The following is a 53,627-nucleotide window of genomic DNA, read 5'->3' on the forward strand; positions in this document are numbered from 1 at the left end:
CGTCCTTTGTCGGCATCGTGCCCTCGATCGAGATGGTGATCTACACCGCCGTCGGCGGCCGGCTGTCGATCCTCGGTGCGGTCTATGGAACGATCCTCGTCAACTTCGCCAAGACCAGCCTCTCCGAGTCGTTTCCCGAACTCTGGCTGTTCGGCCTCGGCGGCCTGTTCATCGCCGTGGTGCTCGCATTCCCGAACGGCCTCGCCGGCATCTGGGGAGACTACGTCCAGCCGCTGATCAGCAAGCTGATCGGCGCGCGCAAGCCGAAGGACGGCTGGACCGACAGCTCGGTCGCCGACGGCGCACCGGCAGAGTGAGGAGGATCTTATGCTCATCGGTCATCAGCCAAAGCCCTTCCTGCTCTCGGTCGAAGGCCTCACCGTCTCTTTCGACGGCTTCAAGGCGGTCAACGATCTCTCGTTTTATGTCGAGGAGAACGAGATCCGCGTCATCATAGGTCCTAACGGGGCCGGCAAGACGACCGTGCTCGACTTGATCTGCGGCAAGACCAAGGCGACCTCAGGCTCGATCGAATTCCGCGGCAAGGACCTGACCAAGCTGAAGGAGAACCAGATCGTCAAGGCCGGCGTCGGTCGCAAATTCCAGACCCCGTCGATCTACGACGACCTCACGGTGTTCGAGAATCTGGAGATCTCCTATCCGCGGGGCCGCACCGTGTTCGGCGCGCTCACCTTCACGCGTGACGCTGAAGTGCGTGACCGCGTCCACGAAGTGGCGGAGATGATCTTCCTGAGAGATCGGCTCAATATGAGCGCGGCGCTGCTCAGCCATGGCCAGAAGCAGTGGCTCGAGATCGGTATGCTGCTGATCCAGGATCCGGACTTGCTGATGCTCGACGAGCCGGTGGCCGGCATGAGTGTGTCCGAGCGGGCCAAGACCGCCGAGCTGCTCAACCGCATCATCAAGGTCCGCTCGGTGCTGGTCATCGAGCACGACATGAAATTCGTCGAGGACATCGCCCACAAGGTCACGGTGCTGCACCAGGGCCAGATCCTCTCCGAGGGCACAATGGAGAAGGTGAAGAGCGATCCGAAAGTGATCGAAGTTTACCTCGGACACTAGGGAACCCGTCGATGCTGGCAATCAATGATCTTCACGTCGCTTACGGCCAGAGCGAGGTGCTGCATGGTCTCAACGTGTCAGTCGCGCCCAACGAGATCGTCGCGATCATGGGTCGCAACGGAATGGGCAAGACCACGCTGATGAAGTCCCTGATGGGCATCGTGCCGACCAAGAGCGGTTCGGTGACCATGGACGGCACCGAGCTCGGATCGTTGCCGAGCTACGATCGCGTCGCCAAGGGGCTCGCTTATGTACCGCAGGGGCGGATGATCTTTTCGACCATGACGGTGAAGGAGAACATCGAGACGGGCCTGGTCGTGTCAGGCGGCTCCGAGGTTCCCGCGGATATCTACGAGCTGTTTCCGGTGCTGCTGGAGATGAAGGGACGTCGCGGTGGCAATCTCTCCGGTGGACAACAGCAACAGCTGGCGATCGCGCGGGCGCTCGCGACCAAGCCGAAGGTCTTGCTGCTGGATGAGCCGACCGAAGGCATCCAGCCGTCGATCATCAAGGATATGGCGAAAACGTTGAAGCGCATCCGCGACGAGCGGGGCCTGTCGATTGTCGTCTCGGAGCAGGTCCTCAGCTTTGCGCTCGACATCGCTGACCGCGTGCTCGTGATCGAGAACGGCGAGATCGTGCGGGACGATCCACGCGACAGCGTCGATGCCGCGCAGATCTCGAAATTCCTGTCCGTCTAATCAGTAAACCAAGGGGAGCATCTCGATGCCAGATACACTGATCAAGGTCGATCTCACCAAGTCGGCCTATGAAAACGACAAGATCCACAACCGTTGGCATCCGGAGGTTCCGATCGTCGAGTGGGTCAGCTCCGGCGACGACTTCATCATCGAGACCGTCGACTGGACCGGCGGCTTCATCAAGAACAACGACTCGGCCGATGACGTACGCGACATCGACCTGTCGATCGTGCATTTCCTGTCCGGTCCGATCGGCGTCAAGGGGGCCGAGCCCGGCGATCTTCTCGTCGTTGATCTGCTCGACGTCGGTCCCCTCAAGGAAAGCCTTTGGGGCTTCAACGGCTTCTTTTCCAAGCAAAATGGCGGCGGCTTTCTGACCGATCACTTCCCGCTGGCGCAGAAGTCGATCTGGGACATCAAGGGTCTCTACACCTCCTCGCGCCACGTGCCCGGCGTGAACTTTGCCGGCCTGATCCATCCCGGTCTGATCGGCTGTCTGCCCGATGCCAAGATGCTCGCGGCGTGGAACGCGCGCGAAGCCGAACTGATCGCGACCAACCCGACCCGTGTGCCGGGCCTTGCCAATCCGCCGTTCGCGCCGACCGCCCATGCCGGCCAAGCCAAAGGTGACGTCAAGGCCAAGATCGGTCTCGAGGGCGCGCGCACGGTGCCGCCCCGTGAGCATGGCGGCAATTGCGATATCAAGGACTTGTCGCGCGGCTCGAAGATCTACTTCCCGGTCTATGTACCCGGCGGCGGTCTATCGATGGGCGATCTCCACTTCAGCCAGGGCGACGGCGAGATCACCTTCTGCGGCGCCATCGAAATGGCTGGCTGGCTGCACATCAAGGTCGACGTCATCAAGGACGGCGTGGCGAAATACGGCATCAAGAACCCCGTGTTCAAGCCGTCGCCGATCACGCCGAACTACAAGGACTATCTGATCTTCGAGGGCATCTCGGTGGACGAAGCCGGCAAGCAGCATTACCTCGACGTTCACATCGCCTATCGCCAGGCCTGTCTGAACGCGATCGAATACCTGAAGAAGTTCGGCTACTCCGGGGCCCAAGCCTATTCGATCCTCGGCACCGCGCCATGCCAGGGTCACATCTCCGGCGTGGTCGACGTGCCCAACGCCTGCGCCACGCTGTGGCTGCCGACCGAGATTTTTGACTTCGACGTGACGCCGTCGGCGGCAGGGCCTGTGAAGCATATCACGGGCGACATCCAAATGCCGATCTCGCCTGACAAGTAGTCCCTATGCGAGATGGATGCGGGGCGCGGAGTCCCCGCGTCCGGCGTGCAACAACGAAGGGAGCGACGATGCCCGTCTATGACTATCTCTGCAATGATTGCGGCCCGTTCACCGACATGCGGCCGATGGCGGAATGCGACGAGCCGCAGGATTGTCCACGCTGCGAGATGGAATCGCCGCGTGTGATCCTGACTGCACCGGCGTTCTTCTGCATGCCGGCGGACAAGCGCAAGGCACACGCCACAAACGAGCGCAGCAAGCACGCGCCGAAGACGCTCGATCAGTACAAAGCCGCGCACGGCCCCGGCTGCGGCTGCTGCGGAACCGGCGCGAAGAAGAAGCCGGGACGGATCGTGACCAGGAGCAAGAGCGGCGCCGTCGGCTTCCCGACCGCGCGGCCCTGGATGATCAGCCACTGAATGCCGCGCGGCCATCGCGCCGTCAACAAGCTCAAACCGGAACAGAAGGGCGCTTCAAATGCTTCACGGTGACATTTCTTCCAGCAATGACGTGGTCGGCGTCGCAGTCGTCAACTACAAGATGCCGCGGCTGCACACCAAGGCAGAGGTGCTCGACAACGCTCGCAAGATCGCCGACATGGTCGTAGGTATGAAGCTCGGCCTGCCGGGCATGGACCTCGTCATCTTCCCGGAGTATTCGACCCACGGCATCATGTACGATGCCAAGGAGATGTATGAGACAGCCTCGCAGGTGCCGGGAGAGGAGACCGCGATCTTTGCGGAAGCCTGCCGCAAGGCGAAGGTGTGGGGCGTGTTCTCGCTGACCGGCGAGCGCCACGAGGAGCACCCGCACAAGGCGCCCTACAACACGCTGATCCTCATGAACGACAAGGGCGAGATCGTGCAGAAGTATCGCAAGATCATGCCCTGGGTGCCGATCGAGGGCTGGTATCCCGGCAACTGCACCTATGTCTCCGACGGCCCGAAAGGCCTGAAGATCAGCCTGATCATCTGCGATGACGGCAACTATCCGGAGATCTGGCGCGACTGCGCGATGAAGGGCGCGGAGCTGATCGTGCGCTGCCAAGGCTACATGTATCCGGCCAAGGAGCAACAGGTAATGATTTCCAAGGCAATGGCGTGGGCGAACAATGTCTATGTCGCGGTGGCCAACGCGGCGGGCTTCGACGGCGTCTACTCCTATTTCGGCCACTCCGCGATCGTCGGCTTCGATGGCCGAACCTTGGGCGAGACAGGGGAAGAGGAATACGGCATCCAGTATGCCGGCCTGTCGAAGAGCCTGATCCGCGATGCCCGCCGCAACAACCAGTCGCAGAACCATCTGTTCAAGCTCTTGCATCGCGGCTACACCGGCATGATCAATTCCGGCGAAAGCGCCAAAGGCCTCGCCGCCTGTCCCTACGATTTCTATTCGAAGTGGATCGCCGACCCCGAAGGGACACGCGACATGGTCGAGGCGATGACCCGCCCGATGGTCGGCACCGAGGAATGCCCGATCGACGGCATTCCAAACGAGAAGTCCGCGACGAATTACTAGGCATTCTGCTGCATCGGGTACTGACCGGCGCGAGGGACAGCCGGCGCAGCGATGATCAAGAGAAAGAGAGATGTGAGGGGTCTCACACGCGGATTTCGAGTGTTGCACTAGTCAGAGGTTGGACCCTCGCAGAACCGCAGGCGGCTCGTATGAAGCTCCTGATGATCTCTGGCCTGGCCGCGCTGACCGTTTTCGTCGCCGCGGCGAATATGTCATCGCATCCACTATCGGCGAGTCGCACGTCGGTGGCAGGGAAGCCGCCTTTGCTAGAGATGCAGGTGCAACGAAACAAATTGCCGGTTGAAGACTTCGCAGATCGCTCTCTTGTGTTTCCAAGGGGAACACAGCAGTGAGAAGTCGGCGCGTCTCAAACCAATAGTGATCGAACGGGACGACCTGGTCGGCTCAAATGCCTTCGAGCAGGTTCGACGCGCCAAGCGGTGCGTCGCGGCGCGGTCGCCGCAAGCACTGATTCAAGGGCTCATGAAAATCGGATCAATCCGGATGGGGTCGCCAAGCAGCCCCAAAGATTGAAGCTGCGCGCGGTGGACGTCGACTTCAAGGGTAGCCAAGAGTAGGGTCAACACTGCGACGACGTAGATGAGGAGTGGCGATGCGCGCTGGGCGCCGGGATCGCGATTTCGCGGCAGCAACGCGCAAAGGTGCCGCAACCGCGAGATGAGCTGCAGATAGGCCTTCGGGCGTATTTGCATGTCCGGCCTCGGTCTGTGAGGCGCCTTTGGGTAGACTGCGACTGCGTGGATCGCCGTTCAAGACGCCGCTTGTCGCACCTGGAACCCAATACGAGGTACCCTCGTTGAGCTGGATCAATTGGGTGCGCTTTTGCCCAGAAGCCGAATCCCCCGGCGGCCAATGGATTTGACATTGCGTCTCATCACCGCCGTTCTAAGGGCATCGCTGCTCCTCCCGCTGCTGCCGGCGCACGCGCAATTGGCGGGGCACGGCGGGCCTGTCCGCGCGATCGCCGTTTCAGCCGACGGCAAGACAGTCTTGTCGGGCAGCTTCGACACTGCCGCGATCCGATGGTCCCTGGCAACCGAGTCCGCCGAGCAGGTTCTTCGCTTCCATTCGGGTGCGGTGAATGCGGCTGCCTTCCTCGGAGACGGGCGAATGGCAACGGCCGGTACGGACGGCCAGATTGCCATCTGGGCGCGGGGCCGGCTGCAACCAGATGTGGTTGTCGTCGGTCATACGGGACCCATTGTCGGGCTCGCCGTTTCACCCGATGGATCGAAGCTGGCATCGGCCTCGTGGGATCACACCGTCCGGATTTCATCGCTGTCCGACGGTCGGATGAGCGTGCTGCAAGGTCACGCGCAAGGGGTCAACGGCGTGGCCTTTGCGCCCGACGGAAAAACGCTGGTGAGCGTTGGCTACGATCTGACAGTGCGCATTTGGCCTCTGCCGGGCGGCAGCCCCGAGATCGTTGTGATGCCGGCGCCGCTGAATGCACTCGCCATCGCGCCCGATGGCGAAATCGTCACCGGTGCGGCAGACGGCAAGCTGCGCATGATGACCGCCGATGGCAAGGAGAACGGCGAGGTCATGGTTGCCGTCAGGCCGATCGTGGCGCTGGCGATCTCACCGGACGGTGTTTTGATCGCCGCAGGAGCAGTCGACGGCAGCGTCGCGATCATCGATCGCAAGGCGCGCAACGTGATGCGCACGCTCGCTGGGTTGAGGGCGCCGGTCTGGTCGGTTGCGTTCTTGCCCGATGGGACGACGCTCCTGACTGGCGGCGCCGACGGCAAGATCAGGCGCTGGAATGCGCTGGCCGGAGCGGCGATGGGCTCGAGCGTGCTGGGCACGCCGGCGGATCCGCTCGCTGCCTATGCCGGCGATTACGGCGCCGAGATCTTCAGGGCCTGTGTCGCCTGCCATACATTGTCGGACGCTGAGGTGCAGCGTGCCGGACCGACGCTTGCGGGGCTCTTCGGCCGGAGGATCGCCTCGCTTCCCGGCTATCACTACTCGGACGCGCTCAAGGCGATGGATATCGTCTGGACGCCGGAGACCGTCTCAAGATTGTTCGAGATCGGGCCGAACGCCTACACGCCCGGCACCAAGATGCCGGAGCAGCGCATCGGCTCGGCCGAGGATCGCCGTGCGCTCACGGACTTTCTGGCCCGTGCGACGTCGAAATAGCTGGCAACAACGCTCTAAGCTAAGGCGCGATGAGATTGGGATGAAACGTCATCACGCTTTAGGTTGTTGTTTGCGCATGATCTTTTTGGAGAGCGGCTTCGCACTTTTCCGGATCGTGCTTTAATACCCTGGCCATTGCTCCACGGGAATGTTTGTCAGCGCCGGGTTCTCCTTGAGCATGCGAGCCACGTCGATGCTGGGATGTTCCTTGAGCGCCGTCACGACACACTGGTTGACGTATTTCCGGCGTGACAGCCACTTGACCTTTTTGCCCTTTGCCTCGGCCTTGCAGGCGACGATCGCCTGTTTGAGCGCGACCTTTTCCGCCCTGGTGAGGGCGACGGCCTCGACGGCTGTGCCGGCGAGGGCCGTGATGGCAAGGCACGTCGCAACACCCATCTTGGAGCGAGGCATGCGGCTACTCCTTATTCTCGCGTTGACGCAAATAGTCATCCGTCGTCCGTGGTGGCGCGCGTTCCGGAACGTCCTGGATCGGATCGAACTGTTCTTCGCTCATGACAATGACGCGGCAATCGGCGCACATCCGCAAGGCTTGGGTTCGACGGTCCCCGCTTGGATACATCCAATGGCGTCCCTCGAGCTTTGTCGCGATCCGATCGATGGTGCTCTTCACGCCGAAGGGGGTGCCGCAGCGAACGCAAAGGGCCGGTTCTTCTTCCTTGATCACGCGCGCAGGCGCGCGCCTGGCCCGGAAGTCGATCTGCGGGGTGAGCGTGATGACCTTCTCAGGACAGGTGCTCTGGCACAGACCGCACTGTACGCAGGCGTCCTCCACGAATTTGAGCACGGGACGCTCAGGATCGGCGCGCAGCGCGCCGGTCGGGCAGACAGAAACACAGGACAGGCACAGCGTGCAGCCACCGGAGTCGACGGTGATTGCACCGATGGGTGCGCCATCGGGCAAGGCGATCACGTCGACCGGCTTGGGCGCGAGGCGATGCAATTCGCTCAGGCCTAAGCGAAGCAGATCGCCACGCTTGCCGACTGTCCGGAAAGTCGCTGGACTCTCGATGCCGGCGAGGGAACCGATCCCCATCAGTTGGTCAGCCAGGGTGTCGGGATCGTCGGTTTCGATCGTGGTCACGCGGCGGCCGTCAAATCCGAGCCCGGCGAGGATAGTCTCGGCCATGACGATCGTCTGCAAAAGTCCTGACACGCCGTGTCGCGGCTTGGCGCGGAGGAGGAACCGCACCGCCGCCGCGCCATATGCAAATGCGCCGATAACGGCCTCCAAGCCGACCTGCGTCAACTCGTTGACGGCGAGGGGAAGCACGTTGGCCGGCAATCCGTCGCCATGACGGGCGAGCGCATCGATCAGCGGCGTGCCGTGCTGGCTGTCGTGCAACAGCAGCACCGGATGCGTGCCGCCGGCCTCGCGATAGGCGAGCAACATGGCGCGAAGGATCTGCAATTGAGTGTCGGCGGGCGGCAGCGCGTAGGATGCGGCTCCCGTGGGGCAGGCGGCTGCGCATTGCCCACAACCTGCGCAGACTTCTGCTTTGACAGCGACATGGTCGCCGTCCGGCGCAATCGCGCCGGTCGGGCATAAGTCAAGGCAGCGATGGCATCCGGTCAGCTTCGAGCGCGAATGCGCGCAGAGGCTGGCTGTGAAGTCGACATATCTCGGCTTGTCGAAACGTCCGACGAGATCGCGAGCGGCAAGCACCGCGCGTAGCATCGCTGCGGGATCTCCCGGATCGGCGCGGAGATAGCCGTCCCGCAGGTCGTGGGCGGGAAACAGCGGTGGCTCGCCGGAGAGGTCGAGCACCAGATCGCAGCGCGAGGTCGCACCGTTGCGCTCGGTCTCGAACACGAGGTAGTCGCGCGAAGAGGGACGCGGTTGCGCGTAGTTGTCGATTGTGAGCTCGAAGGCACCAAAATAGCCCCGCGCGTTGCGGATCGTGCCCTTCACGATCGGAAACACTGCCGCGGCAGGTGGCGTAACGTCCGTCGGCTGCCTGAGCATGACCGTGACATCGAGATGGTCTGCGAGCAGCTGCCCGGCTTCGATCGCGGCCTCGTCGCGCCCATAGATCAGGACGATGCCGTCACTCGACAATGTGACCAGCGGATAGTCGGGTGCGGGAATCGCAGCGGCGGCCAGCAGAGCGGCCATCTTCGCACCCGCATTCGCGCCATCGCGCGACCAGCCCGCCGTCTCTCGGATGTTGACGAAAGTAATGCCGTCAGGGCGGTCGCCGGCTTCATCGGTGAACTGCGCAGCCTGCTGCGTGCAGGCGACCGTCAGCGGGCCATCCGCCTTTGCCGCGTTGCGGAAATGATCGAGCTCTGCGCCGCAGAGATGGCGAAAGCTCCTGATCTCGCAGTTGGGGCATCCACGCTGGATCGCGGCCGTGTCAAGGCGCATCGTGCCTTCACACGAGCAGATCAGGACGGTCTTCGCTGGCTGGTCCAGGTGAATCCCTCCGTCAGTGCGGCGCCGACTTACGGACTCGCGCCGTTCCTGCACCTCGTATAGATTTTCACTATCGGGAAGAAAAGGAAAGTGGAGGACGGCCTTGCGGTCGACCCCAACCAGTGCCGTTTCCCTGGCGGAACCGATCCGTCTGCCGCCGCCCTTCACGCTCGTCCGGTTGCGTGAGAGCGGAGACGCCTTTTCCCATGCTTGCGGCATTGCACCCAAGAGCGGCGCGGGTACGCTGGTGTACGTCGGGCGGTTCGATCTTGCCGAATTCGCTGTGGTGCTCGAGCCGAGCGAACCCTTCAGCACCGCGCGACGCGCCCTTTATGCGGGCATGGTCGCGCTCACCGACGCACTTCGCGCCTACGCGCCGCCGAACAAGACCGTCGCGATCAGCTGGCCCGACGCGGTCGAGATCGACGGCGCGCTGGTCGGCGGTGCGCGGATGGGGTGGCCATCGTCCGCGCGCGAGAATGAGCGGCCCGCATGGCTGGTGTTTGGCGCCATGATCCGGACGGTCGCCATGGCCGATCAGGGACCCGGCGTTCGTCCGCTCGCGTCCGCGCTGGATGAGGAGGGGTTCGGGGAGGCGGGCGCCGTTCAGGTGACCGAGAGTTTTGCACGGCACCTGATGCGGGTGATCGATCGTTGGCAGGTCGATGGCTTTGACAGTGTCGCACGCGACTATCTCAGCCGGGTTCCCCATGAGCAGCGAACCGTCCTGGGAATCGGTGAGAACGGCGACCTCCTCACGCGTGACGTTGGTACCGGCAGAGTTGAGCGGAGCGAGCTCGTCAAAGCGCTCGCTACGCCAGCCTGGCTCGATCCGAGACTCGGAGGGCCAAGGCGGTGACAAGGGCTGTGAAACTGCTGCGCGCCATAGCGCTCGATCCTTCCGACACATTCGTGTTCGACGCGGCGGCAGAGCCCGGCGAATGGGTCGTCTCCGGCGCGTTCCGCTTCTGCGACCAGGATCCGGTGACTTTGAGCGGCAAGGCGCGCGCGGCGTTCCGCAGCGGCCTTCTCGGGGTGCAATCCTGGGGGTGGTCGACGCTGGCGCAGATCGTGCCGGCAACGGAGAGCGATTGCCGGGCGCTGATCGAGCTCCTCGCCGGGCGACTCATCGATCGTTTCAGCGCGCCGGATCTGGCAACCGCGCGGGCGGCCGCCGAAGAAGAGGTCGTCTTCGTGCAGTCGCTCTGCACGCATCCGATCAGTTCGCTCATTGCCGTCCACCGCTCGGTGAGCGACGGCGAAATCCGTGAGTCGTTCCGCAGGCTGCAACTGCGGCAGGGGCAGCGGCACGGCAAGGCGTTCTCGTTCATGGAAGCCGAGGATGATGTTGAGCCCGATAGCAATGTCAGGCTTGCCGATATGGGCCAGGAGCAGAATCGATGAATGATTTCTGGATCTCATGCGGCCATCATCTGCTCGATCGCGAGGCGGGCGGTGGGCTTTGCGTCACCGACGAGTTCCTGAAGGCCTATTTCGTCCGGCCCGAGCTGAGTCCGCCGGACGAAGCATGCCCGGTCGAGCGACGGCTGCACCGCGAGCTGCTTGTTGCTCCCCGCCGGGAGGTCAGTGCGGATGAAATTGCAGCGATCGTTGATGCGGATGCCCGGGAGAACTGGCGGCTCGTGCTTGCGGTTCGCGATCTCCTGGTGAGACATCCGACGCTGGAAGCTGCCTATCTTGCAACGGTCCGGCCGGGGACGAGCCGTTTGCCGCCCCTGTTCGTCAATCAACTCGTGCATGTCATTTTGCGCAATGCGCTGAATGGCTGCGATGACCCTTTCGTGTTGCGCGCCGCCGAGTTGTTCTTCCGCCAACAGCGCATCCTGCCGCAAGAACGGGTCCTGCTGCTCGGCGACGAGGAGGTCGTCGGCGGGCGGAGTCCGACCCCGATGCTCTCGCTGATGTCGATGCTCGGGGCCGTGACCGATGCCGAGCTGGACGTCCTGAGCGAGGGCAATGCCGACGACTACTGGCACCGCAGCGACCGTTTCGACATGGCTTTCGATCTCACCGCGGGCGGGCGCGGGCCGAGGGCATTGGCGCGGGCGATGGCGCGCTGGATCTCCCATCTGCTCGGGATTGAGGTGGATATTGAGCCGCTGCGCGAACTGCGTGATGCGAGGCTCACCTGGTATGTCGGGTTAGATGCCGATGCGACCAGGCTCGGCGACCGTCTCTGGCATGGCGAACAACTCGACGACCGCAGCGCCGGCCGTGTGCTTTCATTGTTCCGCCTGACGTTTGCAGACACGAGTGCAGTCGCGGACGAGATGCAGGGCGAGCCGGTCTATCTCATTCTGTCGATGGATCCCAATCAGCAGCTCCGGATGAAGCCGCAGAATTTGCTGACGGGGCTGCCGATCAAACACCTGCAGATGGTGACGTGAGCCCGGCCGCGCTGCCAATTGTGTGCATCCCCGTCGGCATCGTGGTCGAGCGGTACAGGGCGGACTCGCCGTGGACTGACTTTATCTGGCGCGCCGTCGCCGTGCTGCCGGATGAGCCGGACACGAAGTCCTGGACGGTTCTGCGCGAAGAGAGCGGCAGGACGCTGTTCTATGCCGGCAGTGCTACGGTCGATCTCTACAGTTCCGAGACGGCGCGCTATCGTGACAATCTCGCTTCGGGTAACCCGAGCATCTGGACCGTGTTGTCGCCCGCGGAAGGCGCTTGGCCCTATTCGGTGGCTGCCGCCACCGCCGATCCCGCGGAAGGCGAGGCATTCACGGAGTCCGGCGCGAACCTAGTCGAGGCCGTCCCCATGCCGGCGGCCCTGCGTGAGCAGATTGAAAGCGTCATTGCCGAGTACCACGTCGAACGGGAATTCTTCAAACGCAAGCGGCGGCAGGCCGATCCGGAAGCGCTGGCGAGTCGGCAACAAAAAGGCGGACACGAATGACCGAGGACAAGTTCCTGGCGCGCTGGTCCCGTCGCAAGCAGGAAGCAAAGACGAACGGTCGCCAACCGGATCCGGCAATCCCCGACGACATGCAGTCGGCACCGCCTCCTGTCGTGAAAAACGACGAAGCAGAGTTCGATCTTTCGAGCCTGCCTTCGATCGATTCGATCACGTCCGTAACGGACATTAGGGAATTCCTGCGCAAGGGGATTCCGCAGGAGCTGACGCGTGCGGCGCTTCGTCGCGCGTGGAGTGCCGATCCCGCCATTCGCGACTTCGTCGGGCTTGCGGAAAACGCCTGGGACTTCAACGATCCGGCCGCGATGCCGGGCTTTGGCCCGCTGGATTGCTCGGAGGCAGAGCTGGCTGCGGTCGTGGACAGGATCTTCGGCGGCCTCAGCAAGTCAGCCGAGACGGTGTCTGAGACTCCGGTTGAAGTCACGGATTCTTCGCCGGAATTGCGGCAGGTCGAGAGATCGAGTGGTGAGATCGTCGTCGAACAAGCCGCGGCCGCACCTGTTGGTGCTGCATCGCAACTAACGGCCGCTGAAAGTACTGAAAGCGGACAACCGTCGAGTCCTCGCCGCAGGCATGGCGGAGCGCTGCCCCGCTAGACCCCGACGAAAGGCCATAGCCCCAGACTATGGGGAGGACATTGACCCTCCGCTGGGCCAGGACTACGCTTGCTCTAGCGCTTTGTAGCAAAAGCAAAATCAGCACCCGGGACTTGGATGGAGGTCCACGTGCGTGATGATGGCCTTGAGCGAGCCATTTGCGCCGCAGGCGGCGTTGCAGGTCTTGCGCGCAAAATCGGCATCAGCCAACCATCCGTTTCGAACTGGAACAAGGTGCCCGCACAACGGGTGATTGCGGTCGAAGCGGCGACCGGCGTATCGCGCACTGACTTGCGGCCTGATCTGTATAGGGAGCCGCTTCCGTCCGAAGCGTTGCCTGAACCCGTTGATGCGGCGCGCGCCCAGGAATATCTGCTGCTCGCGACGCTCTTGTCCGCGGCACCGTCAAGAATCCTGCTCGATCAACTGGCCGCATTGAGCGGCGATGCAACGCCGGTCGGTCGCGCGCATGCCGGCCTGGCCGCAGCCGCTGCCAATGCAGTCGCAGCCAAGGTTGAGCGCGAATATTTCGATCTGTTCGTCGGTCTCGGCCGCGGCGAGCTCTTGCCCTATGCCTCCTATTACCTGACTGGATTCCTCAACGAGCGGCCGCTGTCGCGCCTGCGCGCCGATCTCGCCGCGTCCGGAATCGAGCGCGCCGCGAACAATTCGGAGCCGGAAGATCACGCCGCCATCGTGTGCGAGATCATGGCGGGCTTCGCGGGAGGCCGCTTCCCGGCGTCGTTCGAGGCGCAGCGCGCATTCTTTGACAAACATATCGGGCCCTGGATGGGGCAGCTGTTCGCCGACATCGAGCGCGCGGAGAGCGCCATCTTCTATCGTGCGGTCGGCGCGCTCGGTCGCGCCTTTATCGAGATCGAGACGGAAGCATTCACGTTCGCCAGCTGACCTGCACCGGCAGGTCCAGGAGAGATGCGATGGGTGAAGACAGGAAAACCACAGTCGGGCGTCGCGATTTCCTGCGCAAGGTCAGCGTCGGCACGGTGGGCGCCGGCGCGACGCTTGCGACACCGCTGGTCGGGTCCGCGCAGGCTGATGGTGAAACCAGCGATGAGAAGCGCAAGGCGCGCTACAAGGAAACCGATCACATCAAGGCCTTCTATCGCGTCAATCGCTATCCGGCCAAGGGAGGTTGACCGTGCTGATCAAGCGAACAAACGAGCGTTCCTTGCGCCAAGGTTCCGTTGCCGTGTCCCTTGCGGGGCAGGCCGGCGGTCTCGACCGCCGCAGCTTCTTGCGCAAATCCGGCCTTGCCGGTGGCGCGCTCGCCGCGCTCGGCACGCTGCCGGTCGGCGGCGTCCGCAAAGCGGAGGCGGCGAGCGCCGGTCCGCTCGCCGCAGGCGCGACCGTCCGCAAGAGCATCTGTACGCATTGCTCGGTTGGGTGCACGGTCACGGCCGAGGTCTTGAACGGGGTGTGGATCGGTCAGGAGCCGAGTTGGGATTCGCCGATCAATCGCGGTTCGCATTGCGCCAAGGGCGCCTCCGTGCGCGAGCTCGTGCACAGCGAGCGGCGGCTGCGCTATCCGATGAAGCTGGTGGGTGGCCAGTGGACTCGCGTGTCCTGGGATACCGCAATCGACGAGATCGGCGACAAACTTCAAGCTGTACGTGAGAAGTCGGGCCCCGATTCCGTCTATTGGCTCGGCTCGGCCAAGATGACGAATGAAGGCGCCTACCTCTTCCGCAAGCTCGGCGCATTCTGGGGAACCAACAATACCGATCACCAGGCCCGCATCTGCCACTCGACCACGGTTACCGGCGTCGCCAATACCTGGGGCTACGGTGCGATGACCAACAGCTACAATGACATACGTAATGCGAAGACGCAGGTCATTTTGGGCGGCAATCCGGCCGAGGCGCATCCGGTCTCGCTTCAGCACCTGCTTGAGGGAAAGGAGCTGCAAAAGGCCAACTTCGTCGTCATCGACCCGCGCCTGACGCGCACGGCCGCGCACGCGACGGAATATGTGCGGATGCGGCCGGGCACCGACATCCCGGTGCTCTACGGCATGATGTGGCACATCCTCCAGAACGGCTGGGAAGACAAGGAGTTCATCCGGCAGCGCGTCTACGGGTTCGACGATCTGCGCAAGGAAGTGGAGAAGTGGCCTCCGGACGAAGTCGAGCGTGTCACAGGCATTCCCGGCGAGCAGCTCAAGCGCGTCGCCAAGATGTTTGCCACCGAGAAGCCGGCCACGCTGATCTGGGCCATGGGCCAGACCCAGAAGACCGTCGGCACCGCCAATGTGCGCGCCAGTTGCATCCTGCTGCTGATGACCGGCAATGTCGGCGGAGCTGGCATGGGAGCCAACATTTTCCGTGGCCACGACAACGTGCAGGGCGCCACCGACGTCGGGCTCGATATCGTCACGCTGCCGTTCTACTACGGCCTCGCCGAGGGCGCCTGGAAGCACTGGTCGCGGGTTTGGGAGGTCGATTATGACTTCCTGAAGTCTCGCTTCGACTCCAAGCAGATCATGGAGGCCCCCGGCATTCCGCTGACCCGCTGGTTCGAGGCGGTGACGCTGCCGAAGGATCAAGTCGCGCAGAAGGATAGCGTGAAGGCGGTATTCGTGCAGGGACACGCCTCCAACAGCATCACCCGTATCCCTGAATCCCTTAATGGCCTGAAGGCGCTGGAGTTGCTCGTCATCGCCGATCCGCATCCGACGACCTGGGCCTCGCTCGCAGTCGAGGCGGGACGCAAGGATGGAGTCTATATTCTTCCGGTCGCCACGCAATTCGAGTGCAAGGGCTCGCGCGTTGCCTCCAACCGCTCGCTGCAATGGGGCGAGCAGATCGTGAAGCCGATCTTCGAATCGAAGGATGATCTCGAAATCATCTACCTCTTGGCGAAGAAATTCGGCTTCGCCGACCAGATGTTCAAGAAGATCAAGGTCGAGAACAATCTTCCTGAAGCAGAGGACGTACTTCGCGAGATGAACCGCGGCAGCTGGTCGACCGGCTATTGCGGGCAATCGCCCGAGCGCCTCAAGGCGCACATGAAGAACCAGGCGAAGTTCGACATGCTGACCATGCGGGCGCCGAAGGACGATCCCGAGGTCGGGGGCGACTATTACGGCCTGCCCTGGCCGTGCTGGGGATCGCCGGAGGTCAAGCATCCCGGCACGCCGCTGCTCTACAATACCAATCTGCATGTGATGGATGGCGGCGGCACGTTCCGGCCGCGGTTCGGCATCGAGCGGGAGGAGAAGCTGCCGGACGGCACGACGCGTAAGGTCAGTCTGCTCGCGGACGGCTCGTACTCGCTAGGGTCGGGCATCCAGGACGGCTACCCGGAATTTACGCTCGCCAGCCTGAAGAAGCTCGGCTGGGACACCGAGCTCACCGAAGCGGAAATGGCCGTGATCAACAGGGTCAACCCCGCAACTCCGGACGCGGTGTCGTGGTCGCTCGACCTGTCGGGCGGCATCCAGCGCGTCGCGCTGGCGCACGGCTGCGTCCCCTATGGCAACGGCAAGGCGCGCATGAACGCATTCGGCTTGCCCGACCCGATCCCGGTCCACCGCGAGCCGATTTACACGCCGCGCGTCGACCTCGTTGCCAAATATCCGACGCTGCCCGACGCCAAGCAGTTCCGCGTGCCGAATATTGGCTTCTCCGTGCAGAAGGCTGCGGTGGAGAAGGGAATCGCGAAACAGTTCCCACTCATCCTGTCGTCCGGCCGCCTGGTCGAATATGAGGGCGGCGGCGAGGAAACCAGGACCAATCCGTGGCTCGCCGAATTGCAGCAGGACATGTTCATTGAGATCAATCCTGCCGACGCGGCCGATCGCGGCGTCAAGGATGGCGCCTGGGTCTGGGTCACCGGTGCCGAGAACAATTCACGGGCAAGGATGAAGGCACTCGTCACCGAGCGCGTGGGCAAGGGGGTTGCCTGGATGCCCTTCCACTTCGGTGGCTGGCTTGCGGGCAAGGATCTCCGCGGCAACTACCCGAAGGGCACCGACCCGATCGTGCTCGGCGAAAGCGCCAACACGATCACCACCTACGGATACGATCCCGCGACGAACATGCAGGAGGCCAAGGTCACTCTCTGCCAGATCGCGGCGGCATAAGGAGCAACGACGATGGCACGTATGAAGTTTCTCTGCGACGCCGACCGTTGCATCGAGTGCAACGCCTGCGTCACGGCCTGCAAGAACGAGCACGAGGTCCCCTGGGGTATCAACCGCCGCAGGGTCGTCACCATCGCCGATGGCAAGCCGGGCGAACGATCGGTCTCGATGGCTTGCATGCACTGCACGGATGCGCCGTGCGCGGCGGTGTGCCCGGTGAACTGTTTCTATACCACCGCCGACGGCGTAGTCCTGCACTCCAAGGATCTCTGCATCGGCTGCGGCTACTGCTTCTACGCCTGTCCGTTTGGCGCGCCGCAATATCCTAAGGTCGGTAATTTCGGCTCGCGCGGCAAGATGGACAAATGCACCTATTGCGCCGGCGGTCCGGAGGCCGATGGCAGCAAGGAGGAATACGAAAAATACGGTGCGAACCGCCTCGCCGAGGGCAAGCTGCCGCTGTGTGCCGAGATGTGCTCGACCAAGTCGCTGCTCGCCGGCGACGGCGAGATCATCGCCCAGATCTACAAGGAGCGCGTGCTGAAGCGCGGCTACGGCTCAGGCGCGTGGGGCTGGAAGACCGCCTATCGCGAAACGATCGAGTCCTGAAGGCGCCGCGCGCCGTGGCAAGAATGCCGGGAGAAGCAGATGTCCTCATTTGCAAGGTTCGTTCGACCAGCCATCGGCGCGTGGGCGTTGCTTCTGTTGGTCATGGCAGCTCCGGTACCGTCGCCGGCCCAGCAGGTCAATCCGACGGCGAGCTCGGTCAACGAGCGCCAATTGCTGCAAGAGATGGATCGGATCCAGGGACGCGTCAGCATTCCCGACCAGCGCTCCAGCGTGCTGATGCAACCTGCCGGCCGCGAGTGGCGTGAATTCCGCAACGTTGCGCTGCGGTGGATCGGCGGCGTTGCCATCCTCGGCATGCTGGCGGTGCTGGTGATCTTCTATTTGACACGCGGCATGGTCCGTCTCGAAAGCGGACGATCCGGCCGCACCATCGTGCGGTTCAACACCTTCGAGCGCTTCGTGCACTGGATGACTGCGACCTGCTTCATCATCCTGGCGATCTCGGGATTGAACATCACGTACGGTCGGCCGCTGCTACTTCCGCTGATTGGGTTTGACGCCTTCTCGGAATGGTCGCAATGGGCGAAATTCGCGCACAACTACCTGAGTTTTCCCTTCACGATTGGCGTCGTGCTGATCTTTCTGATGTGGATCGGCGGCAATATCCCGAGCAAGTTGGATGTGGAGTGGATCAAGCGCGGAGGCGGTCTGATCGGTCATGATCATCCGCCGGCTCGCCGCTTCAATGCCGGTCAAAAGGGGATCTATTGGATCGTCGTGATCGGCGGTGGTCTCGTCGCCGCGACCGGGTATCAGCTCATGTTCCCGTTCTACCTGACGGGAATCGAAGGCATGCAGATTGCCCAGATCGTTCACTCCGTTGTGGCCGTGCTGTTCATCGCCGCGATGCTCGCTCACATCTACATCGGCACGATCGGGATGGAAGGTGCCTTCGAGGCGATGGGATCAGGCGAGGTGGATGTCAACTGGGCACGCGAGCACCATAGCCTGTGGCTCGACCAGGAGTTGGCACGGATTGGCCCGAACGACTCTCAGCCGCAGCCTCGCCATGCTGCGTCCGCCGCCGAATAGAGCTGACGGCGCGGCGCCTAAAGACGTACCCCGGTCGTCGCAAAGGCTTCTGCGACGGGTTGCTGTACGCTGTTGAGCACGGCAACGCCAAGCGCTGCGATGACGATCGTCGCAATACAGGCAAGGATGAAAGCCTTCATCGCGATCCCTCCTCGCAGGCGTTATACACGATGTCTGGCCGCGAATAAACGCCGCGCTTGGGTTTAGGTTCGCAAGATCGCTTCGATCTCTTGCGCTGCTTGGAGCAGCATACGATCTTGTCCGCGCGCGGCAATGATCTGAAGGCCGAATGCAAGTCCGCACCGATCGGCTCCGCACGGAATGGAGATCGCCGGAAGGCGGGCATGATTGACAAACGGCGTGAACACCGCGTGGGCACGTGGGCTGGCGGGTTTTCCTCCGATCATATCAGGGCCCAGCTGCGCCAGTGGCCACGCGACGCATGGGACGGTCGGCGTCAGCAGCAGGTCGATCCCGCCAAAGAACTCCGCAAAGGCGTTGGCGATAGCAGTGCTTGAGAGCAGCGCTCCGGCCACCTCTGCGCCTGACCACGACAGCCCCCGCTCGATCTGCTTGGCGATATCAGGATCGAAGACGGTCGGGTCCTTGCGCAAGGCCTCTCCATAGAGAGCGGCGAGGCCGGCATGCTGAAGCGGCATGATGGACTCTTCCGTGGCGCCTGACGGCCAGACGGGATCGCGCTGCGCGATGCGCAATCCTGCGGCCGAGAGCCGCTCGACGGCAGAAACGAGTCCATTGGCGACGGCATCGTCAACGGCGACATCGAGGCCGAGGTGAGGCGAGAATGCGATGCGCAGACTGGCGATGTCGGCGATCTCTTGCGCAATGCTCGCCGAGTCTGGATCGCGCCGATCAGCGCCCCCCATGACTTCAAACGCCAGCGCGATGTCGGCAACGTCGGTGGCGATCGGCGCGATGACGGAGAGACCGAAGAACGGCTCGGCGAAGCCAGGTCCATAAGGGATTGCGCCGTAGGACGGCTTGAAGCCGGCGACACCGACATGGGCTGGCGGCCTGCGACTGGAGCCGCCCGCATCGGTGCCGATCGCGAGTGGCACGAGGCCGGCTGCGACGGCGACGGCCGGACCACCCGATGAGCCACCGGGAGTCAACGCGAGGTCGAGCGGGTGCCGCGTCGGCCCGAACAGCGGGGAGGTCGTCACGCCCTTGCTCGCGAACTCGGAGGTTGCCCCGATGCCGACGACGACGGCTCCGGCCTTGCGCAGCCGCTCGATCGCGATCGCATCCTGCGGCGCGATGAAATCGGCAAACAGGCGTGAGCCCTGTGTCACGCGCCAGCCGCCGGTCCAGATGTTGTCCTTGACCACAATGGGGACGCCGGCAAGCGGCATCGCTTCGCCTGCGCGCAGGCGATCGTCGACGGCGGCGGCATCGGCAAGCGTGCGCGAGGGATCCATCGTGACCACAGCGTTCAAGCTCTTCGCGGCCTCGATGCGGGCGAGGGCGGCCCTGGCGGTCGCGACCGCACTGGTTCGCCCCGCCGTAACGTCGGCCGCAATCTCGCGCGCGCTATTGACCGGCTTTGTCATCGCCTCCCCAGATCAGAGCCAATGTGCCGCACAGCGCGAGGCACGCCAAGGCGAAGAAGGCCGCGCCGAGGCCGACCACACCATCCAGGATCGATACCACGGCCGGCGCCGCCAGCAGGCCGGCATAGGACGCGGTCAGCACCGCTCCGGTGGTCTCGCCGATCCGGTCCTGGGGGGCGAGGCGGGCAATCTCGGCAACGAAGACGCCGTTCCAGCCCGATGCCGTCAGGCCGAACAGGGCAGCAATCGCGAACTGGCCGGTTCGGCCGAGCACAGCGCCGTCGAGGCCGAGCAGCGCGGCACAGATGGCCATGCCAAGGCCGATGACGACGAGGACCACGCGCGAGGCGCTGAGGCGCATGGCGACATAGCCCCAGCCGAGACGACCGACCAGGCCGCCCGTTTGTGCGCAGGCGAGCGCTATGCCTGCTTCGATATGGCTAAGGCCAAGCTCGCTTGTGCCAAGCGTGACGAAGACCGTGTTGAGCGACACTTGCATCGCGCTGAACGGCATCGAGGCCAGTGCCAGCATCGCGATCCGTCGGTCCGCCGTGACCAGCGCCAGACGCGCGCGGAGATCGAGCTTTGGGGGCGGGACGGCCTTGCCGGCGTAGGCCGGTCGCAGATGCTCGAACAGCAGGATCGCCAGCAGCGCCGCGGCCGCGACGGCCGCATAGCACCAGGCTGGCCCGAATGCGATGGCGATCGCGGGCAGGGCGAGCGAGCCGCAGACCGCGCCGATCTGATTGCCCGTCTGGCGCACCGAGAAGACGAGGGCGCGCCGCTCGGCGGTCACCAGCCGCGCCAGCAGCGCCGCGCTTGCCGGCGTCTCAGGCCCCATCGCAAGGCCGAGGCAAAGGCCCGCCGCCAGCAAGGCGGCGTTCGACCCGAGCGCGGCCAGCGCCATGCTGACGACGATCGCTGCCGCGCAGAGACTCGCGATCCGCAGCGAGCCCACCCGGGCGATGAAGCCGCCACCCCAGAAGGAGGCGGGGATGCCGACGGCGAACACCGCGCAGGAGAACATCGAGAGCTGCCAGACCTCGATACGGGCGCGCGGTGCGACCACGCCCGGTGCGAACAAGGCGAGCGCCACCAGCGCCTGGAGCCAGGTCATCGCGCCGAGCGCCGGCAGCAGCGCATGCGCTGGCCGAACGGCCGCGTTTGTGTCTACCATGGCGCTGCGCTCACGGGAGGAACATGGTGGCAGGCGGTATTTCCATTCACGCGGTCGACGTGGCGAGCGGGCGTCCCGCGCAAGGGCTGCGCGTCGAGATCTGGCGCATTGGGCCCGATTCTTCGCGCCTTGCCGAAGGGCGGCTCGGCGCCAATGGCGTACTCGATCACCCCATCGCGCAGGGCGCCAGCGTGACGGCAGGCGAGTATGAGGTCTTGTTTCATCTCGGGGAGTTCTTTCGCGAGCGCGACGGCTTCCTGACCGTGACGCCGTTCCGCTTCCGCATCAAGAACGTTGACGAGCATTTTCACCTGCCGCTGAAATTCACCCGCTGGGGCTATTCGCTGTTCCGCGGCGCCTGATCAATTCGTCAACCGCCGCGACAGGCCCGTGACGCGCTCCATCACCGCGACCAGCGCGACGGTCACGATGATCAGCACGCCCGACAGCGCGGCGATGGTCACATCGAGCTTGCCCTCGAGGTCCTGCCACATCCGGATCGGTAGCATGTCGGTTGCGGCATCGCGCAGGAACAGCGAGACCGGGACGTTGTCGAACGAAGACATGAAAGCGATGAAGGCGCCGGCGATGATGCCGGGTCGGATCAGCGGCAGCACGATGCGACGGAACGTGTAGAGGCGGCTCGCGCCCAGCACCGTCGAGCTTTCAAGCAGGGCCGGCTCGAGCTGGGCGAGGGCGGCAACCGTGTTGCGCACGACATAGGGCACGCAGACCACGGTGTGGCCGATCACCAGCGTCAGCGGCGAGACCGGCAGGCCGACCAGCGAGAACAGCATCAAGGCGGCAAGACCAAAGGCCAGCGCCGGCAACACCAGCGGCGACATGAAGAGGGAATCGAGCAGTCGGGCCGACAGCGTTCGCGACCGCGAGATCGCCAGCGCGGCCGCAACGCCGAGTACGACGGACAGGCCTGTCGCCCATAGCGCGACGACGAGGCTGTTCTTGGCCGCGAAGTGAAGCTGCCAGGCATTCCACAGCTCGACATACCAGCGCAGCGAATAGCCCGGCGGTGGGAAGCGCAGTGAGAAGCCGCTGGTGAAGGAGACGATCAGGACCACCAGCGACGGCGCGATGATGATGACCAGCGCGATCACGGCGATCGCGGTCATGACGAACTCGAAGCTGATCGCCTCAAGAGTGCGCTTGCGGCCGCTCATCATGCGCCTCCATAGCCGCGCGACATGCGTCCGAGGGTGGTGAAGACCGAGACGACCGCGAGCACGGCGAGCAGGAAGATGATCGAGATCGCGGCTGCGAAAGGCCAGTTCTGCAGCGTCGAGGCCTGCTGGTAGAGATACATCGGCATGAACAGCATCTGGCCGCCGCCGACCAGTGACTGGGTGATGAAGGCGGTGATGGCGGCGGCATAGGTCAGCGTGCAGCCGGCGATGACACCGGGCAGCGACAGCGGCAGCACGATGCGGAAGAAGGTGCGCCAGCTTCCGGCCCCGAGCGAGCAGGAAGCATCGTCGAGGTTCGGGTCGATGCGGCCGAGCGCGGTGATCAGCGGCAAGGTCATCAGCGGCATCTGCACCTGCGCCAGTGCGATCACCACGCCGAACTGGGTGTAAAGCAGCTTTAGCGGGGTATCGATGACGCCGAGCGATTGCAGTGTCGCGTTGATGATGCCTTGGCGTCCGAGCATGACGATCCAGGCGAAGGTGCGGACCACGACGCTGGTCAGGAGCGGAAGCAGCACGATCAGGATGATGATGGTCTGAAGCTTGGGCCCGACGCGCTGATAGAGCCAGGCGATGGGAAAGCCGAGCACGAGGCAGACGGTCGTCACCTCGGCGCCGAGCAGCAGCGTCGAGCCGAGCACGCTGAGGCTGAAGGGATCGGTGAGGAAGTGCAGGTACTGGCCGAGCCCCCAATGCAGCCCGGCCGTGTCGTTGTGGAGCGAAAGCCAGAACAATTGCAGCAGCGGTGCGACGAAGAACAGCAGGAAAAACAGCGCCAGCGGCGCTGCCAATCCCAGTCCGTAGGACGTGACGTCCCGCGATGCCGGTGCTGCTCCCATCGCTCTCCGCCCTTCACCGTTCTAAATCTTGATCTCGCGGTTGAAACGCTCGATCCAGGCCGAACGCTGCTCGTTGATCTTCTTCCAGTCCTGGAACACGAATTTCTGCTTCAGCTCCGCGGTGTCTTTGGCGAGCACGCGCGCGATCTCGCCGCCCATCGTCACCTTGGCATTGGTCGGTACGATCAGATAGGGCGGGTTCATCAGCGCGGTCTGTACCTCGGGCGTCAGCGCCGCCTCGATCAGCTTGAAGGCGAGCTCGCGGTTCGGCGAGTTCTTGACGATGTGGATCGTGGTCTTGAAAGCGATGGCGCCTTCCTTCGGCGCCACGAACTCGACCGGCACGCCGCGCGCTTTCAGGATCTGGATGGCGTTGAAGTTGCCGGGCGAGATATCGATCTGGCCCTGCTGGAACAGGGTCGCGAGCGCGCCGGGATTGGCGGCGACCGCAGCGAGATTGGGTTTCAGCTCTTCCAATGCCTTGAAGCCAGGATCGACATTGGCTTCCGAGCCGCCGCGCATCTTGGCGATCTCGACCAACCAGCCGGTGCCGAGCGTCGAATTGAGGTTGGTGATACCGACGCGGCCCTTGAACTCCGGCTTCCAGAGATCGGCCCAGGAGGTCGGCGGCGTCTTGACGGCTTCCGGATTGTAGGTGAGGCCGACGACCTGGAAGAACGGGGCGGGGCCCATCGGCTCCTGCGCCTCGGTAATCAGATCCTTGTAATAGGCGCTCTTCTCGGCCGGATAAGGCTCGACCAGGTCCTGGCCGATCGCGACGAGGGCCGGACCTGGATCGTGCAGCATGACGTCGATCGGCGGATTGGTCTTGGCGGCGTTGACCTTCGCGATCTGGTCGACCGACAGCATGGGGTCGAGCACCATCGTCGCATCGGGGTTGGCCTTGCGGAAGGCTGGCACCAGCACGGCCTTGTGTGCCTCTTCCCAGCTTCCGGTGAACGTTGCGAACACCAGCGGGCGAGCCTGGGCGAAACTCAGTCTTGGAAATGCCTTCATGGCGCCAAGTGTGAGCGCAGTTGTCATCAGGCTTCGGCGGTTGATGATCATGGTCGAACTCCCTCTGGACAAGACTGGATCTAAAGCGTTGCGGGAAAAGCATTGGCGAGCGATGGGGCGAGCGGCGCGAGGCGCACCGCAGCGCCATTCTCCAGTGCGCGCGTCTCGCCGATGCGCGCCTGGGACACCTTGACGCCGGAGCCGTCGGCGATCGTGACCTCGTGCACGACGGTGGCGCCGAGCGGTAGGGACATGCCGACCACGCCGGCAAAGCCGGCCTCGTCGCCGACGAATTGCAGATGCTCGGGCCGGATACAGACGGTGACGCGCCCGCCTTCGGTGAGGGCGCCTGCTGCCGGCCGTGCGATGATCTCCGCCCCGGCATCGAGGCGCACCTTTGCAGCTGTGCGGTCGGCCGAGACCACGACGCCGGGCATGCGGTTGGTCGAGCCGACAAAGGTGTTCACGAACAGGGTCTGCGGCCGGTCGTAGACGTCGGACGGCGTGCCGAACTGCTCGAGCTTGCCGTGGCTCAGCACCGCGACGCGGTCGGCCATCGACAGCGCCTCCTCCTGGTCGTGGGTCACGATCAGCGTGGTGATGCCGGACACGCGCTGCAGCCGCTTCACCTCGATCTGCATGTCCAGACGTAGATTCTTGTCCAGCGCGGCAAAGGGCTCGTCCAGCAGCAGGATCGACGGCTTGATCGCGAGCGCGCGGGCAAGGGCAACGCGCTGCTGCTGGCCGCCGGAGAGTTGTCTTGGCAGACGCTCCGCCATGGTCGGCAATTGCACCAGCTCGAGCAGGCGCTGCGCCTCGCGCAGGCGCGATGTCTTGTCGACGCCGCGCGCGGCGAGACCGTAGGCGACATTCTCGCTGATCGAGAGGTGCGGGAAGAGCGCGTAGTTCTGGAACACGATACCGACGGCGCGCTTGTTCGGCGGCAGCGCGTCGACGATGTCGTCGCCAATGATGATCCGCCCCTGCGTCTGCGCGATAAAGCCGGCAATGATGCGGAGCAGCGTGGTCTTGCCGCAGCCGGACGGGCCGAGCAGCGCGATGATCTCGCCCCCCTTAATGTCGAGATTGATGTCCTCGACCGCAAGCGCGCCGCTCGGATAGCGGTGGGTGACCGCGTCGACGACGAGTGACCGTCCGCCTTGCGCTTCAGCCATGGTGTTGCCTCCCGTTGCCGCAAAGGAGAAAGCAAGTCTCGTGCCCGTCATGCTCGCGTTTCGATGCGAGGTTTGGCATTGTGGGATGATGACATCGATTTGCGAACTCTCGGCCACAACTCTTGCGCGCGCGATTGCGAAGGGCGAGCTGTCTTCGCGCGACGCCATCGAGGCGCATCTGGCGAGGATCGCTGACCGGGATCCGCAATTGGCGGCATTCGTGACCGTTGATGCCGAAAGCGCCCGCCGCGCCGCGAACAGTTGTGACGGTGCGTCCGCACCGGTCGGGCCGCTGCATGGCGTGCCCATCGCGATCAAGGACCTCACCGACACTGCGGGGCTTGTGACCACCTACGGATCGGTTCTGTTTCGCGATCACGTTCCTGCCGAGGACGATCTCGTCGTTGCGCGGCTGCGACGCGCCGGTGCAGTTATACTGGGCAAGACCAACACGCCAGAATTCGGCTTCGGCGCGGTCTGCACCAACAAATTGTGCGGGCCGACGCGCAATCCGGTCGATCCCGCGCTGACCTCCGGCGGATCGTCCGGCGGCTCCGCCGTCGCAGTTGCTGCCGGTATGGTGCCGCTCGCGCACGGCACCGATTTCGGCGGCTCGGTGCGCACCCCCGCCAGCTTCTGCGACTTCGCCTCGATCCGGCCTACGCCCGGTCGCATCCCGTCGCCGCGCCGTCCGCTCGGCTGGGACATGCTGGCCACCCACGGTTTCCTCGCCCGCGGCGTTGACGATCTCGAACTGGCGCTGTCGGTCTGTGGGGGAGGCGACGCCAACGATCCGCTCTCGATCTGCGTCGCCTGTGAAGATCGGCCGCTCACAGGGCGTCCGCGGATCGCAGTCACGCCCGATTTCGGCGTCGCGCCGGTGTCGCGCGAGGTGCGTGCGCGCCTCGCCGCGGCCTGCGACATGCTCGCGGGCGTTGCCGATGTCGTGCCGTCTTCGCCAGACTGCGGTGGTGCGATCGAAACCTTCCGCACGCTGCGCGCCGCGCATATTGCCAACAGCTATGGCGAGCTGCTGAGAACCCGCCGCGCCGAGCTCACGCCCACCGTGATCTGGAATATCGAGGCGGGTACAAGCCTGACGGCCGAGGATTATCTCAACGCCGAACGCCGTCGCACTGCAATCTACCGCAGCTTTCGCGAGCTGTTCACCGGCTTCGATTTCCTGGTCGCGCCGGCGGCGTCGGTCTTCCCCTGGCCGAACGAGATCGGCGACGTCACCGCGATCGACGGCACGGCACTGGAGACGCCCATCGATTATCTCGCCGTCACCTTCATCGTGTCGCTGGTCGGCTTTCCGGTCCTTACCTTGCCGGCGCGGCGAGGGGAGAGCGAGCTGCCTTTCGGAATCCAGATCATCGCGCCGCCGGGGAGCGAATCCCGCTTGTTTGCCTTCGGCCGTGCCATCGAGAACGAATTGGGCTTTTCGCACGGTCGGCCGCCTCTCTGATCAGCTGTCGCGATGCTCGAGCCGGGCGGCAAGCGCCTCGGCAAGGCCAATCGTCGGTTTGGCGGCGGGCCGGCGGTACGTGCCTGCGGTGGCCTTGCGCAGCCGCAGTGCATGGAGCGCCTCGGCCTGCTTCACGGCGGCAACGACTTGGTCGACGACGGGGACGGGGACCCGGTCGGCGACGCGTTCGGCAAGGCCCGAGAGTGGCGCGCCTGCGAAGATCAGGACATCAGCCTCGTCTTCGACGATGGCGCGTTGCGCGAGGTCGACCAGCAGATCCTCCTTTTCGGTCCCGACCTCCGAAATCGCCTTGAACGGCGTATCGAGCATGCGGATGCCGGCGCAGCGCTCGCGCAGCCCGTGGTCGCGGACGCACTCTTCGTACCATGGCCCGAGTGCCTGGGCGAAGGTGACAATGCCAAAGCGCCGTCCGGCCATGCAGGCAGTCAGCATTGCGGCTTCAGCCATGCCGACCACGGGAATGTCGAAAGTCTCGCGTGCGGCGAACAGGCCAGGATCGCCGAACGCGGCAATGATCGCGGCATCGACCTTGGTGTGCTGCTCGGCCAGCATCTCCAGTGCAATGGCCCCACCGATCTGCGCTTCGGTGCGGGTTGCGATATAGGGCACACCGCGGGTCGCCGTAAAGGGAATGATCTCGGTGCCGGGCGCGGCCGCGCGCTGCCCGACCTCGGTCATCAATTGCGTCACCGCGGTGCTGGTGTTGGGGTTGAGCAGCAGCAGCTTCATGGTCAGGCCGCCGTCAGCTTGGGCTTGGGCGCGAGTGTCTCGAGCAGGGCAGTGCCGGTCTGGCGGACATGGGCGCCGAGCAGGCGGCCCGCGGTCTCGCTGTCCCGCGCTTCAAGCGCGGCGAGAATATTGGCGTGCTCGTCGACCGAATTGCTCCAGCGCTTGTCGGCGCCCAATGCGAGATAGCGCGCGCGCTCGGCGCGGGAGATCAGCGTCTCGTGTGCCTCGCGCAACGGCGTGTTGCGGGCCATGCGGACGATGGTGTTGTGGATCTCGCCATTGATGGCGAAATACTCGTCAAGCTTGCCGTTGCGATGATGTCCTTCCATCCGGGTCTGCAAGGTGCGCAGGCGGGCGAGATCGCGTTCGGTGCCGCGCTCCGCGGCAAGCTCTGCCGCGAGCCGCTCGATGCCAGCGAGGGCCTCAAATAGTTCGGAGATATCCTCGACCGCGATGTCGGCGATCCGTGGGCTGCGGTTGGGGCGCAGCTCGATCAGTCCTTCGGCCGCGAGCACCTTCATCGCTTCGCGCAGCGGGGTGCGCGACACGCCGAGCTCCTTCGACAGTTTTGTTTCCTGGGTCTGCGATCCCGGGGGGAGCTCGCCGCGAATGATCATCGTCCGCATCCGCGCGGCGGCGCGCTCATGCAGGCCCATCCGCTTGAGTTTGGGCGACTTTCGTCCCTTCGGGGTGTCCGACTTCTGCTGCACGCGCGCCTCGTTGCTTCAGTTCATCCTAGCCGTTTCCGGCCCCTTGGCTTGCCCAAAATACCGACGCATGTAGCTGAAAACAATGGCATAGCGCGCAAATTGTATGCAGCATGCAAAAATCGGATTGCACTGCCGCGAAAGCCGACGGATGATCACCGCACGATGCGCGAGCCCTCGCGCTTTTCCGAAACGGAGTTGGCGATGCGGACGAGTTTGCGACTGGGCCTCGTGGTGATGGCGGCGATGTTCGGCGGTGACGATCTCGCCATGGCGCAGACCGCGAAGATCAAACTCGGCTACGCCAAATGCGCGCACTGCCTGCCGATGTCGCTGATTCCAGACATGGCCAAAGGGGTCGAGGTCGAGGCGACCGGCTTCAACTCCGGCAATGACGTGCTCACTGCGCTGGTGTCAAAGAGCATCGACGTCGCGCAGGTCACTTACCTCCATTACATCACAGCGCTCGACAAGGGCTTTGACGTCGTCGCCGTCTCCGGCCAGATCAACGGCGGCTCGGAATGCCTCTCCTCCGCCAAGCTGAACCTGCCGCCCGAGGACTGGGCCACGTTCAAGGCGACCGTTACGAAGGCGAAGAGCGACGGGCAGCCGCTGAAGGTCGCGGCCTCCCGCGGCAATGCGCAGGACATTCACATGCGCGGCGCGTTTCTCAAACAGGGCGTCGATCTAAACAAGGACATCCAGTTCATCAACATCCCCAATCCGTCCGATCATCTCGCAGCGCTCCAGCGCGGCGAGGTCGATATGATCTGTTCGGTCGAGCCGTTCGCCTCGCAAATCCGCTTTGCTGGCGCCGGAAAGCATTTCGTGTTGCCGTATGACCAGGCCGCCGGCAATCTGACCAATCTGATCGTCACCCGTTCCGATGTGATCGCCAGCCAGCGCGCGGGGGTGCAGGGCGTCGTCGGCGCTGTGGTCGAGCTCGACAACAAGCTGATCGCCGACAAAGGACCATGGATCGAGGTCATCAACAAGCTCACCGGTCTCGACAAGGAGGTGGCAACCGAGGCGCTCAACAACGCCACGCCAGATCCTGCGATCCATCGTTCGCAGACGCTCGCGATCGCCGCGATGATGCGCGATCTCAAATACATCTCGAAGGACGTCTCCGCGGAAGCAGAGAAGAACATGGATTATTCGTTCCTGGAGAAGGCCACGGGAAAGGCCAAGAATGACCTCGGTTACTGACGTTTCGCCCGCAAGGCCGGCGTTTCGGTTGACGCGGGCGTTGCAGGGGCTCGAACGCCTCATCGTCCCCGTGCTGCTGATTGCAGGCTGGGAAGCCTTCGCCCGCAGCGGCATGCTGCCGCCGGCACTCTTGCCGGCGCCTACCGCGGTGCTGCACGCGCTCGGCGACTGGGTGTTCGGCTTCGACGAGACCACGCAAACCTATTCCGGCCACTGGCTGCGCGATGCGCTCGCAAGCGCCTTGCGCGTGTTCGGCGGCTTTGCGCTGGCAAGCCTGCTCGGCATTCTCGCCGGCGTCGCGATTGGCTGGTCGCGTCTGTTCGAGAAGACGCTGGAGCCGACGCTGCAGATGCTGCGTCCGATCCCGCCGGTGTCTTGGATTCCGCTGGCCATCATCTGGTTCGGCATTGCCGACAAGCCTGCGATCTTCCTCGTCTTCCTCGGCGCCTTCTTTCCGGTGCTGATGAACAGCATCCATGGCGTGAAGACCGTGGATCATAATCTCGTCCGCGCCGGCGCGATGATGGGCGCGAACGGACGGCAGATGCTGACCGACATCGTGCTGCCGGCGGCGCTGCCCTCGATCTTTGCCGGCCTGCGCATCGCCGTCGGTTCGGCCTGGATGCTGACGGTCACGGCCGAGATGGTCGCGGTCAAGAGCGGCCTCGGCTATGTGCTGTGGGATTCCTACTACTTCTTGCGCTACGACATCGTGCTTGCCGCGATGATTTCGATCGGGCTGCTCGGCTATCTCTCCGACCTCGGTCTCAAGGCGATCATGGCGCGCACGCTGCGCTGGCAACAGACAACCACAGTGCAGGGTAGGGCGAGCTGATGGCGGCGATCGAGCTTCGCAGCATCGTAAAAGTGTTTTCCGACAAGCGGCGCGGCCGTGACCTCTTGACGCTGGACAACATCAACCTCGACATCGAGGCCAATGATTTCGTCTGTCTGCTCGGCCCGTCCGGCTGCGGCAAGTCGACACTCCTGAACATCATCGCGGGCTTCGAGCAGGCGACCTCTGGCCGTACGCTGGTCGACGGCAAGCAGGTGGAGCGGCCCGGCTCGGACCGCGGCGTGGTGTTCCAGCAGCCGACCCTGATGCCGTGGCTGACCGCGATCGACAACATCGCCTTCCATCTCAAGCTCAAGGGCCTCGCCAAGGCCGAACGGCACGACCGCGCCATGGAGTTCATCGATCTCGTGGGCCTTCGCGGCTTCGAGCATCATCACCCTTCCGAAATGTCCGGTGGCATGAACCAGCGCGTCGGCATCGCGCGGGCGTTGCTTATGAACCCGAGCGTGATCCTGATGGACGAGCCGTTTGCGGCGCTGGACGCTCAGACCAAGCTCGAAATGCAGGAGGAGCTGGTCGCGATCTGGCAGAAGCGCCGCTGCACCATCGTGTTCGTCACCCACAGCGTTGACGAAGCGCTTGTGCTCGGCAACAAGATCGTGGTGATGACCAAGCGGCCGGGCCGGATCCGCGAGGCCGTCAATTTTGACCTGCCGCGCCCGCGCGACATCACCAGCCCCGAATTCAACGACGCAAAGCGCCACATCCTGGCTTTGATCCGGGAGGAGTCGACGCGCCTTGCGCAGGCGTCGTAAGGTAATGCCATGCGCAAGCGTCTCGGCATGATCACGCCGTCCTCCAATTCGGTGCTGGAGCCCGTCACCAGTGCCATGCTCGCCGGCGTCCCTGGCGTCACGGCGCATTTCTCGCGTTTCCGCGTCACCGAGATCGCGCTCGATGCCGAGGCACTGAGCCAGTTCGATGCCTCGGTGATGTTGCCCGCGGCGGATCTGCTGGCCGACGCCAGGGTTCACGCGATCGCCTGGAACGGCACCTCCGCGAGTTGGCTCGGCATTGGCCGCGACAGGAGCCTGTGCGAAGCCATCACGGGGCGCACCGGCAAGCCCGCGACGACGTCGACGCTCGCCTGCATCGATGCCGCCCGCGCGCTCGGCGCCGAACGTGTCGGCCTTGTCACGCCCTATACCGATGACGTGCAGCGGCGGATCGGCGACGTATGGAGCGAGGAGGGGATCGTCCCGTTTGCGGAGCGGCACCTCGGATTGCGCGACAATTTTTCCTTCGGCGAGGTCGCGGAGGCGACGATCGCGGACATGATCCGCGCCGTTGCGTCGGAAGGCGCCGATTCCGTCGTGATCCTCTGCACCAATCTCGACGGCGCCGCGCTTGCAGCCTCGCTCGAACGGGAATTGAACATCGCGGTGCTCGACTCGGTCGCAGTCACGCTGTGGCGAACCCTTGGCCTTGCCGGCGGCGACAACACGGTCCTTGAGCAATGGGGCCGGATTTTTCAGACGGTGCCAGTCATAAAGTGACGGAGACCCATGTGACGCAAATCGATCTCGCCATTCGCGGCGGCACCATCGTGACGGCCAGCGACGAGTTTCGCGCCGATATCGGCATTCGCGACGGCCGCATCGTCAGCATCTGCGACCGCATCGAGGGCGCGGCCCGCGAGATCGATGCGACGGGGCTGCTGGCGCTGCCAGGCGGCATCGACAGCCACGTCCACATCTCGCAAGCTTCAGGCCCCGACGTGGTGATGGCCGACGACTTCGCCTCGGCGACGCGCGCGGCAGCGGCGGGGGGCAACACCATGGTGCTGCCCTTCGCGCTGCAGGAGAAAGGCACCTCGCTACGCACCTGCGTCGAGAATTATCGCAAGCTCGCCGAGGGCGAGTGCTACATCGACACCGCCTTCCACCTCATCATTTCCGATCCGACCGCAGTCGTGCTCGGCCAGGAGCTGCCGGCCCTCGTCAAGGACGGCTACACCTCGTTCAAGGTGTTCATGACCTATGACGACCTCGTGCTCAGCGACGAGCAGCTGCTCGAGGTGTTCGAGGTTGCGCGCCGCGAGGAGGCGCTGGTCATGGTTCATTGCGAAGGCTACGACGCCATTCGCTTCCTCACCAGCAAGCTCGAGCGCGGCGGCCACATCGCGCCCTACTATCACGGCACTTCGCGGCCCCAGGCGGTCGAGCGCGAGGCGACACATCGCGCCATCAGCCATGCCGAGGTGATCGGCGTTCCCATCATGATCGTGCACGTCTCCGGGCGCGAGGCGATGGAGCAGGTGCGCTGGGCCCAGCAGCGCGGCTTGCCTGTTCATGCCGAGACCTGCCCCCAATACATCACGCTCACGGCCGACGACATGAAGGGCCTGAACATGGACATCACGGGCGCGAAATATGTCTGCTCGCCGCCGCCGCGCGATGTCGAGAGCCAGCAGGCGATATGGGAGGGCATCACGTCAGGCGTGTTCCAGACCTTCTCGTCCGATCACTGCCCGTTCCGTTACGATGACCCCAAGGGCAAGCTGACGCCGAACGCCCGCACCTCGTTCCGCTGGGTGCCGAACGGCATTCCCGGCGTCGAGACGCGGCTGCCGATCCTGTTTTCCGAAGGCGTCTCGAAGGGACGCATCACCCTGCAAAAATTCGTCGAGCTGACGGCGACCAACCACGCAAGGATCTACGGCCTCTATCCCCGCAAGGGCTCGATCGGCGTCGGCTTCGATGCCGATATCGTGCTGTGGGACCCCAAGCTGAAGAAGAAGATTCAGCAGGCCGATCTGCACCACGGCGCGGACTATACGCCCTGGGAAGGCTTTGATGTCATCGGTTGGCCCGTCACCACCATTGCCCGCGGCCGGCTCGTGTACGACCGGGGCGAGATCGTCGGCGACAAAGGCGCAGGCGAGGTGCTGAGCCGCGGCAAGTCGAGCCTGATCTGACCAGGCGCAGCTCGTCCATCCGGAGAGACCCCCATTGGACGTTGCCCGGTGTGGAGCGCAGCACGTACTCCATGATTTTGCGCTACCTGCCTGCGCTGCTCGCGACGATCGAGGAGGGCGATGTCGCGACTTGCCCAGCGCGAAATAGACCGGTCCTGAAACCCCGATGCCGAACAGCCGGCTCAGGTCGGCACCGCCGAGCAGGTTGATCGAGACCGCCCCTGCAGCGCGGAGGCCCAAGTCACCCAGGAGAGAGGATTGTTCGCGTCGCCGGGCGCGATCTGCTCGTGATCTGGAACGACGGCGACGTCGTCGCCTGCGACCGCGCCTGTCCGCACGAGCAGGCCGATCTCGGTCTTGGGCAACTGACGGCGGGGCGGCTGCGCTGCCCGCACCAGCGGCGTCATTCGACCTGTGCGACGGCGCCATCACTGCGGGCTGCCCGACCCCACGCTGCGGCTCTATCGGGCTAAGGTCAAGGGCGTTCAAATCTGGATTGAAGCGCCTCAACGACCGGTCACGATGCCCGTCATCTGGCCAACGTCTGCCCGGCTGCGATGATCTTCATCCCGTGCCGCGACGGCGCGAGCCATGCCGAGTATGAATGGGTGAACCCGATCATGTCGCGGCCGGCACCGCCGTGCTGGCACAGCTGCTGCGCGAACTCGCCTTCGCGCCTGCCATCGAGGCGTGAGGACGCCGATGCAGGATGTGGCTCCTCGGGACGACCGCGAGGCGATGGCCTGTCTCGGCGCGGCCGTCACTATCGCCGCGACCGACGGGGCTGCGGGCGGCGCCACATCGGCGTCCTGCGCCGCCGACCTTACCGAGGGCGACGCAACGGTTGGACGTAGCGCAGACACACCCAAGTCAAGCGTTTACTCCAGCAAGTTGCTCGCTGATCGACGCCGTTCATCTAAAGCAATCATGCTCACTATCATCACCTGGATCTGGTGATCGCCCTTGCTCCCTCAATCCGGCTTGTCCGCAACGGCGATCAGCTCGTGACGCGAAAATTGCAATCGGCCGAGCGGACGACCAGCAAAACTGCACTTGCAATGTTTAGTAAATCGTGCACTACTAAACAAATCGAGCCTGCCGGACCTATAGAATCCGGGTGGCGCGAGGAAACGCCAGTTTAGTTGTTCAGCTCGTCTTGGACTGTGTCGCTCTGCTCGAAGCATTCGAGCGGGTAGGAAAGCCGCGCCATGCCGATGGCCGGCGCACTCGGAGGGAACGTGCAATGAAACGAACGATGAAGACGCTTGTAGTGACATGCGGGGCTGTTGTTGCCGCGTTCGGCGTCGGAGCGGGTACCACGCCCGCGCAGGCGCAAGGCAAGACTATCACGCTGTGCTGGGCCGCATGGGATCCTGCCAACGCGCTGGTCGAATTGTCGAAGGACTTCACCGCCCAATCGGGTATCGGTATGAAGTTCGAATTCGTGCCGTGGACCAATTACGCCGATCGATTCCTGAACGAACTCAATTCGCATGGCTCGCTGTGCGACCTCATCATCGGCGATTCACAATGGATCGGCGGCGCCGCGGAGAACGGCCAGTACGTCAAGCTCAACGATTTCTTCAAGAAGGAAGGAATCAGCATGGACGACTACATGCCGGCCACGGTGGTCGGCTATTCCGAGTGGCCGAAGAACACGCCGAATTACTGGGCGCTGCCGGCGATGGGCGATGCGGTGGGCTGGACCTATCGCAAGGACTGGTTCGCGCGGCCGGAAGTGCAGAAGGACTTCAAGGCCAAGTACGGCCGCGAGATCGGCGTACCGAAGACGCTCGATGAACTCAAGGACATCGCGCAATTCTTCCAGGGGCGCGAGATCGACGGCAAAAAGGTCTACGGCGCCTCGATCTATACCGAGCGCGGCTCGGAAGGCATTACCATGGGCGTCTCGAACTATCTCTACGATTACGGCTTCAAATACGACGATCCGAAGAAGCCCTATGCGATGGATGGGTTCGTGAACTCGGCCAGCGCGGTGAAGGGGCTCGAGGCCTACAAGGAGCTTTACAAGTGCTGCACGCCGCCCGGCGCCTCAAACTCCTACATGTCGGAAGGACTTGATGCCTTCAAGTCCGGCCAGGTCGCGCTGCAGATGAATTTCTTCGCGTTTTTCCCGGGCCTCTACAAAGATCCGAATGTTGGCGGCGACAAGATCGGTTTCTTCGTCAATCCGGCCGGTCCCGCCGCACAGGCGACGCAGCTCGGCGGACAAGGCATCTCGGTGGTCTCCTACTCCAAGAACCAGGCCGAGGCGCTGCAATACATCAAGTGGTTCTCCGGCGGCGACGTCCAGAAGAAGTGGTGGGCGCTCGGCGGCTATTCCTGCGCCAAGTCCGTGCTGAACGACCCAAGCTTCCCGAACAGTGCGCCTTTCGCCAAGGAGTTCCTGCAGTCGATGGGAATGGTCGTCGACTTCTGGGCCGAGCCCTCCTACGCCCAGCTGCTGCAAGCCGAGCAGAAGCGCGTGCATGACTACGTGGTTGCCGACAAGGGCACCGCTCAGGAAGCGCTCGACGGTCTGGTGAAGGACTGGAAGGCGATCTTCAAGGAAGAAGGCAAGAAGTTCTGATGCAAGCTGCCCGGAGCGCGTGTGCTCGCGCTCCGGGCTTCCTTCGAGATGACCGGAATTCGTCGCAGTGTCGACGCCGAGTGCCAGGATCGGTTCACGCAATGAACGAATTGAGTGCCTCTTCGCGGATCACCTATCGGGCCGTCATGGTCCGGCCGGGCGTGGCGCGCCGCATCCAGGGCCTGTCGGACAGGACGCTCGCCTGGCTCTTCATCACGCCGACGATCGTGCTGCTGCTGGCGATCAATATCTTCCCGCTGCTCTGGACGATCTATCTGTCGTTCACGAACTACCGAGCGAACAGGGCCAATGTGCCGACGATCTGGCTGGGCGCTGACTGGTACCAGTCGATCCTGACCGATCCTGACATCTGGGCGGCAATGCAGGTGACCGCGCATTTCGTGATCTGGACGGTGGTGATCGAGACCGTCCTCGGATTCGGCCTGGCCTACCTCATCGACAAGAAATTCCGCGGCCACGGCATGTGGACCACGATCATCCTGCTGCCGATGATGCTCTCGCCGGCCGTCGTTGGCAATTTCTGGACGTTCCTATACCAGCCCCAGATCGGCCTGTTCAATTACGTCGTCGCCTTCTTCACCGGCCGCGCAGCCTCGTCCTTCCAGATGCTGGGCGACGTCACGCTGAGCCCCTGGGCCATCGTCATCGTCGATGCGTGGATGTGGACGCCGTATGTGATGCTGATTTGTCTCGCCGGCCTGCGCTCGATCCCCGACTACATCTACGAGGCGGCCGAGGTCGATCGCGCGTCCAAATGGCGGCAGTTCTGGTCGATCACGCTGCCGATGGCGCTGCCGTTCATCATGCTGGCCGTGCTTTTCCGCGGCATCGAGAATTTCAAGATGTTCGACATGGTCAACCTGCTTACCGGCGGCGGGCCGGGATCGACCACGGAAGTCGCCTCGATCACGCTCAAGCGGGCGGCGTTCGAGAGCTGGCGCACCGGCTATTCCTCGGCCTTCGCGATCATCCTGTTCGTGACGGTCTTCGGACTCGCCAACATCTATGTAAAGGCGCTGAACAAGGTGAAAAGCCGATGACATCAGCCACCACGGCCCATTCAGTCGTCGAGCCGTCGGCCACGACGCGGCGATTTGCCGGCTCGCTCGTCGTGCTCTACGCCATCATCACCATGATCCCGCTGGTCTGGATCATGCTCACCGCATTCAAGTCGCCTGACGATGCGATCTCCTATCCGCCGAAGGTGATTTTCAAGCCCTCGCTGGAAGGCTTCTGCAACCTGTTCACGACCCGCTCGCGCCAGACGCCGGAATTCATCCGTTCGCTAGGGCCGCCGCAAGGGCTGTGCGATGACATCGCCCGCAGCCGCAACATGGTCGTCGCCGGCCCCTCGAACTATGTGCCGCGGTTCGTCAATTCGTTGATCATTGCGTTTGGTTCGACCGTGCTCGCCGTGGCTTTGGGTACCCTCTCGGCCTACGGCTTCTCCCGGTTCCGCGTGCCGCTGAAAGATGACCTGCTGTTCTTCATCCTGTCGACCCGGATGATGCCGCCGATCGCGGTCGCGATCCCGATCTATCTGATGTACCGCACCATCGGCTTGTCCGACACCAGGCTCGGGATGATCCTGCTCTACACCTCGGTCAATGTCTCGCTGGCGGTCTGGCTGCTCAAGGGGTTCATCGACGAAATCCCGCGTGAGTACGAAGAGGCCGCGATGATCGACGGATACACCCGCTTCCAGGCGTTCGTGAAGGTGGTGCTGCCGCAGGCCACCACGGGAATCGCGGCAACCGCAATCTTCTGCCTGATCTTCGCCTGGAACGAATACGCTTTCGCGGTGCTTCTCACCTCGGGTAACGCACAGACGGCGCCGCCGTTCATTCCGATCATCATCGGCGAGGGTGGGCAAGACTGGCCGGCAGTGGCCGCAGGCACGACTCTGTTTCTGGTGCCGATCGTGGTGTTCACGGTCTTGCTTCGCAAGCATCTGCTGCGCGGCATCACTTTTGGAGCTGTCCGCAAATGAGTATCGACGCCACCCCATCCATTGCGCGGCGCCGTCTTGCGGACCGCCTTCTGCGCCGCGGCCCGCTCGAAGCCATCGCGACGACGATCATCGCCGCCGGCGTGGTGATGCTGATGCAGCCATTGTCTCTGACACTGTATTCCTGGTCGTTTGCGACGACCCTGTTCGGCACGGTGATGTTCACCATCGTGTCCAAGGTTCCGGAGTAGCGCGCGATGGCACAGATCAAGGTCGAGGCGCTCGACAAATCCTTTGGTACCTTCCATGCGGTCAAGTCCGCCAGTTTCACCGTGGAGCACGGCCAGTTCCTTTGCTTGCTCGGACCGTCCGGCTGCGGCAAGACCACGACGCTCCGCATGATCGCCGGCCTGGAGCTGCCGACGGCGGGCACGATCCGGCTCGATGGCGAGGACGTGACGATGAACCGCGCGTCGGCGCGCGACATTGCCTTCGTGTTCCAGCTCTTCGCGCTCTATCCGCACATGAATGTCCGGCGCAACATCGGCTTTCCCCTGAAATGCGAGGGCATCGGCGCGGCCGAGCGTGATCGGCGGGTCGTCGAGGCTGCGCGCATCCTGAGGATCTCGCATCTGCTCGACCGCTCCGTCTCCGGCCTTGCCGGCGGCGACCGGCAGCGTGTTGCGCTGGGGCGGGCGATCGTGCGCAAGCCAAAGTGTTTTCTGATGGACGAGCCGCTCGGCGCGCTCGATACCGAGATGCGGGACGCCATGATTCATGAATTGCGGGCCCTGCATGACCGGCTGGGCGCGACGACCGTTTATGTCACTCATGACCAGCTGGAGGCCATGGCGATGGCCGACAGGATCGCGGTGATGAACAACGGCGTCGTCGAGCAGGTGGCGAGCCCGCGCGACATCTATGACCGGCCCGCTTCGCTGTTCGTCGCCGACTTCATCGGCTCGCCGCCGATGAACTTCCTGCCGTTCCGCGGCGGCCTGCAGAGCGGTGCAGAGGCCATCCGGCTCGGCGAGCGTGACGTTGCAATTCCTGCCGCGCGCGAGGCGATGGCGGAAAGCGAGCTGGTGCTCGGGGTGCGGCCCGAGCATGTGCGCTTCACCGATCGCGGCATGGTGCGCGGAGAGGTCTATGGCACGGAATATCTGGGCACGACGCAGATCGTGACGGTAACGACGCATTACGGTGCGCTCAAGGCCCGCTCGCCCAGTAGCAGATCCTTCCGGACCGGTGAGACGGTCGGGCTCGACTTCCGGCCCGATACGCTGTCGATCTTCGACAAGGCATCCGGCCGGGCTATACGCACTGCGCTGCATGAAGGAGGCGCGCATGGCTGAGGTCGAGATCGTCTCCGTCTCCAAGGCCTTTGGCAAGACGCAAGCCTTGAGCGATCTATCGCTGACCGTCGGGGACGGCGAGTTCGTCGCATTGCTCGGCTCGACGGGCGCCGGGAAGACCACCGCATTGCGCTTGATCGCCGGATTGGAGCAACCGGATTCTGGCTCGATCCGCATCGACGGGCGCAGCGTGACCGGCGATGCGCCGGCGGACCGCAATGTTGCGTTCGTCTTCCAGCAATATTCGCTGTATCCGCACCTGACCGTGTTCGAGAACATGGCCTTCGCTCTGCGCGCGCCGACTCGGCGGGTGCCGGAAGCGGACATCCGCACGAAGGTGCGGGAGGTTGCACGCCTTCTTCATATCGAAACCAAGCTGGACAACAAGGCAACGCAGCTTTCGGGCGGCCAGATGCAGCGGGTCGCGATCGGTCGGGCGCTGGTCCGCTCGCCCTCGATCTATCTGATGGACGAGCCGCTCTCTTCGCTGGATGCCAAGCTTCGCGGCGAGCTCCGCCTCGAGCTCAAGCGGATTCAGGTCGATCTTGGCGCGACGATCCTCTATGTCACCCACGATCAGACCGAGGCAATGACCATGGCGTCGCGCATCGGCGTGATCGAAGGCGGGCGGCTGATGCAGATCGGCACGCCGCGCGAGATCTACGAGAGCCCGATCAACGCGCATGTCGCAGCAAGGCTGGGCCAGCCGGTGATCAATTTGCTGCCGGCGGCCCTGTTCGGCGGCGTGCCCGCCGGCGTCGAGACGATTGGCGCGCGGACCGAGCACCTGACGATTGCCCGCGGCGGCGGCGACATATCGGCAACCGTCAAGCGGGTCGAGCACCTCGGCGATCAGAGTCACCTTCATCTCGATCTCGCCGGGCGGCCGGTTGTGACCCTGGCAGATCCCGAGACGGGTTTTGGGGCCGGAGACGTCGTCTCCCTCGGTTTGAATAAACCGCTGTTTTTCGATGCGAATGGCTGGAGGGTAGCGGCATGAGCCTTGATCGCGTGGCCAGGGAAAGATTGGTGCAAGCGATGGCAGCGTCCGTGATCGAGCATGCGGACGAGTTGACGAGCCTCGACCAGGCGATTGGCGATGGGGATCACGGCCTCAATATGAAGCGCGGTTTCGAAGCTGTGCTCGCCGCATTGCCGGGCCTTGCCGAGAAGTCGCTCCCCGAAATGCTGAAGGCGATCGGAATGACATTGGTCATGAAGGTCGGCGGTGCATCGGGGCCGTTGGTCGGAACTTTCTTCATGGAACTGGGCAAGACCCTTCCGGAGCAGCCGAGCCGAGCCGATCTGGTCGCTGCGACGGAGAAGGCAATCGAGGCCGTCAAGGCGCGTGGCCGTTCGGAGGCAGGACAGAAGACGCTGCTGGATGTCCTGGTGCCGGTGCACGCGGTTCTTGCGGGAGGCGGTGATGCCAAGGCAATCGTGGCCGAGGCTGTGCAAGCGGCCGATCGCACCACGCCTATGCAGGCCATTCGCGGCCGTGCGTCGTTTCTTGGCGAACGTTCCATCGGCCATATGGACCCGGGCTCGCGCTCCGTGTCCCTTCTGATCGGCGCAGCAGTTGAGACATTGGAGTTCGAGGCCAAAACATGAGCAACGTCGGAATTGTCATCGTGTCGCATTCGCCGAAGATCGCCGAAGGCGCGGCCGATATGGTGCGCCAGATGGTCGGTGACGCAGTGCCGCTGGCCTGGACCGGTGGCGATGTCGATGGCGGCCTAGGTACGAATGTTGCCGGAATCCTCGAGGCGATCGAGACGGCCTGGTCACCGGCGGGGGTTGCGATCCTCGTCGATCTCGGCGGTGCGGAGACCAATTCGGAGATGGCGGTCGAGATGCTCCCGGAAGACCGGCGCGCGCGCGTGTTGGTCTGTAATGCCCCGGTGGTCGAGGGGGCCGTCATCGCTGCGACCGAATCTTCGGGCGGCTCATCGCTTGCCGCCGTTAAGCGCAGTGCGGAGGAATTCTATGCATGATGCCAACGCCAACCGGGCGGCCCAGACGTTTGTGCCGCTGACCGCTTCGGCGGTCCTCGTCAATCCGGTCGGCCTGCACGCGCGGCCATCGGTGAAGCTCACGCAATGCGCGAAAGGCTTTGTCGCCAAGATCGAAATTGCGCTTGCAGCCGAGGGGCCCTGGACCGACGCCAAGAGTCCGGTGAAAGTGATGCGTGTGAAAGCGCCGCAGGGTGCAACGCTGCATTTCCGCATTGCCGGCCCTGATGGCGAGGCGGCGCTCGCGGCCATGCTGGCACTGGTGCATGACGGTTTTGGCGAGGCGTAGAATCGTGGGCGAGATTCACCTCACCGGCCATCCCGCCTCGCCAGGCCTCGCCATCGGCCCGGTCGCCGTGTTGACGAGTGCCGTGGCGAGCAGGGTGACGAAGGGCGATCCCGCGCAGGAGGCCGCAGCGCTGAAGGCAGCGATCGAGGGGGCCGCAGCCGAGCTTGCCGAAGTGATCGCGACGGTCCATGGCGAGGCCGCGGAAATCCTGGAATTCCAGGTCGCAATGCTCGGTGACGATGCGCTCGCGGAGGGGGCTTACGAGGCTGTTGCGGGCGGTACGGCTGCCGACGAGGCCTGGCGCGCAGCACTCGACGCGGAGATCGCCGGCTACCGCGCGGCGGATGAGGAGTATTTCCGCGCCCGTGCCGCCGACCTCGTCGACATTCGCGATCGCGTGCTCGCAGGGCTGAACGGCGCAAACACAATCGCAAAAATCTCCGGAGATTCCGTCGTCACGGGTGACGATATTTCGCCGTCGACGTTCCTCGCCGTGGACTGGACCCGCGGCGGTGCCATTGCGCTCGCCGGCGGATCGTCGTCGTCGCACGTTGCGATGCTCGCCCGGTCGCGCGGCGCCCCCATGGTGGTTGGACTAGGTCCACTACCGTGGAACGGACAGCCGCCGTCATTGGCACTGGTCGACGGCGATACCGGCAGCGTGATCTTTGATCCCAAGCCGGAAACGCGCCGCCAGTTCGAGCAGCGCATGGCGGCGGCGCGTGCCGCGCAGATCGCCGCCGACGCGGGCCGCCTCAAGCCGGCGCTGACGGCCGATGGAAGGCGCATCGCCGTCCTTCTCAATGTCGCCGCACCCGAAGACCTTGCGGGTCTCGACCCCGCAATCTGCGACGGCATCGGCCTCGTGCGCACCGAGTTTCTGTTTGAAGGATCGAGGGGCCTGCCCGGCGAGGACGCGCAATACGCCGTCTATCGCCGTATCCTCGAGTGGGCCGCAGGACGGCTCGTGACGATCCGCACCCTCGATGCCGGCGGCGATAAGCCTATCCCTGGCGTGACCGTCGATGGTGAGCGCAATCCATTCCTGGGCTTGCGCGGGATCCGGCTCTCGCTGGCGCGGCCGGAGGTGTTTCGCGTGCAGTTGCGGGCGCTGTGCCGGGCGGCCGTGCATGGGGCGCTGAAGGTGATGCTGCCGATGGTCGCTATCCCTTCGGAGCTCGACCTGGCCAATGCCATGCTGGACGTTGAATTTGCGGCCCTCAGCGCAGAGGGCATCGCTTGTGCCCGGCCGCCGCTCGGCATCATGGTCGAGGTCCCATCCGCAGCGTTATGCGCAGAGGAGTTCGGCGCGGCGTTCTATTCGATCGGGTCGAACGACTTGACCCAATACACAATGGCAGCGGCACGCGATATCGGCGCGGTCGCCGACCTCAACGATGCCGGCCATCCAGCGGTGCTCGCGCTGATCGCGCGAACGGTCGAGGCCGGGCGCAAGCGGGGCGTCGAAGTCTCGCTCTGCGGCGATGCCGCGGCGGACACGCGTTTGACGAAGGCGCTGCTGGCGACAGGCTTGACGACTCTGTCGGTCTCGCCGATTGCGGTGGCGCGGCTCAAGGCCGCCATTGCCGGGGTGACCGCATGAGTGAAGACGCAGGCGAAGACACAAGCCGGCCGGGCGACAGCAATGTTGCGGATTACAAGCTCATCCTGCGACGGGCGCTCGACAACCGGCCATCCGGGACGCGCTTGAAGCTTGCGGCGGCGCTCGGCAAGAACCGGTCATTCGTCAGTCAGATCACCAACCCTGCCTATCTGGTGCCGATTCCGGCCAAGCATGTCGCGATCATCTTCGAGGTCTGCCATCTCTCCGGTACCGAGCGGGCGGCGTTCCTCGAAGCCTATGGCCGTGCGCATCCGGGACGGCTGCGCGGCGCCCATCGTGAGGTGCGCACGCGCGTCGTGACAGTGACGGTGCCCGATCTGGGCGACGATAAGAAAAATCGTGCGCTGGAGCAGCTCATCGTCGACTTCGCTGCTCAGCTCGCGCGCTACGCCGAAAGCATCGGCTGACGAATTCGAAATGCAAGAAAGATAACCGGGAGGACGCAATGAAAAAACTGATCAACAGCGCCGACACGGTGCTCGAAGAGAGTCTCGACGGGTTGGCGGCCGCACATGCTGACATTCTGCTGCTCGGCGCCGAGCGGAAGTTTGTGCGCCGCCGTACGCTAACGCCGGGCAAGGTCGCGCTGATCTCGGGCGGGGGCTCCGGCCATGAACCGCTTCATGCGGGCTTCGTCGGCCATGGCATGCTCGATGCCGCCTGTCCGGGCCAGGTCTTCACCTCACCGACGCCGGATCAGATGATCGAGGCGGCGGAGGCCGTCGACAGCGGGGCTGGCGTGCTCTTCATCGTCAAGAATTACGAAGGCGATGTGATGAATTTCACCATGGCCGCCGAGATGGCCGGACGCGACGTCGGGAGCGTAGTGACCAATGACGACGTCGCGGTCGAGAAATCGACTTACACGACCGGTCGCCGCGGCGTCGCGGGCACGCTCATCGTGGAAAAGATGGTCGGCGCCGCGGCCGAGAAGGGAATGCCGCTCGCCGCTCTCAAGACGTTGGGCGATGATATCAACCGGCGTACCCGCTCGATGGGCGTGGCGCTGCTGCCGTGCACCGTTCCGGCGACGGGTCGGCCGAACTTCACCCTGGCTGACAACGAAATGGAGATGGGTGTCGGCATTCATGGCGAACCGGGACGCCGCAGGGTGGCGCTGGGCTCTGCCGATGCGATTGCTGCCGAGATGCTCAACGCGATCTTGGGGGATCTCGCGCCGAGCAAGGGTAGTGAAGTGCTTCTTCTGATCAACGGGTTTGGCGCGACGCCGCTGATCGAGCTCTATCTGATGACCAACAGCGCCAAGCGCATTCTGGACGGAGCGGGAATCACGGCTACGCGTTTTCTGACCGGTTCCTACGTGACGTCCCTCGACATGGCTGGTGCTTCGATCACCGTCTCCGTGTTGGACAGCCGGTCAAAGGAATTGTGGGATGCGCCGGTGCATACCGCCGCGCTCCGCTGGGGTATCTGATTGACGGGAACGAAGAATCAAAATGAACGACAAAGCGATACGCCTGAGATGCAGATGTTCGGGACTCTCGCGCTCGGCATGATCGTGGTGCCGCAGCGACACTTTTGCTGGCACAGGCTGCGCTCGCCGGCGCATCCGCCAGCGCATCGTCGGAGTACAGCCGGAGTAGCCAGATGGCCGTCGTACATCAGATGTGCCAGTCGCAAAACGCCGATTTGCGGTCACGGAATTTTCGATCGTATGTGCGCGGCCACTCATGAGGCAGCGCAAGCTTGTCAATTCGTCGGGCCGTCGCGCTAATGGCTTCGCGGATTAGTTCTGCTGATCCTGGTGAGGATAAAATGGTATCGAAGGTTCGGGTCGCTCCCCCGCTACCAATCCTGCGAGTTTTACGCGCCAAGCTACGATTTGTCCGATTTCGCGCCTTTGATGGTATGGTCTATTGCAGGGGCCGGAATTGTCTTCCAGCGAGACCCCTGCTTCACCAAGGTGATCAACTCCGCGGTCAAAACGCTGTGCTGCAAGCGCTCGACCTCCGTTGAGAACTGAGCGAATCTTCCCCTGCACCTCTCGCCTGAGGCGGGGCTTAGCAGAAACCCTCAGCTCTTCGCGCCAGAACCTCTCAGCGCATTCCATGCCGCCTGATTGGCGTGGTCGAACGCCTTGCGGGATTCCGCGAGCGCCGCGCTTAGAACGGACCATGACTCGCTACCAGCCTGCTTCAGCTTCTGCAGACGCGCTTCCGCTGCTGACGCATCGGATTTCAGCTGCTTGAGTGCGGCATCGAAATCCCCGGTATGCGTTGCCGCCACCTTGCCCGCGGCCTCACGGAACTTGTCGGCGGCCTCGCGCCAGGCCTTTGCCTGGGCGGCTGCGATGTCCTTGAACGTCGCTTGCTGCTGCTCGACCTGCTTGCCGGCGCTTTCGAAATACGTCTTCATCTGCGCTTCGAAGCCGTTCCATTGCTTCTCGAGTTCGGTCCTGCCGCGCGCCCAGGCCGCTTCGCCGGCTTCGGCTTGTGCCTTGAGCTGAACCTGGAATTCGTCGCGGCGCTTCTTCAGATCGGCGATGATCTGCTCGGCCTTGACCTTCGATTCGGCCTTGGCCTCGCCCGCCCTGACCTCGAACGAGGCGAGCGCGGCGTCCATCTCGTCGATACGCTCCTTTGCCCAATTCAGATAAAAATGCATGCTGCTCTGCTCTGACATGACCGTCTCCATTGGCTGTTCGAATTGGATGATCTCCGATCTCGGCTTTGCTCGCGTTGACTTGGCTCAACTGTCTTTGTCGTCTGGGCCGCCGTCCTTCAGGCCGCGAGATAGGGAAACAGCCTTGCCCCTTCAGCCCTGGTCGTTGGCCGAGGAGGCGATGGGTCGGAAGCAATCGCTGCATAGAAGTCGCTCGGAGCCATCAATTCGGCATCACGGGGTAGCACATCCTCATTGAAGGTCGCTTCGCGTATGTGCAGGGCGTTGGTCAGGCCGTTGTCTTCCGCAAGATCGAGCCTGAAAGGGCGGTTGGTCTTGAATCGCGTGGCTTCTTTGAGAGAAGACATGATCGTAGGCTCCGTGAGTTGAAACCGGTTACGCAGCTGTCCAGCCCCCATCCATCGAGAGGTTGGCGCCCGTGATCTGGGCGGCGTCGTCGCTGCACAGGAACAGCGCGAGGGAAGCAATCTGTTCGACGGTGACGAACTCTTTGGTGGGCTGCGCGGCGAGCAGGACGTCGCTGATCACCTCGTCTCTGCGCATGCGGCGGGCTGCCATCGTGTTCGGAATTTGCTTCTCGACGAGAGGCGTCCAGACGTAGCCGGGGCTGATGCAGTTGCAGGTGATCTTCGAGCGGGCGAGTTCCAGTGCCGCCGTCTTGGTGAGGCCCACAATGCCGTGCTTGGCCGCGACATAGGCCGACTTGAAGGGCGAGGCGACCAGCGAATGGGCCGAGGCCGTGTTGATGATGCGGCCCCAGCCGCGCTTCTTCATGCCTGGCACCGCCGCGCGGATGGCATGGAAGGCCGCAGACAGATTGATGGCGATGACCGCATCCCACCTCTCGGCAGGAAAGTCCTCGATCGGCGAAACGTGCTGTATGCCGGCGTTGCTCACGAGAATGTCGACGCTGCCGAAGCTCGCCTCTGCGAGCGCGATGGGCGCGGCGATCTCGCTCGGCTTCGTCATATCCGCAGGCGAATAGATCGCCTTGACTGCGAAGTCGCGCTCGATCCCAGCGCGCGCCGTCTCGATATCGGCTGGCGCGCCCAGGCCGTTGATCACGACGTTGGCACCGGCGCCGGCGAATGCCCTCGCGCAAGCGAGGCCAATGCCGCTGGTTGAGCCGGTGACAACTGCCGTCTTACCGTTCAGAATTCCCATCTCGGACACTTCCCTTATAACATGCGAACATTGTCGCTGCGCCGCTGATCGCGATGCGGAGATGAAGTTAGAAGACCAGAGCTCGCTCAACGGCTCGAATCGAGCCGCGAGCCGGCTGCTGCAGATAGTCGTGCACCACCGCCCCGAGACCGAGCGTGAGATCGGCGCGGATGTGGACGGCTGAGACGATCTCCAGGACCGGCAACTCGGCGACCGGGGCCAAGGCGTGTGGCGTGAGGGCCAGGGCCGCCGGTCCGGTCCACGCACCTTTCAGCACGATGTCTTCGAGATGATATTGAACGAGCTCGCAGATTCGTGGGCTGCCGTCGACATGCGGGATGATCTTGAGCAGGAAGTTCGGCTCGTTGAGAGCAGCGTTGACCTTCGCCAGATCGGCCTCGCGATGCTTGTAGCCCATCGTGCCCGTGGCGACTCGCAGCGGGCCGTAGTCAAGCGTGCCGATCAGCGTGTCGATCTCGGTTCGCAATGTCGGCTGCGCGAGCTTCTTCGGGAAGCCCCAGAGCTCACGTCCGCCCGCAATCGGTCCTTCGTCGTTGAGGAACATGCAATGCGTGTACCCGCCCTTGCGGCCGCGGAACGAGACAGGAATGACCTGACCGCTCTCCGTGTAATCGCCAAAGCCGTTGGAATCCGGCATGCGGATGAACTCGTATTTGACGAGAGCGTCCCGCTCGTCGACCTCCAGCGGCTCCGGAACCACGGCCCGGAGCTTGGCTGGATCGGTACGATAGGTGATGATGAGGTATTCGCGATCGACGAACCGGTACGGCCCGGGCGGATAGGCCGGGTTGGTCAGCGGCATGGCGAAGGCGCGTCGTTTCACGTCAGTCTCGCGCATTTGCGTTCTCTCCTGATGATGAGGTTACGGCTACTCGCGGCCGTCATGTTCGAGATCGAAGGTGAAGACCCCATCGGGGCTCGTCGGCCGGGCGAGCACCTCGGGATGGCGCAGGGTGCGCAGTGCGTCGTGATAGCCAGCTTGCCAATGGTCCTGCATCGACAGACGCGAGAACTCGTAGTCCTTGGAGTGCCCCTCGTGATTGCGCGCGCGATAGATCAGATGGACGATGTTGTAGACATTCCGCGAGACCGCCGTGCTGAGCAGTTTCACAGTCTCATGCTGGCTGAGATCGTCGGGCAGCTTCCCCAGCAGATCCGTTAGTGCGCGCCGCAGGCGCTGCACATGCTTGAACTGGTCGGTGCTGGCGCGCGTGCGGCTCGAATACTGGATTTCCTTGTGCCGCGTGACGACCTCGGCCATGTTGCGCGGAAGTTGACCGCGGGCGCTCCAGAGGTCGACCTGGAATGCGAGTATGTCCTGCGGGGCATCCGATTCGATCACCCATTGCAGCGGCGTATTGGAAACGAGACCGCCGTCCCAATAGTGCTCGCCCTCGATCTCCACCGACGGAAAGCCCGGCGGCAGCGCGCCGCTCGCCATGACATGCTCCGGCCGGATCGTATGGGTGGTATTGTCGAAATAGACGAAATTTCCGGTTCGGACGTTGACCGCGCCGGCGCTGAAGCGCGTCAGCCCGGCGTTAAGACGATCGAAGTCAACCAGGCGCTCCAGCGTGGTCTTGAGCGCGCGCGTGTCATAGATGCTGGTCGCATCGCTGGCTCCTCCGGGCTGCAGCCAGGGCAGGACGGGACGGGCGGAGAAGAATCCTGTGGCGCCACACGTGGCCGCAAGACCGGCGCTCATCTGGTTGATGAGGTTGCGCGTATTGTCGCTCCGCGTCCAATCCAGGAAGGGATTGCCGGACCAATTCCAGGGTGCCGTCGAGGTGACCTGGGTCCAGAAATCGCGCAGGCGGTCGACACGGGACTCGGGCGGATTGCCGGCAATGATGGCGGCATTGATGGCTCCGATCGAGATGCCAGCAACCCAGTCGGGATGAATGCTGGCTTCGGCCAGGGCTTCGTACACGCCCGCCTGGTACGCGCCAAGCGCACCGCCGCCCTGCAACAGCAGCGCGATACAGTCGAAGGGAAGCTGCCGTTGTGCGGATGAGAGCTGCGATCGAGGCTGGAAGTTCATTGTGAGTTCGCTCTTTCATTCTTGATGGGATTGCTAATGACGAGTCGGGTCTTGCTTTTCGACCTTGGGCGGCTCGAGCAGCACTTCCTTCAAATGGTCCCCGGCGGCGACGACGATCACGAAGTTGAGCTTGCCGTCCTGTCGGATCAGGCCGCCGGCCAGCGCGCTGCCGGCCGCAGCCCTCTCGGCGACCTGCACCGCATCCGACAATTCCTGCTTGATCCACTTCAGGGCAAGGATCTTGGCGAGATCTTCCCGATCGAGCTCCTTGAGCGACGACGTCAACTCCTTGCCGGTGACGCTTCCGGTGTTGGCATCGATCGCATTCTCCCACACGTGTTCGTTTCGGACGGTACGGACGCGGTAGAGCGGGGAGTTGTCGATCTCGAAGCTGATGTCGGCGGTCTTCGAGCCGTCATGCAGGTGCTCCGCGATGGCGATGGCACGGCTGAGCGGCACGGGTATGGTGCGGAACTCCGAGAGCACGCGGCGGATAGCGGCGTCCTCGGCATCGCTTTGCGCGCTCGCGCTGCGGCTGTCCGTCTGCGCGGAATTCTGGACGTCCGCCACGGCGCCGGTGGCGGCGAGCGTGGCGGACCATATGATCAGGGCGAACAAATGCTGTCTGGACATCGGATCAGTCTCTGTCGGGTTGGGCGCCTGCAACGGGTGAGTGGGCGAGGACGATCTCCTTGTCGGAGGGCGCGGGCAGCGACCGACTGGTATCGATCACCACGAGCTCCGGCGGCTTGATGTCGGAGTGGATGCGGATCGGAGGCCGCGCAGGATCCGGCTCGGAAAAGCGACCCGGCAATTGCGCCGGCAGCGCCCAGTTCGCCAACCAAAGCAAGCAGACCAGCACTCCACCCACCCAAAGGAAGTAGCCGCGCAAGGGAAGGGCGCTGTCGGTCGGCTGCCTCGCGCGCATGAACATTGCGCATGGTCGACTCATGGCGCCTCGCTCCCGGCAACGATATGAATCCGTCTCATCATCAGATACTCCAGGGGCGCGGGTGCCTGCGGGCGAGCTCAGCGTCGAGATAGCCGCGCTCGTCGAGCCACTCCGCTGGACAATAGGCGCCGGCTTTCGGATGGATCATGAAGCCGTCGCGCTCGAGCGCCGTCCGTGTTCCGGTGACGCCGGTCCAGATGGTCTCTCCGCTGGATGGATTCACTTCCATCACGTCAAAGACTTCGACGAAGTTCAGCATGTCAGGTACCCGTCGTCGTCTCACGCCGCCTGCGACAGGCGGTCGAAATCCTCAGGCGCAACGCCTCTGCGCGCGAGCTCGGACTCGATCACGTCGAACACGCATTCCACCGGCGCGATCCAGACGTTGACCCAATAGATGATGCAGTCACGGGCGATCAGCAGGACCGGTGTCATGCGCCCGTCCTCCGCTCCAGCCGAACGGCGCTGGTCTGGCGTGTGGCGAGCGTATGAGCCCACGCGATCATCGCGATCGTGATGCCAAGCAGCACGCTGAGGGCCACGAGGCACAATGCGACAACGACGTTCAGCGAGGCGGCGGCGAGGCCGGGCAACGGATTTTCACGCATCAACGCGAACAGCAGTGTTGACATTCGGCGTCTCCTTAATAAAATACACCGTATAGTTCATATAAATCATGCGCCATGGCCGAAGTCAAGACGAGTGCGTCACAAGCGCGTGTGCAGATCGAGGCGGCGAAGTTCCGCCCCAGCCAATCACAAACCTCGAGCAGAGAAAGGATCAGACATGACGAGATTGAAGCAGGCGCTGTTCGCAACGGTCGTGGTTGCCATCGGGATGACGGCAGCTTTTTCCCAGGAGAATCGAGGCACACCTGAGCAGCGAGCGGCTTGCACGCCCGACGCCTTTCGCCTGTGCAGTGCCTACATTCCCGACCCTACGGGAGTCGAAGCCTGTCTGCGGCTCAGGAAATCCGATCTAAGCGAAGGCTGTAAAGCGGTGTTCGAGCAGGCGTCCGCCGGATCAATCAGGGGCAGATAAGTGACGTTGCGGCGTGATGTGATCTCTGCCTTGGACCACATACGCGCTGCAACAGCACACAGGAGCGATCTTATGAGCACAGTGTACATACCGGCCCTGGCTGCCTTCGGCGGCTCTGCGTTCGGTGCGGTCTCGACCATCGTCAGTGGATGGTTTAGCGGGCGCCGAAGGCGTCGAGAACTTCATCATGCCCGCGCGTTCTCGAAGCGCGAACAATTGTATCATAGCTTTATCGAGGAGGCATCACGACTCTATGCCGACGCCCTCGTCAATGATCAGGCCGAAATCCCGCAACTGGTCAGCCTCTATACGCTGGTCGGACGCATGCGGATCTTGTCGAGCAACGAGGTCGTTCAGGCCGCCGAGAGAGCCGGGCACTTGATCATCGAAACGTATCTCTCGCCAAATCGGACATTCGTCGATCTCCCCAAATTCATCGAGGAAATGGATCCCTTGCGCGATTTCGGAGAGGCTTGCCGCCGCGAGCTGATGAACCTTACGGCGCAGTGAGAGACGCTATGCGCAGCCACATTGAAGATCGAACGAGCAGCGCCCGCCGGAAGATCGTGCAGGCCGCCATCCATCTCTACGGCGAGATGGGACACAACAAGACCACCGTCACCGACATCGCGCAGAATCTGTCGATGTCTTCGGCAAACGTCTATCGATTCTTCCCCTCAAGGCGGGCGATCGAGGAGGCTGTGGTGCAGGAGGTGCTCGAGGAAGCGGTCAGTGCGGCGGCTGAAGCGGCCCGCGCCAGTGGGCCAGCGTTACGGCGCTTGGCCGCAATCCTGAAGGCCATCGCCGACTGCAATGAAGGTCGACCGGCGAAGCATCGACGACTGCAAGACCTGATAACTCTGGCCGTCCGTCAGAACTGGACGGTTGTCCTCACCTACGACGACAGGATCCGAGGGCTGGTGCGACCGATCATCGGCACCGGGCAAGCACGTGGAGAGCTGCAGGGCGGCAGTCCTATGGCGCTGACCTGCTGCCTGCTGGAAGCCATGGATGTCTATCTCAATCCTTCGCGGGTCGGGGCCGCGGCGCTGCGGCCAAGCTTCGACGAGATGTTGAGATTTTGTACGGGGGCTTTGCGTCGCACGCCATTCCTGCAGCCGGCCGAGATGACAGCTCACGTGCAGCTCATTGCAGCCGGCTGATGCGAATGCTTCCGAGTCAACCGTCCAAAGAAGACAGCTAGTGCGACCAGTCCGTCTCGCAGGCTGCCAGGAAAAAGCCGACGCGCTCGCGCAGGAAGCCGGGAAGCTCCTTCTTCAGGTCTTTCGGCGTCTCGCCGACGAGCGACCGGAACAGCATCGGTAGCAGAATGAGGTCGAGAAAGATTTGCGCTCTAGCGCGGCTGCGCTTGGCGCTGAAAGGGCCCCTCGGGGTGCGAGCGAGCTTCTGCGTGGCGTCGTCCAGCAGCTGGGACACTGCGGCCAGGGAGCGATCGCGCGCAGCGTCGTGAATGTTGCGGCTCAGTTCGGGGAACCGCTGCGACTCCGCGATCGTCGCGCGCACCATGCCGAGCGATTCCTCGACCACCTCTCGACGATGGCTGTCCCGAGGCTCATCAACTTGTCCTCGATGGTGCGGCCCTCGGGCGAGAAGCCCTCGAAGTCCGCCAAGCCGTCGATGGTGCGGGCCACCACCGCCGCGAACAGCGCTTCCTTGCCGGGGAAATGGGCATAGATCGTCGGCTTGCTCGCAGGAGCGAGCTCGGAAATGTCGTCGATGCTGGCGCTGCGGTAGCCCTTCTCCAGAAACAGCTGCTGGGCTGCATCGAGAATGCGCGCCTGCGCGTCACCGGCAAGATCCTTGGGTGGTCTGCCTCGCTTCGTCTTCTTCATTCTTGGCCTCCGAAATCACGAGTCTGTGCGCGTTGCTTTCCCACTTGACATGGCCCGCGAAGAAAGGCAAGAAAAACAAAATATACGGTATAGTTTATTATACGTCAGTCCCAAGCTTCGGCGGGCCTGGCGAGTGGTCCCGGATCATCCGGCCGTGAACGGCGGGACCTTTGACCCGATCGCCGAAGCAGATGGAGAATGTGGTGACTGTTTTGAATCCAGACCCCGCCGGCTTGCAGGAAGGCGTGTTGCTGCGCGAGCTGAATCACCGGGTCTCCAACGGCGTTGCCTTTGCCATCAACCTGGTCTCCGCCGCCGCCATCCGCGCCGAAGGGGCGGAAGCCAAGTGCGCGCTCAGCGATGTCGTCGAGCTGCTGCATGGCTATGCCGATGTTCATCGTGCGTTGGCCATTCCTGCGGGTGAAACGCTGATCCACGCCGCGACCTACCTTCGCAAACTCGGCTGCGGCATGCGCCGCGCGATCCTCAACCGGATGAACATTGAACTGGCATGTGCGACCCAGTCCCTCGCGCTTGAGCCGGAGCGCTGCTGGCACGTGGGGCTGATCGTCCATGAACTCGTGATGCACGCGGCACGGCACGCCTGCTTCGACGCACGGGCGGGGCAGATCAGGATCAAGCTGACGCGCACCGGCGCGCTGGTGAACTGCGTGATCCGGGACAACGGCTCCCGGCCTGCGCGGGACGTTTCCGATCGCGAGCTGCG

At 63.6% G+C, this 53,627-nt stretch carries 66 protein-coding genes and 1 pseudogene (2 of these 67 cut by a window edge); 43 read left to right on the forward strand and 24 right to left on the reverse strand.

Translation table 11 applies throughout. The features are described from left to right. From urtC to AC5V87_RS15290, 7 genes are all read left to right on the forward strand, one after another. Nucleotides 1-317, forward strand: partial view of an urea ABC transporter permease subunit UrtC gene (gene urtC / locus AC5V87_RS15260; protein WP_495371468.1) — the end only. It extends 823 nt beyond the left edge of the window; 317 of the gene's 1,140 nt are visible here — the last part of the coding sequence; the start codon falls outside the window, past its left edge; the stop codon is at nt 315-317. A gap of 10 nt (nt 318-327) precedes the next feature. Next, a complete protein-coding gene (gene urtD / locus AC5V87_RS15265; protein ID WP_495371469.1) occupies nt 328-1,083 on the forward strand; it encodes an urea ABC transporter ATP-binding protein UrtD in 756 nt (251 codons plus the stop codon). An 11-nt stretch (nt 1,084-1,094) separates the two neighbouring features. After that, nucleotides 1,095-1,784, forward strand: a complete 690-nt coding sequence (urtE, locus tag AC5V87_RS15270; protein ID WP_495371470.1) for an urea ABC transporter ATP-binding subunit UrtE — start codon at nt 1,095-1,097, stop codon at nt 1,782-1,784. 25 nt (nt 1,785-1,809) lie between these two features. After that, nucleotides 1,810-3,039 (forward strand): formamidase, encoded by a 1,230-nt coding sequence (gene fmdA, locus AC5V87_RS15275; protein WP_495371471.1) that lies wholly within the window; start codon nt 1,810-1,812, stop codon nt 3,037-3,039. Nucleotides 3,040-3,107: 68 nt separating this feature from the next. Then, nucleotides 3,108-3,458, forward strand: coding sequence for an FmdB family zinc ribbon protein (locus AC5V87_RS15280; RefSeq protein ID WP_456839301.1), 351 nt, complete (start codon nt 3,108-3,110; stop codon nt 3,456-3,458). 58 nt (nt 3,459-3,516) lie between these two features. Further along, nucleotides 3,517-4,557, forward strand: a complete 1,041-nt coding sequence (locus AC5V87_RS15285) for an aliphatic amidase (protein WP_495371472.1) — start codon at nt 3,517-3,519, stop codon at nt 4,555-4,557. A gap of 149 nt (nt 4,558-4,706) precedes the next feature. Further along, entirely contained in the window at nt 4,707-4,910 is a 204-nt protein-coding gene (locus AC5V87_RS15290; RefSeq protein ID WP_456839299.1) for a hypothetical protein, read from the forward strand. 120 nt (nt 4,911-5,030) lie between these two features. On the opposite strand, the gene AC5V87_RS15295 is transcribed toward AC5V87_RS15290, so the two are convergent. Continuing rightward, entirely contained in the window at nt 5,031-5,270 is a 240-nt protein-coding gene (locus tag AC5V87_RS15295; protein WP_456839298.1) for a hypothetical protein, read from the reverse strand. Between the two features lie 160 nt (nt 5,271-5,430). Between AC5V87_RS15295 and AC5V87_RS15300 the strand changes: the two genes are divergently transcribed. Beyond that, complete coding sequence (locus AC5V87_RS15300; protein ID WP_495371473.1) at nt 5,431-6,723, forward strand: c-type cytochrome; 1,293 nt, start codon at nt 5,431-5,433, stop codon at nt 6,721-6,723. A 120-nt stretch (nt 6,724-6,843) separates the two neighbouring features. Here the strand turns inward: AC5V87_RS15300 and AC5V87_RS15305 are convergent, their stop codons facing one another. Together AC5V87_RS15305 and AC5V87_RS15310 are read right to left on the reverse strand one after the other, a co-directional pair. Continuing rightward, nucleotides 6,844-7,137 (reverse strand): hypothetical protein, encoded by a 294-nt coding sequence (locus AC5V87_RS15305; RefSeq protein ID WP_456839296.1) that lies wholly within the window; start codon nt 7,135-7,137, stop codon nt 6,844-6,846. 4 nt (nt 7,138-7,141) lie between these two features. After that, complete coding sequence (locus tag AC5V87_RS15310) at nt 7,142-9,112, reverse strand: 4Fe-4S binding protein (RefSeq protein WP_495371474.1); 1,971 nt, start codon at nt 9,110-9,112, stop codon at nt 7,142-7,144. Nucleotides 9,113-9,263: 151 nt separating this feature from the next. On the opposite strand from AC5V87_RS15310, the gene AC5V87_RS15315 reads away from it, so the two are divergent. The 10 genes from AC5V87_RS15315 to AC5V87_RS15360 all read left to right on the forward strand — a co-directional run bounded on the left by AC5V87_RS15315 (nt 9,264) and on the right by AC5V87_RS15360 (nt 18,458). Next, entirely contained in the window at nt 9,264-10,019 is a 756-nt protein-coding gene (locus tag AC5V87_RS15315) for a biotin/lipoate--protein ligase family protein (protein ID WP_495371475.1), read from the forward strand. 8 nt (nt 10,020-10,027) lie between these two features. Next, nucleotides 10,028-10,564, forward strand: coding sequence for a DUF6505 family protein (locus AC5V87_RS15320; protein ID WP_456839293.1), 537 nt, complete (start codon nt 10,028-10,030; stop codon nt 10,562-10,564). Continuing rightward, nucleotides 10,561-11,568: a DUF6352 family protein gene (locus tag AC5V87_RS15325; RefSeq protein WP_495371476.1), complete on the forward strand. Its 1,008-nt coding sequence runs from the start codon at nt 10,561-10,563 to the stop codon at nt 11,566-11,568. Before AC5V87_RS15320 ends, AC5V87_RS15325 begins: the two co-directional genes overlap by 4 nt. Beyond that, nucleotides 11,565-12,080, forward strand: coding sequence for a DUF3305 domain-containing protein (locus tag AC5V87_RS15330; protein WP_456839291.1), 516 nt, complete (start codon nt 11,565-11,567; stop codon nt 12,078-12,080). Before AC5V87_RS15325 ends, AC5V87_RS15330 begins: the two co-directional genes overlap by 4 nt. Next, a complete protein-coding gene (locus AC5V87_RS15335; RefSeq protein WP_495371477.1) occupies nt 12,077-12,694 on the forward strand; it encodes a DUF3306 domain-containing protein in 618 nt (205 codons plus the stop codon). The genes AC5V87_RS15330 and AC5V87_RS15335 overlap by 4 nt, the downstream gene beginning before the upstream one ends. A gap of 129 nt (nt 12,695-12,823) precedes the next feature. Then, complete coding sequence (locus AC5V87_RS15340; RefSeq protein ID WP_495371478.1) at nt 12,824-13,603, forward strand: molecular chaperone TorD family protein; 780 nt, start codon at nt 12,824-12,826, stop codon at nt 13,601-13,603. Nucleotides 13,604-13,632: 29 nt separating this feature from the next. Further along, nucleotides 13,633-13,851 carry a twin-arginine translocation signal domain-containing protein gene (locus AC5V87_RS15345; RefSeq protein WP_456839288.1) on the forward strand — a complete coding sequence of 73 codons (219 nt, stop codon included), beginning with the start codon at nt 13,633-13,635 and terminating at the stop codon, nt 13,849-13,851. A gap of 2 nt (nt 13,852-13,853) precedes the next feature. Continuing rightward, on the forward strand, nt 13,854-16,796 hold the full coding sequence (locus tag AC5V87_RS15350; protein ID WP_456839287.1) for a formate dehydrogenase subunit alpha: 2,943 nt from the start codon (nt 13,854-13,856) through the stop codon (nt 16,794-16,796). 12 nt (nt 16,797-16,808) lie between these two features. Next, a complete protein-coding gene (fdh3B, locus tag AC5V87_RS15355) occupies nt 16,809-17,405 on the forward strand; it encodes a formate dehydrogenase FDH3 subunit beta (protein ID WP_011088224.1) in 597 nt (198 codons plus the stop codon). Nucleotides 17,406-17,444: 39 nt separating this feature from the next. Continuing rightward, nucleotides 17,445-18,458, forward strand: a complete 1,014-nt coding sequence (locus AC5V87_RS15360) for a formate dehydrogenase subunit gamma (protein ID WP_495371479.1) — start codon at nt 17,445-17,447, stop codon at nt 18,456-18,458. A 17-nt stretch (nt 18,459-18,475) separates the two neighbouring features. On the opposite strand, the gene AC5V87_RS15365 is transcribed toward AC5V87_RS15360, so the two are convergent. The 3 genes from AC5V87_RS15365 to AC5V87_RS15375 all read right to left on the reverse strand — a co-directional run bounded on the left by AC5V87_RS15365 (nt 18,476) and on the right by AC5V87_RS15375 (nt 21,206). Then, complete coding sequence (locus AC5V87_RS15365) at nt 18,476-18,598, reverse strand: hypothetical protein (protein WP_456839285.1); 123 nt, start codon at nt 18,596-18,598, stop codon at nt 18,476-18,478. A gap of 63 nt (nt 18,599-18,661) precedes the next feature. Then, complete coding sequence (locus AC5V87_RS15370; RefSeq protein WP_495371480.1) at nt 18,662-20,029, reverse strand: amidase; 1,368 nt, start codon at nt 20,027-20,029, stop codon at nt 18,662-18,664. Further along, the gene (locus AC5V87_RS15375) at nt 20,010-21,206 is read right to left on the reverse strand and encodes an MFS transporter (protein WP_495371481.1); all 1,197 of its coding nucleotides are present in this window, start codon (nt 21,204-21,206) and stop codon (nt 20,010-20,012) included. Before AC5V87_RS15375 ends, AC5V87_RS15370 begins: the two co-directional genes overlap by 20 nt. A gap of 26 nt (nt 21,207-21,232) precedes the next feature. On the opposite strand from AC5V87_RS15375, the gene AC5V87_RS15380 reads away from it, so the two are divergent. Then, nucleotides 21,233-21,568, forward strand: coding sequence for a hydroxyisourate hydrolase (locus AC5V87_RS15380; RefSeq protein WP_456839282.1), 336 nt, complete (start codon nt 21,233-21,235; stop codon nt 21,566-21,568). Here AC5V87_RS15380 and AC5V87_RS15385 read toward each other — a convergent pair whose 3' ends face one another. Genes AC5V87_RS15385 through AC5V87_RS15400 form a run of 4 tightly spaced genes read right to left on the reverse strand, consistent with a single transcriptional unit; the run spans nt 21,569 to nt 25,439 of the window. Further along, entirely contained in the window at nt 21,569-22,384 is an 816-nt protein-coding gene (locus AC5V87_RS15385) for an ABC transporter permease (protein ID WP_495371482.1), read from the reverse strand. Further along, a complete protein-coding gene (locus tag AC5V87_RS15390) occupies nt 22,384-23,247 on the reverse strand; it encodes an ABC transporter permease (protein ID WP_456839280.1) in 864 nt (287 codons plus the stop codon). Before AC5V87_RS15390 ends, AC5V87_RS15385 begins: the two co-directional genes overlap by 1 nt. Nucleotides 23,248-23,268: 21 nt before the next feature. Then, a complete protein-coding gene (locus tag AC5V87_RS15395; RefSeq protein WP_495371483.1) occupies nt 23,269-24,315 on the reverse strand; it encodes an ABC transporter substrate-binding protein in 1,047 nt (348 codons plus the stop codon). A gap of 29 nt (nt 24,316-24,344) precedes the next feature. Continuing rightward, the gene (locus tag AC5V87_RS15400; RefSeq protein ID WP_495371484.1) at nt 24,345-25,439 is read right to left on the reverse strand and encodes an ABC transporter ATP-binding protein; all 1,095 of its coding nucleotides are present in this window, start codon (nt 25,437-25,439) and stop codon (nt 24,345-24,347) included. Nucleotides 25,440-25,524: 85 nt separating this feature from the next. On the opposite strand from AC5V87_RS15400, the gene AC5V87_RS15405 reads away from it, so the two are divergent. After that, the gene (locus tag AC5V87_RS15405) at nt 25,525-26,907 is read left to right on the forward strand and encodes an amidase (protein ID WP_495371485.1); all 1,383 of its coding nucleotides are present in this window, start codon (nt 25,525-25,527) and stop codon (nt 26,905-26,907) included. On the opposite strand, the gene AC5V87_RS15410 is transcribed toward AC5V87_RS15405, so the two are convergent. Both AC5V87_RS15410 and AC5V87_RS15415 read right to left on the reverse strand, forming a co-directional pair. Then, entirely contained in the window at nt 26,908-27,657 is a 750-nt protein-coding gene (locus AC5V87_RS15410) for an aspartate/glutamate racemase family protein (protein ID WP_495371486.1), read from the reverse strand. A 2-nt stretch (nt 27,658-27,659) separates the two neighbouring features. Then, on the reverse strand, nt 27,660-28,367 hold the full coding sequence (locus AC5V87_RS15415) for a GntR family transcriptional regulator (RefSeq protein ID WP_456839276.1): 708 nt from the start codon (nt 28,365-28,367) through the stop codon (nt 27,660-27,662). Nucleotides 28,368-28,568: 201 nt separating this feature from the next. Here AC5V87_RS15415 and AC5V87_RS15420 point away from each other — a divergent pair, with 201 nt between their 5' ends. From AC5V87_RS15420 to dhaK, 19 genes and pseudogenes are all read left to right on the forward strand, one after another. Next, a complete protein-coding gene (locus AC5V87_RS15420) occupies nt 28,569-29,573 on the forward strand; it encodes an ABC transporter substrate-binding protein (protein WP_456839275.1) in 1,005 nt (334 codons plus the stop codon). Then, entirely contained in the window at nt 29,557-30,408 is an 852-nt protein-coding gene (locus AC5V87_RS15425) for an ABC transporter permease (protein WP_495371487.1), read from the forward strand. The genes AC5V87_RS15420 and AC5V87_RS15425 overlap by 17 nt, the downstream gene beginning before the upstream one ends. Then, nucleotides 30,408-31,184, forward strand: coding sequence for an ABC transporter ATP-binding protein (locus AC5V87_RS15430; RefSeq protein ID WP_495371488.1), 777 nt, complete (start codon nt 30,408-30,410; stop codon nt 31,182-31,184). The genes AC5V87_RS15425 and AC5V87_RS15430 overlap by 1 nt, the downstream gene beginning before the upstream one ends. Nucleotides 31,185-31,193: 9 nt before the next feature. Then, entirely contained in the window at nt 31,194-31,925 is a 732-nt protein-coding gene (locus AC5V87_RS15435) for a maleate cis-trans isomerase family protein (protein ID WP_495371489.1), read from the forward strand. Further along, entirely contained in the window at nt 31,886-33,346 is a 1,461-nt protein-coding gene (gene hydA / locus AC5V87_RS15440; RefSeq protein WP_495371490.1) for a dihydropyrimidinase, read from the forward strand. The genes AC5V87_RS15435 and hydA overlap by 40 nt, the downstream gene beginning before the upstream one ends. 287 nt (nt 33,347-33,633) lie before the next feature. Further along, nucleotides 33,634-33,819, forward strand: a complete 186-nt coding sequence (locus AC5V87_RS15445; RefSeq protein WP_495371491.1) for a Rieske 2Fe-2S domain-containing protein — start codon at nt 33,634-33,636, stop codon at nt 33,817-33,819. Nucleotides 33,820-33,864: 45 nt separating this feature from the next. Continuing rightward, nucleotides 33,865-34,040 (forward strand): annotated as a pseudogene (locus tag AC5V87_RS15450) (M20/M25/M40 family metallo-hydrolase); the annotation flags it as partial. A 561-nt stretch (nt 34,041-34,601) separates the two neighbouring features. After that, the gene (locus AC5V87_RS15455) at nt 34,602-35,936 is read left to right on the forward strand and encodes an ABC transporter substrate-binding protein (RefSeq protein ID WP_456839270.1); all 1,335 of its coding nucleotides are present in this window, start codon (nt 34,602-34,604) and stop codon (nt 35,934-35,936) included. Nucleotides 35,937-36,037: 101 nt separating this feature from the next. Beyond that, nucleotides 36,038-36,997 (forward strand): carbohydrate ABC transporter permease, encoded by a 960-nt coding sequence (locus tag AC5V87_RS15460; protein ID WP_456839269.1) that lies wholly within the window; start codon nt 36,038-36,040, stop codon nt 36,995-36,997. Next, entirely contained in the window at nt 36,994-37,947 is a 954-nt protein-coding gene (locus tag AC5V87_RS15465; protein ID WP_456839268.1) for a carbohydrate ABC transporter permease, read from the forward strand. The genes AC5V87_RS15460 and AC5V87_RS15465 overlap by 4 nt, the downstream gene beginning before the upstream one ends. Further along, nucleotides 37,944-38,156: a hypothetical protein gene (locus tag AC5V87_RS15470; protein ID WP_495371492.1), complete on the forward strand. Its 213-nt coding sequence runs from the start codon at nt 37,944-37,946 to the stop codon at nt 38,154-38,156. The genes AC5V87_RS15465 and AC5V87_RS15470 overlap by 4 nt, the downstream gene beginning before the upstream one ends. A 6-nt stretch (nt 38,157-38,162) precedes the next feature. Next, on the forward strand, nt 38,163-39,260 hold the full coding sequence (locus tag AC5V87_RS15475) for an ABC transporter ATP-binding protein (RefSeq protein WP_456839266.1): 1,098 nt from the start codon (nt 38,163-38,165) through the stop codon (nt 39,258-39,260). Further along, nucleotides 39,253-40,260: an ABC transporter ATP-binding protein gene (locus tag AC5V87_RS15480; RefSeq protein WP_495371493.1), complete on the forward strand. Its 1,008-nt coding sequence runs from the start codon at nt 39,253-39,255 to the stop codon at nt 40,258-40,260. The genes AC5V87_RS15475 and AC5V87_RS15480 overlap by 8 nt, the downstream gene beginning before the upstream one ends. Then, the gene (gene dhaL, locus AC5V87_RS15485) at nt 40,257-40,871 is read left to right on the forward strand and encodes a dihydroxyacetone kinase subunit DhaL (RefSeq protein ID WP_456839264.1); all 615 of its coding nucleotides are present in this window, start codon (nt 40,257-40,259) and stop codon (nt 40,869-40,871) included. Before AC5V87_RS15480 ends, dhaL begins: the two co-directional genes overlap by 4 nt. Beyond that, a complete protein-coding gene (gene dhaM / locus AC5V87_RS15490; RefSeq protein WP_027557143.1) occupies nt 40,868-41,254 on the forward strand; it encodes a dihydroxyacetone kinase phosphoryl donor subunit DhaM in 387 nt (128 codons plus the stop codon). Before dhaL ends, dhaM begins: the two co-directional genes overlap by 4 nt. After that, nucleotides 41,247-41,561, forward strand: coding sequence for an HPr family phosphocarrier protein (locus AC5V87_RS15495; protein WP_051377959.1), 315 nt, complete (start codon nt 41,247-41,249; stop codon nt 41,559-41,561). The genes dhaM and AC5V87_RS15495 overlap by 8 nt, the downstream gene beginning before the upstream one ends. Nucleotides 41,562-41,565: 4 nt before the next feature. After that, nucleotides 41,566-43,164, forward strand: a complete 1,599-nt coding sequence (gene ptsP, locus AC5V87_RS15500; RefSeq protein WP_495371494.1) for a phosphoenolpyruvate--protein phosphotransferase — start codon at nt 41,566-41,568, stop codon at nt 43,162-43,164. Then, a complete protein-coding gene (locus AC5V87_RS15505; RefSeq protein ID WP_456839262.1) occupies nt 43,161-43,592 on the forward strand; it encodes a hypothetical protein in 432 nt (143 codons plus the stop codon). The genes ptsP and AC5V87_RS15505 overlap by 4 nt, the downstream gene beginning before the upstream one ends. Before the next feature lie 38 nt (nt 43,593-43,630). Continuing rightward, nucleotides 43,631-44,620 carry a dihydroxyacetone kinase subunit DhaK gene (gene dhaK, locus AC5V87_RS15510; RefSeq protein ID WP_495371495.1) on the forward strand — a complete coding sequence of 330 codons (990 nt, stop codon included), beginning with the start codon at nt 43,631-43,633 and terminating at the stop codon, nt 44,618-44,620. A 599-nt stretch (nt 44,621-45,219) separates the two neighbouring features. Here dhaK and AC5V87_RS15515 read toward each other — a convergent pair. The 10 genes from AC5V87_RS15515 to AC5V87_RS15560 all read right to left on the reverse strand — a co-directional run bounded on the left by AC5V87_RS15515 (nt 45,220) and on the right by AC5V87_RS15560 (nt 50,638). Beyond that, a complete protein-coding gene (locus AC5V87_RS15515; RefSeq protein WP_495371496.1) occupies nt 45,220-45,828 on the reverse strand; it encodes a sll1863 family stress response protein in 609 nt (202 codons plus the stop codon). A 98-nt stretch (nt 45,829-45,926) separates the two neighbouring features. Then, nucleotides 45,927-46,175 carry a hypothetical protein gene (locus tag AC5V87_RS15520; RefSeq protein WP_456839259.1) on the reverse strand — a complete coding sequence of 83 codons (249 nt, stop codon included), beginning with the start codon at nt 46,173-46,175 and terminating at the stop codon, nt 45,927-45,929. Between the two features lie 28 nt (nt 46,176-46,203). After that, the gene (locus AC5V87_RS15525) at nt 46,204-46,992 is read right to left on the reverse strand and encodes a 3-hydroxybutyrate dehydrogenase (RefSeq protein ID WP_495371899.1); all 789 of its coding nucleotides are present in this window, start codon (nt 46,990-46,992) and stop codon (nt 46,204-46,206) included. 67 nt (nt 46,993-47,059) lie between these two features. After that, on the reverse strand, nt 47,060-47,851 hold the full coding sequence (locus AC5V87_RS15530) for an acetoacetate decarboxylase (RefSeq protein WP_495371497.1): 792 nt from the start codon (nt 47,849-47,851) through the stop codon (nt 47,060-47,062). Between the two features lie 30 nt (nt 47,852-47,881). Next, entirely contained in the window at nt 47,882-49,054 is a 1,173-nt protein-coding gene (locus tag AC5V87_RS15535; RefSeq protein WP_495371498.1) for a DUF3734 domain-containing protein, read from the reverse strand. A 33-nt stretch (nt 49,055-49,087) separates the two neighbouring features. Continuing rightward, entirely contained in the window at nt 49,088-49,687 is a 600-nt protein-coding gene (locus AC5V87_RS15540; protein ID WP_456839256.1) for a PepSY domain-containing protein, read from the reverse strand. A 4-nt stretch (nt 49,688-49,691) separates the two neighbouring features. After that, complete coding sequence (locus tag AC5V87_RS15545; RefSeq protein WP_456839255.1) at nt 49,692-49,988, reverse strand: hypothetical protein; 297 nt, start codon at nt 49,986-49,988, stop codon at nt 49,692-49,694. Between the two features lie 58 nt (nt 49,989-50,046). Next, the gene (locus AC5V87_RS15550) at nt 50,047-50,265 is read right to left on the reverse strand and encodes a hypothetical protein (RefSeq protein WP_456839254.1); all 219 of its coding nucleotides are present in this window, start codon (nt 50,263-50,265) and stop codon (nt 50,047-50,049) included. A gap of 20 nt (nt 50,266-50,285) precedes the next feature. Next, nucleotides 50,286-50,441, reverse strand: a complete 156-nt coding sequence (locus AC5V87_RS15555; RefSeq protein WP_456839253.1) for a hypothetical protein — start codon at nt 50,439-50,441, stop codon at nt 50,286-50,288. After that, nucleotides 50,438-50,638, reverse strand: coding sequence for a hypothetical protein (locus tag AC5V87_RS15560; RefSeq protein WP_456839252.1), 201 nt, complete (start codon nt 50,636-50,638; stop codon nt 50,438-50,440). Before AC5V87_RS15560 ends, AC5V87_RS15555 begins: the two co-directional genes overlap by 4 nt. 154 nt (nt 50,639-50,792) lie before the next feature. Between AC5V87_RS15560 and AC5V87_RS15565 the strand changes: the two genes are divergently transcribed. The 3 genes from AC5V87_RS15565 (at nt 50,793) to AC5V87_RS15575 (ending at nt 52,210) form a co-directional block, all read left to right on the forward strand. After that, nucleotides 50,793-51,047 (forward strand): hypothetical protein, encoded by a 255-nt coding sequence (locus tag AC5V87_RS15565; RefSeq protein ID WP_456839251.1) that lies wholly within the window; start codon nt 50,793-50,795, stop codon nt 51,045-51,047. Nucleotides 51,048-51,119: 72 nt separating this feature from the next. Further along, the gene (locus AC5V87_RS15570) at nt 51,120-51,557 is read left to right on the forward strand and encodes a hypothetical protein (protein ID WP_495371499.1); all 438 of its coding nucleotides are present in this window, start codon (nt 51,120-51,122) and stop codon (nt 51,555-51,557) included. An 8-nt stretch (nt 51,558-51,565) separates the two neighbouring features. Further along, nucleotides 51,566-52,210 carry a TetR/AcrR family transcriptional regulator gene (locus AC5V87_RS15575; protein ID WP_495371500.1) on the forward strand — a complete coding sequence of 215 codons (645 nt, stop codon included), beginning with the start codon at nt 51,566-51,568 and terminating at the stop codon, nt 52,208-52,210. 37 nt (nt 52,211-52,247) lie between these two features. Here AC5V87_RS15575 and AC5V87_RS15580 read toward each other — a convergent pair whose 3' ends face one another. Both AC5V87_RS15580 and AC5V87_RS15585 read right to left on the reverse strand, forming a co-directional pair. Then, on the reverse strand, nt 52,248-52,574 hold the full coding sequence (locus AC5V87_RS15580) for a TetR/AcrR family transcriptional regulator C-terminal domain-containing protein (protein WP_495371501.1): 327 nt from the start codon (nt 52,572-52,574) through the stop codon (nt 52,248-52,250). Continuing rightward, nucleotides 52,529-52,900 carry a TetR/AcrR family transcriptional regulator gene (locus AC5V87_RS15585; protein WP_495371502.1) on the reverse strand — a complete coding sequence of 124 codons (372 nt, stop codon included), beginning with the start codon at nt 52,898-52,900 and terminating at the stop codon, nt 52,529-52,531. Before AC5V87_RS15585 ends, AC5V87_RS15580 begins: the two co-directional genes overlap by 46 nt. 203 nt (nt 52,901-53,103) lie before the next feature. On the opposite strand from AC5V87_RS15585, the gene AC5V87_RS15590 reads away from it, so the two are divergent. Beyond that, nucleotides 53,104-53,627, forward strand: partial view of an ATP-binding protein gene (locus AC5V87_RS15590; RefSeq protein ID WP_495371503.1) — the 5' portion only. 346 nt of this gene lie beyond the right edge of the window; only the first 524 of its 870 coding nucleotides appear in the window; it begins with the start codon at nt 53,104-53,106; the stop codon falls past the right edge of the window.

This window comes from Bradyrhizobium sp. SOJA106, assembly GCF_059448745.1.

Bases quoted from the DNA above. Each gene is read 5' to 3' on its own strand.
- AC5V87_RS15560 (WP_456839252.1), bottom strand. From the start codon at position 50,638: ATGTCAACACTGCTGTTCGCGTTGATGCGTGAAAATCCGTTGCCCGGC.
- AC5V87_RS15515 (WP_495371496.1), bottom strand. From the start codon at position 45,828: ATGTCAGAGCAGAGCAGCATGCATTTTTATCTGAATTGGGCAAAGGAG.
- AC5V87_RS15310 (WP_495371474.1), bottom strand. From the start codon at position 9,112: ATGCGCCTTGACACGGCCGCGATCCAGCGTGGATGCCCCAACTGCGAG.
- AC5V87_RS15390 (WP_456839280.1), bottom strand. From the start codon at position 23,247: ATGGGAGCAGCACCGGCATCGCGGGACGTCACGTCCTACGGACTGGGA.
- AC5V87_RS15570 (WP_495371499.1), top strand. From the start codon at position 51,120: ATGAGCACAGTGTACATACCGGCCCTGGCTGCCTTCGGCGGCTCTGCG.
- AC5V87_RS15335 (WP_495371477.1), top strand. From the start codon at position 12,077: ATGACCGAGGACAAGTTCCTGGCGCGCTGGTCCCGTCGCAAGCAGGAA.
- AC5V87_RS15410 (WP_495371486.1), bottom strand. From the start codon at position 27,657: ATGAAGCTGCTGCTGCTCAACCCCAACACCAGCACCGCGGTGACGCAA.
- AC5V87_RS15535 (WP_495371498.1), bottom strand. From the start codon at position 49,054: ATGAACTTCCAGCCTCGATCGCAGCTCTCATCCGCACAACGGCAGCTT.
- AC5V87_RS15540 (WP_456839256.1), bottom strand. From the start codon at position 49,687: ATGTCCAGACAGCATTTGTTCGCCCTGATCATATGGTCCGCCACGCTC.
- AC5V87_RS15520 (WP_456839259.1), bottom strand. From the start codon at position 46,175: ATGTCTTCTCTCAAAGAAGCCACGCGATTCAAGACCAACCGCCCTTTC.
- AC5V87_RS15365 (WP_456839285.1), bottom strand. From the start codon at position 18,598: ATGAAGGCTTTCATCCTTGCCTGTATTGCGACGATCGTCATCGCAGCG.
- urtD (WP_495371469.1), top strand. From the start codon at position 328: ATGCTCATCGGTCATCAGCCAAAGCCCTTCCTGCTCTCGGTCGAAGGC.
- AC5V87_RS15385 (WP_495371482.1), bottom strand. From the start codon at position 22,384: ATGAGCGGCCGCAAGCGCACTCTTGAGGCGATCAGCTTCGAGTTCGTC.
- AC5V87_RS15300 (WP_495371473.1), top strand. From the start codon at position 5,431: ATGGATTTGACATTGCGTCTCATCACCGCCGTTCTAAGGGCATCGCTG.
- AC5V87_RS15435 (WP_495371489.1), top strand. From the start codon at position 31,194: ATGCGCAAGCGTCTCGGCATGATCACGCCGTCCTCCAATTCGGTGCTG.
- AC5V87_RS15375 (WP_495371481.1), bottom strand. From the start codon at position 21,206: ATGGTAGACACAAACGCGGCCGTTCGGCCAGCGCATGCGCTGCTGCCG.
- dhaK (WP_495371495.1), top strand. From the start codon at position 43,631: ATGAAAAAACTGATCAACAGCGCCGACACGGTGCTCGAAGAGAGTCTC.
- AC5V87_RS15345 (WP_456839288.1), top strand. From the start codon at position 13,633: ATGGGTGAAGACAGGAAAACCACAGTCGGGCGTCGCGATTTCCTGCGC.
- AC5V87_RS15465 (WP_456839268.1), top strand. From the start codon at position 36,994: ATGACATCAGCCACCACGGCCCATTCAGTCGTCGAGCCGTCGGCCACG.
- AC5V87_RS15575 (WP_495371500.1), top strand. From the start codon at position 51,566: ATGCGCAGCCACATTGAAGATCGAACGAGCAGCGCCCGCCGGAAGATC.
- AC5V87_RS15305 (WP_456839296.1), bottom strand. From the start codon at position 7,137: ATGCCTCGCTCCAAGATGGGTGTTGCGACGTGCCTTGCCATCACGGCC.
- AC5V87_RS15455 (WP_456839270.1), top strand. From the start codon at position 34,602: ATGAAGACGCTTGTAGTGACATGCGGGGCTGTTGTTGCCGCGTTCGGC.
- urtE (WP_495371470.1), top strand. From the start codon at position 1,095: ATGCTGGCAATCAATGATCTTCACGTCGCTTACGGCCAGAGCGAGGTG.
- AC5V87_RS15370 (WP_495371480.1), bottom strand. From the start codon at position 20,029: ATGACAAAGCCGGTCAATAGCGCGCGCGAGATTGCGGCCGACGTTACG.
- AC5V87_RS15545 (WP_456839255.1), bottom strand. From the start codon at position 49,988: ATGTTCATGCGCGCGAGGCAGCCGACCGACAGCGCCCTTCCCTTGCGC.
- AC5V87_RS15425 (WP_495371487.1), top strand. From the start codon at position 29,557: ATGACCTCGGTTACTGACGTTTCGCCCGCAAGGCCGGCGTTTCGGTTG.
- AC5V87_RS15460 (WP_456839269.1), top strand. From the start codon at position 36,038: ATGAACGAATTGAGTGCCTCTTCGCGGATCACCTATCGGGCCGTCATG.
- AC5V87_RS15400 (WP_495371484.1), bottom strand. From the start codon at position 25,439: ATGGCTGAAGCGCAAGGCGGACGGTCACTCGTCGTCGACGCGGTCACC.
- AC5V87_RS15530 (WP_495371497.1), bottom strand. From the start codon at position 47,851: ATGCGCGAGACTGACGTGAAACGACGCGCCTTCGCCATGCCGCTGACC.
- AC5V87_RS15580 (WP_495371501.1), bottom strand. From the start codon at position 52,574: ATGGTGCGCGCGACGATCGCGGAGTCGCAGCGGTTCCCCGAACTGAGC.
- AC5V87_RS15360 (WP_495371479.1), top strand. From the start codon at position 17,445: ATGTCCTCATTTGCAAGGTTCGTTCGACCAGCCATCGGCGCGTGGGCG.
- AC5V87_RS15480 (WP_495371493.1), top strand. From the start codon at position 39,253: ATGGCTGAGGTCGAGATCGTCTCCGTCTCCAAGGCCTTTGGCAAGACG.
- AC5V87_RS15475 (WP_456839266.1), top strand. From the start codon at position 38,163: ATGGCACAGATCAAGGTCGAGGCGCTCGACAAATCCTTTGGTACCTTC.
- AC5V87_RS15290 (WP_456839299.1), top strand. From the start codon at position 4,707: ATGAAGCTCCTGATGATCTCTGGCCTGGCCGCGCTGACCGTTTTCGTC.
- dhaL (WP_456839264.1), top strand. From the start codon at position 40,257: ATGAGCCTTGATCGCGTGGCCAGGGAAAGATTGGTGCAAGCGATGGCA.
- AC5V87_RS15405 (WP_495371485.1), top strand. From the start codon at position 25,525: ATGATGACATCGATTTGCGAACTCTCGGCCACAACTCTTGCGCGCGCG.
- AC5V87_RS15555 (WP_456839253.1), bottom strand. From the start codon at position 50,441: ATGACACCGGTCCTGCTGATCGCCCGTGACTGCATCATCTATTGGGTC.
- AC5V87_RS15525 (WP_495371899.1), bottom strand. From the start codon at position 46,992: ATGGGAATTCTGAACGGTAAGACGGCAGTTGTCACCGGCTCAACCAGC.
- hydA (WP_495371490.1), top strand. From the start codon at position 31,886: ATGGGGCCGGATTTTTCAGACGGTGCCAGTCATAAAGTGACGGAGACC.
- AC5V87_RS15430 (WP_495371488.1), top strand. From the start codon at position 30,408: ATGGCGGCGATCGAGCTTCGCAGCATCGTAAAAGTGTTTTCCGACAAG.
- AC5V87_RS15325 (WP_495371476.1), top strand. From the start codon at position 10,561: ATGAATGATTTCTGGATCTCATGCGGCCATCATCTGCTCGATCGCGAG.
- fmdA (WP_495371471.1), top strand. From the start codon at position 1,810: ATGCCAGATACACTGATCAAGGTCGATCTCACCAAGTCGGCCTATGAA.
- AC5V87_RS15550 (WP_456839254.1), bottom strand. From the start codon at position 50,265: ATGCTGAACTTCGTCGAAGTCTTTGACGTGATGGAAGTGAATCCATCC.
- AC5V87_RS15420 (WP_456839275.1), top strand. From the start codon at position 28,569: ATGCGGACGAGTTTGCGACTGGGCCTCGTGGTGATGGCGGCGATGTTC.
- AC5V87_RS15495 (WP_051377959.1), top strand. From the start codon at position 41,247: ATGCATGATGCCAACGCCAACCGGGCGGCCCAGACGTTTGTGCCGCTG.
- AC5V87_RS15395 (WP_495371483.1), bottom strand. From the start codon at position 24,315: ATGATCATCAACCGCCGAAGCCTGATGACAACTGCGCTCACACTTGGC.
- AC5V87_RS15565 (WP_456839251.1), top strand. From the start codon at position 50,793: ATGACGAGATTGAAGCAGGCGCTGTTCGCAACGGTCGTGGTTGCCATC.
- AC5V87_RS15280 (WP_456839301.1), top strand. From the start codon at position 3,108: ATGCCCGTCTATGACTATCTCTGCAATGATTGCGGCCCGTTCACCGAC.
- AC5V87_RS15505 (WP_456839262.1), top strand. From the start codon at position 43,161: ATGAGTGAAGACGCAGGCGAAGACACAAGCCGGCCGGGCGACAGCAAT.
- AC5V87_RS15585 (WP_495371502.1), bottom strand. From the start codon at position 52,900: ATGAAGAAGACGAAGCGAGGCAGACCACCCAAGGATCTTGCCGGTGAC.
- AC5V87_RS15285 (WP_495371472.1), top strand. From the start codon at position 3,517: ATGCTTCACGGTGACATTTCTTCCAGCAATGACGTGGTCGGCGTCGCA.
- dhaM (WP_027557143.1), top strand. From the start codon at position 40,868: ATGAGCAACGTCGGAATTGTCATCGTGTCGCATTCGCCGAAGATCGCC.
- AC5V87_RS15470 (WP_495371492.1), top strand. From the start codon at position 37,944: ATGAGTATCGACGCCACCCCATCCATTGCGCGGCGCCGTCTTGCGGAC.
- fdh3B (WP_011088224.1), top strand. From the start codon at position 16,809: ATGGCACGTATGAAGTTTCTCTGCGACGCCGACCGTTGCATCGAGTGC.
- AC5V87_RS15295 (WP_456839298.1), bottom strand. From the start codon at position 5,270: ATGCAAATACGCCCGAAGGCCTATCTGCAGCTCATCTCGCGGTTGCGG.